Here is a 57,671-nt window from a genome sequence, read left to right as displayed (position 1 = left end):
CGGGGCCAGCAGGGGAACGCGCCGGGGATTCCATCGTGGGACAGCTCGGGGGCTCACCCGCAGGCGCACCGTCCGATCTAGACAGGGAAGGTGTGCCGGAGCCGCTGTCCGGCCGGGTGGAGGAGGCGGTCGCCGCCGCGCGCGCCGCGCGTACCCGCGCGGCCGGCCGGCGGGCCTGCCGGTACTGCGGCGGCGCCCTGCCACCGGGCAAGCGCGCCGACGCGCTGGACTGCAGCGCCGATCACCGCACCCGTTACCACCGCGAGCGCGTCCCGGCCGAGACCGCCGCCGCCCGCGACAGCGGGCAGGTGCGCCTGGAACAGGCCCAGGCCGTGCTCGGGCCACTGGCCGACCAGATCGCCGCGGCGGCGGCCGGGCTGCGCGCCGATCTGGAGCAAGCCGTCACCGACACCCTCGCCGAGGCCCGCGGCGCCCGCGCCGACGCCGCGCAGGCGCGCCGCGAGAAGAACGAGGCCGACACCCGTGCCGAGCTGGCCGACCGCCGCGCCCAAGCCGCCCTGGACAGGCAAGAGGACGCCGAGCGGGAGCAGCGCCGCGCTCAGCGGGAGGCCGACAGCAAGGTCGACGCGGCCAAGGAGGACGCCCGTACCGCCTGGGCCCAGGTCGCCGAGCACGAACGCGCCCGCGGCGCGGCCGAGCAGGCCCGCGACGACGCCCTGCGTGAGCGGGAGCAGGCCCAGGCCGAGCAGCAAAGGATGGCCGCCCTGCTGGAGGATGCCCGGCGCGAGCTCGACCGGCTGCGCGCCGCGGCGGACGAGCACGCCCGGCATGCCGAGACCCTGCGGGCCGCGGTCGCCGAAGCCGACCTCGCCCGCGAGCGTGCTGAGCACGACAGCCGCCAGGCTCAGGCCCGGGCCGAGATCGCCGAAAGCCGCGCCGAGACCGCCCGGCAGGAGGCGACCGACGCGCGCCTGGCCCTGGTCGCCGCCCAGGGCGAAGCCGCCGCCGCCACGCAGCTGCAATCCCGCGCCGAGGACGAGCTGCGCCAGGCCGGCACCGATCGTGATGTCCAGCGCGAGCGCGCCGTGGCCGCCGAACAGCAGGCCCGCACCGCGCAGGCCGAACGTGAGCAGGCCGCCGGACAGGTGCGTGAGCTACGTGACCGGCTGGCCGCCGCGCAGGCCGCCGCCGGGCTGGTGCTGCCCGACCTCAGCTGCGACCTCGGTGACGGCGTACGCGGCGTGGCGCTGCCCGAGACCGGCATCGCCGTCGCCCGGCATCCGGATGGCGCCGTGGTGCTGCACCACCAGGGCCGGCAGATACGGCTCGGCGACGGCGAGCACGCCGCTGCGCACGGCCGCGCCCTGGCCGCCGGACTGCTCGCCGTCTCGTCACGCCAGTGAAGCTTTTTCATCTGTGGGCGAGCTCGTAGTTCTGCAGGACGGCGATCGCCTTGCATAGCTGACCTGCCTTGTGCGGGCAGCAGCGGAGGTTGCGGAGGACGCGCCAGCTCTTGAGCTGGGCGTTGGCGCGTTCACCCGGTCCCCGGAGCCGGGCGTGGGAGCGGTTGGCCGCCTTCTGCGACAAGGGCTTGTTGCGGCCCTTGTACGGCGTGGCCACCGGACCTTCGGCGCCTTGGTCGGCCTCGGGGAACATCGGTACAGCCGTTGGCGCTGAGAAGGATCATGGTCCGGTCGGCGTGAGGGTGCTGACGCGGTTCTCGTACTCGCGGCAGGCCTTGCGCTGGGCCGGGACCGTGGGGACGCCGTGTCCGCCGTCGAGCGGCTGGCAGCGGGCGAGGAGTGCGAGGTGCACGGCGGGAGGGCGCTGACGCGGAGTGTGTAGCCCTGGCCGCGTCGTACGGTCACGCCATGGTCGAGCGCATCCCGCTCGGCGGGCTCCAGGTGGGCCGCGCGGAGGAAGTCGGCGACCTTGCCCGGCATGTCGAGGGCGACCGGCAGCTCCGGCGCCGGGACGTCCTCCTCGATGGCGGCGTGGTCGGGCATGAGGTCAGCGACGGCCGTGCGGATGGCGCCGCGGCTTACGCCGTGTTCGTGGGCGAGGGCGGCGATCGAGCGGCCGTCCAGGTACGCGGTACGGACGCCCGCGGTCTTCGCGGACGCCACGGCGGGCCGGCGCCCGCCCTTGTTGCCCTTGGCCTCGGCTGCGCGCAGTCCGTCGTAGGTCAGCTCGCGCTGGAGGTCGCGCTGGAGCTCGCCGGCGGCGGCGAGGGTCTGCACCATGAACTTCACGGTGGACAGCAGCTCGCCGGTGCGCGGGTGGCGGGCGGTGAGGTCCATCGCGGAGAACGCGCCGTCGTGGATGCGGAGCGCGACCTGGTCGCGGTGGAGGACGTCGAGCACGTCGAGGATGTGCCCGGTACCGCGTACGAGGCGGAACATCTCGGAGATGTGCACGGTGTCGCCCGGCCGCGCGTGTTCCGCGCCATACTGCATGAGGACGTAGCGGGGGTGGCGGTCGTTGACGGTGTTGATCTTTGACCGACGGGCGGGTGGGGCATGTCCGGTTTCGTGTGCGACGCCACCGTGAGCACGCGTACCGGTCCCCGCCGTTGATCGTGGCATGTCGTCTGAAAGAGGGGGGCGTGGGCGTCCGGGCGTGAGTACGTGCGGCTCCCGGAAGCCCACGCCCTGCGCGGACGCCACGATCCGCATCGCGCCAGATCAACCCCGGCCGAGATCCGACGAGGTCACCGACCGCATAAACCTGGCGACATCGGTGATCATCCCCGCGATAATGGCCGACGTGGAAGAGGTCAAGGTCGTCGTCGCCCATTCCGAGCGCGCGACTCTGCGCGTCGGCGACGTGTTCCTGAAAATCGACGCCGATCAGACACGCACCGACGTCGAGGTCGAGGCCATGGCCATGGCGCCGATCCCGACTCCGGAGGTCCTGTGGCGCAAGCCGCCCGTGCTCGCGCTCGCCGCTCTCCCCGGCACGGCACTCGGCCGCCTCGGCGAGCCGTCGACCGCGTCGCCGGCGGCGTGGGCCGCGGCGGGTGCCGCCGCACGTACGCTGCACGACGCGCCACTGCCGCCATGGCCCGGCGGAAGCCTCGACGAGATCGCCTCGCACCTCGACGGCGAATGCGAGCGGCTCATCACGAACGGCGTCCTTCCCACCGACCTGGTCACGCGCAACCGCCGGGTTGCCGAGGCAGCGCTCCGGCCGTGGACACCGGTGTTCACGCACGGAGACCTGCAGGTCACCCACGTATTCGTCGACGGTGATGAGATCACCGGCGTGATCGACTGGTCTGAGGCGAGGCAGGGCGACGCCCTGCATGACCTGGCCATCTTGACGTTCGGACACGAGGAGCGCCTTGGTGACGTCGTCGCCGGCTACGGCACCGACGTCGACCTCGACGTGATCCGCGGGTGGTGGTCGTTGCGAAGCCTGGTGGCGGTCCGCTGGCTGGTCGAGCACGGTTTCGACCCGTTCTTGCCAGGCTGCGAGGTCGACGTGCTGAGATCCCGGATGTGAGGCTGCACGAGCCCGACGGCCACGAAATGCGGCCCGAATGCGTGCCCGTAACCGAGCGTAGGCGTTGACACGAAGACAGGCGGCGGGTAGCCGGCGGCACGCGGCTCCTTGGCGCATGCGATCTTTGTACGTCAGCGCGTGCCTGGCTCTGCAGCGGTGGATGGCCGGCTGCGCGGACGCGCCGTTCCCCACCCCGACCCCGGCGGCGCTGACCGAGGCGTTCAAGTGGAGCGAACGCCGCCAGGTCCGCAAGACCAGCACGGTCCAGCTGTTCTCCAACTTCTACGAGGTCGACCCCTCCTTGATCGGCCGCACCGTCGAGCTCGTCTTCGACCCGTTCGATCTGAACATGGTCGAGGTCCGCTGGAACGGCAGGCCACAGGGCATGGCGATCCCGCAGACCATCACCCGCAACGCCCACCCCAAGGCCAAACCCGAAACCCCGGCGGCGCCCGAGACGGCCTCGACCGGCATCGACTACCTGCGGCTGCTGGAGACCAGCCACGACCGGCAGGTGGCCACCGGCATCAACTACGCCGCCCTGATCGACCCTCGCCAGCAGGCCCCTGACCAGGCAAATGGTCACGATGTTGACGAAGAACAGCCCGGCGATGACGCGCCATGACCGGCGACGACGATCCCCAGCCCGGCCTCGACCCCGGCGGTGGCCCCGATGCCGGCGGCGATCCGCCAGCCGAGCCCGGCCCGTCCCAGTCCCTCGACCGGCCTGCCCGGCAGGCCGCCCCTCCGGTCCTGCCGACCCCAGGACCCGGCCCCTCCAGCGCCCGCTCCGCCCGCTTCCGGCGGCGAGAAAGTGATGACGACTCTCCCATGATGGACAAGCTCCAGGGCTACTTCGGCTTATCGAAGACCCCGTTCGGGCGGGGCCTGGCCCCCGGCATGCTGCACCGCCACGCCGCCCACTCCGAAGCCATCGCCCGCATCGCCTGGTGCGTCGCCGAACGGGCGCTGGGCGTGGTCACGGGTGAGGTGGGAGTCGGCAAGACCGCCGCGACCCGGGCCGCGATCTTCGGTCTCGACCCGGCCCGGCACATCGTCATCTACCTCGGCAACCCCGACGTCGGCGTACGCGGCATCCACACCGCCATCGTCACCGCCCTGGGCGGTGTGCCGAAGAACCAGAAGGCCACTCTGATCCCCCAGGCCAGCGACATGCTGGCGACCGAGCAGGCAGAGCGGGGCCGCACCCCCGTCCTGGTGATCGACGAGGCGCACATGCTGGCCCACGATCAGCTCGAGTCGGTCCGTATGTTGACGAATTTCGATATGGACAGCTCCTCCCCGTTCGCTACCACATGACCGGGATGACGACCGAGGAGACCGCGGACTACGTCCGGCATCACATGACCCTCGCCGGCCGCTCCGACCCGCTCTTCAGCGACGACGCCATCGCCCTCATCCACGAGACCGCCCGCGGCTATCCCCGCTCGGTCAACAACCTCGGACGGCTGTCCCTGCTGGCCACCTACGCCGCCGGCAAGACCATCGTCGATGAGGCCGCCGCCCGCACCGCCGTCAACGAATCCGCCGCGCCAGAGTGAGCATCACCGCGCCAGCGTGAACACCACGACCCCGCCCGAGCACCCTCGGCGAGGTCGTTCCACGCCAGGCCATGCTCAATGCCGGTGTCACCTTCGTCAACATCTTGAGTGACCGCTCACAGCGCGTACACGAGCAGCTCAGCGAACTTCGGACGCTCCAGTGGGTGGAGGCGGCTGGAGGTGCCCGCGGCCTCCTCAAAGACGACCGGGTCCTCGATCCCGGCTTCGTCCAGGACGAGGTTCTGACGGTCGGTCGACTGCTGGTCGGTCGACACCCGCTTGTAGATCAGGTTGGCCATGCCGCTCCCCGTGTCGGTGGCCGCATTCGACCCTGACTGTCAGCAAACCCTGTCATCATCCGCCATCGGATCTGATTGGATCGGCACCGCCGCGAGGCCGTGAAAAGTCCGGGTTCATTGGACGTCGGCCGCGCCTGTCGTCATTCGATCGTTTGACGACAGGGTTGGAAGCTGCGGGCGGAGTGTCGAAGGATGCTGACCGTCGGGTACGGGGGTGGTCGTCGTGCTGCAAGGCGCGCCATCAGTCCGAGCGGGGCCCTCACGGCCATCTTCGGATCAGTCCGTTCGCCCCCGCAGGGAGAGCACGGCGTGGAGTGCCGAGGCGCTGTCGAGGAGGGCTGCGGATCGCGTGGTGATACCGGCGTCCCTGGCGGCCAGCACCGAATCGACGTCCCGCGATCGGCGGGCGTTCCTGAGCTGCGGCATGAGGGCCCGGAGCGGTGTGATGCGGTATCCGGCCTTGCGCAACTGGTGCACGATCCGTGCGTCGCGAACCTGGGCCGGTGTGTAGCGTCGCGTTCCGCGCACGGGGTCGCGGTCAGGGACGACGAGACCCTCCGCATGCCAGTGCCGCAACGTCGAGGGGCGTACATCGAGGGCAGCGGCGAGTTCGGAGATGCTCATCGCGTCCGAGGCGCGTACGTCGTTGATCGACTCGCGGGAGATCGCGCGGGCGGCGTCCTTGGCCTGCCCCAGCTCGGCGCGCTCCCGGTCGAGTCGGGCGTGCGGGCCGCGTCGAGAAGGGCCAGGGCCTGCGAGACCGGGCACCGGTGGAAGGCCCGGACGATCTTCTTGGCCTCGATCGGCCCCACCGCCGCGGCGAGGGTCCGGTAGGCCAGGGCGGACTGCAGATGCACCTCGCCGTAGGTCCGGTATCCCGTGGCCGTGCGCGCCGCGGCTGGGAGCACCCCGTCGCGTTCGAGGTTGCGGACCTGTTGTACGGAGTATCCGACGCTGCGTGCGACATCAGCAGTCCGCATACCCACTGATTTGAGACTTGCCATGCGGAAACCCTATGCCAGAAGCGGTCCAGGACCAGAAGTCTCCACGAGCACTTCAATGGAACGCTGGAGCACATGACGAGTGAAGAGATCATCAGCTTCGTGGACGCCCTCGACGGCGTCCTGACCCTCAAGCCCGCACCCGGCGACGGCACGCCGGAGATCAGCTGGGGCGACACGTTCTTCTACTACGCGCCCGACGGCGTCACGCCGACCGCGTCCCAGCCCTTCGCGACCATCGTGACCAAGGACTACCCCGATGACGAGTCGTCCCGCCTGGACCGGCCGGACGCCTTCCGTGTGAACATCGCCGCCGGCAAGGACGCGTTCATCCGGTGGACCGGTCACGCGCCGCGCGAACCGGCCTCCGCCGAGGTCGACCCCGGCGCCGCCGACACCGTGATCGCGCACCCCGTGTACGGCAGCCTGGGCTGGCTGGCCGTGGTGAACCCGGGCGAGCGCACGCAGGCCGCAACACGTGAGCTGCTGCGAGCCGCCCACCACCTTGCACGCTCACGCCACGAGCGACGCACCGAACCGACAGCATGATGAAGGAGCTACGGTCTGCGGCGGGAGCGGATCGAGAGCCCCTGGCACTCACTCCTGTCCGTCGTCGTCCTCGTCCAGCGCAGACGCATCCGGGTCGCGCAGCGGCCGCAGGTCGCCGGCGGCCGGAGTCGAGGCGGTGAAGCTGTAGCGGCCGAGCAGATTCAGGTTGCGGTGCTTGAGCGGGGACAGCCGGGCGATGTCCTCGCCCGGGATCTCGTGGCCCTCGGCCTTCAACTGGGCGATGGCGGCGTCGATATACTTGGTCGTCCAGAGCACGATGGCGTTGAGGACCAGGCCGAGCGCGCCGAGTTGGTCTTCCATGCCGTCGCGGTACGCCTGGTGGATGGTGCCGCGCTTGCCGTGGCACACGTCGCGGGCGAGCTTGTGGCGGGACTCCTGCACGGTGAGCTGGCGGTTCATCTGTCGGCGGTAGGTGTCGTCCACCGGGTCGACCACGCGCAGCAGATGCTCGGTCTTGGCGATCCGCCCGTACTCCGCGAACGCGGCGCCCAGCGGGGTCGGGCGGCCGTCGCGGCCGAACATGCGCAGCAGGTCGTAGGCGCGGACCTGGTTGGTGACCAGGGAACCGGCGACCTTCAGCATGTCCGGCCAGTGCGTGATCACTTTGTTCAGGTTCACGCGGTTGCGGGCAAGGTCTTCCAGAGCGCCGTACGTGCCGGTCTCGATGCCGGACATCGTGGCCCGCCAGAACCGCTGGTCGTCCAGGTCGCGGAACCGCGGGCTGAAGTTGTAGCCGAGGATCTTGAACAGGCCGAACACCATGTCGGAGTACGAGGCGTTGTCGGTGGCCACCATCTCCGGCCTCACGCCGCCGTCCAGGTTCAGCAGCGCGTCCAGGATGTGCAGGGAGTCGCGCGGTGTGCCGGGGACGACCATCTGTCCGATGCCCGCGACCTGGTCGTTGACGGCGTTGAGCCAGGTGATGCCGCGCTTGAACCCGAAGTACTTCGGCGACGGCGCCGCGCTGACGGTGCGGACGGGGACGACGAACCGCAGCCCGTCCACCGAGGCGAGCAGCCCGTCGCCCCAGAACTTCACGATGGGCACCTCGGCCTGGGCGGCGATCAGCCGCGCGTTCGCCGCGGCGATGGTGTCGGCGCGCAGGTAGTACTGGTCGACGTGCACGAGCCGGGCCCGGGTCAGCGCTTCGTAGCCGGAGCTGACCACCGGGGCCAGGCCGATGTTGCACGCTTCCGACACCAGCAGCGCGACCACCGAGGTGGACAGGTCCTTCATCCTGGTCGTGCCGTCCCCGAGGTGGACGAACGCGTCGAGGAACCCGGTCCAGGCGTTCACCTCGAACAGCAGGTCCGGCAGGTCGATCTTCGGGAGCATCTTCTCGACCCGCTTGCGCAGCCAGGTGAGGGACTTCGGCTCGCCGAGCGCGCCGAGCTTGTCGACGTTCAGCTTCACCCGCCCGTCGTCCTGCACCTCGATGGAGACCTTCGCCGCCGGCCCCGCCTCCTCCAGGCGCTCGGCGAGCTGCTTCCACCCGGCGTCCAGGCCCCGCACCAACTCCGCCAGATGCTCAGTGACTGGCATGTCCAGGCTCAGCCCGGCCAGCACGTCCTCCTCGACCGCATCCCAGTCGGGCCCGTCCAGCAACCGGGCCCGCGGGTTGGACCAGCGGTGCGACGGGGCGGCGAAGACGTCACGGTTGTTCAGGGCCCGGTGCAGCTGCTCCAGGACGCACACCACGTACGCGTCCCGGTCCACCGCGCCCTGCGGCAGATCAGGGCTCGCGTACACGGCCCTGCGCCACGCGGGCGGCACCAGCTTGTCGTCCACCTCGCGCGGCAGCAGCGGCTTGACGCCCACCTTCCGCCGGGTCAGCGCCGGAAGGCTGCGGACCCCGGCCAGGACCCGCTTGCCCCCGCTCGCCGCGTCCAGCGCCTTCGACTCGCCCAGCAGCGACAGGAACGGACGCACCGTGGCGTACCGGGTCGCGAGCGCGGCCCGCATCGCGACCTCGGCCGAGCCCTCGTCCTCGGGCACCAGCGCGACCACCGTGGCCGCCGCGGTCATCACGGCGGCGTGCGGGGCGACTTCCTCCAGCGCCGCCCACAGCGCGGCCACGTCCACGTCCGTGCCGTGCTCCTCGACCAGCTCCAGCTCCTCGACCAACACCTTCGCCGCCCGCGCGAGCGTGCGTGACGCCTTCTCCAGTTGCGCCAGCGTGGACAGCCGTTCCTTCTCCGTCTTCCGCTTCGCCGTGCTCAACAGCCGGGTGGCCATGAGGACCTGGAACAGGTCCAGGGCCTCGTCGATCGCCTTCGCCTCCAGGTGCCGCATCACCGCAGTGAGCATCGCCGTGCGCTTGGGCTCGGCCGCCCGCTCCAGCAACGCCGCCTTCGACCCCAGCGCGTACCGGGCCAGCACCGCCATCCGGTTCGGCGGGATCTGCGACAGCTTCAGCCGCCCGAGCTGGAAAGCGCCGATCTCGTCCACCCGCTCCAGAGCGCGAGCGAACGCCGTTCCCGTCGTCCGCGTCGGCGGCCGGCGCAGCCGCTCCAGCTCCGAGAACCGGGAGTTCTCCGGCGTCTTCAGTGTCTCCACCAGGTCGCCGGGCAGCGCAGGGTCCGCGCGCCGGGCGGCACCCGCGACGGTGGCGTGCAGCCGCTTGTCCGCGACCTTGCGGACCTCCGACACCTGCCGCGCCAGCACGCTCACCCCGGGCAGCAGCACCCGGTTGCGGCGCAGCCAGCCCACCGCGTGGTCGAACAGCGCCTTCGGCCCCTCGGCGTGCGTCCACGCCCGCCCGTGCAGAAAGGTGCGGAACCGCCGCGACCACTCCGGGTCCTCGTACTCGTGGTACTCGTAGGCGTCCCGGATCTCCCACGCGTGCTCGTACGCCGTCTTCGACCGCTCGGTGTACCGCTTCACCACCGACGGGTCCTCGATGCCGAGCTGCGCGGCCAGGTGCTCGACCACCGGCCAGGGGGCGTCGAGCGGGTCGTCCGGGAGGAACCGGCCGATGTAGCGCACCGTGCACATCTGGAGCGCGAAGCCGAGCTGGTGGTGCGTCGAGCGCCGCAGCGCGATCAGATCGCGGTCGACGTCGTCCAGGAAGAAGAACCGCTCCAGTTCAGGGCGGGTCGGCTCCTCGGCGAACTTCCCGTACGCCTCGGCCTGCTCATCAGTCAGAAATTCCACTGGCACGACCGGACCGTAGCCAGTCCCGGCACCTGCCCGACGATCTTTCCGTGAAGCCCAGCGGAGCGCTCAGCCTGTGTGCTAGCCGACCATGATCCTTCTCAGCGCCAACGGCTGTACCGATGTTCCAACTGCCGCCAATTGCATTGGATGCGAACTCGCGACAGTCGGCGAATCTCCCGGAGAAGCAAGGGCAATCGTGCTGCGGACCTGCGGACTTGAGCGTGGTCTCGGGCAGTGACGATACCCGTGTCTCGGACCTCATCGCGGTCTACGTAGGGGGTTGACCTGGGACTCCGTCGGCGACTCGCATAGGATGCGGTTTTCTCGCGTCTGATGCGAGTCACGGAGGGTGGTGAATCGGTGGGGTTCAACGGGTCGATACCAGGGGCGGCCGGGCTGCACCTGGTCGACGGGGTCGCCTTGCTGCGGCCCGAGGAACAGGTCTTCACGGCGATGCTGACTGGGTTCGCCAACCAGCAGCTCGCCCGGAACCTGGCCCAAACGACAGTCGAGGGCCGGGAGAACACGGTCAAGGCGTTCGCGGCCTACGTGAACACCTATCCCTGGCTCTGGACGCCGGCGATGGTTGACGAATGGCTCGGGGACCTGCGTTCACTGCGGGACCTGAAGCGCTCCACGATCCGCTCATACTCGGAGGCCGTGCGGGCGTTCTGCCACTTCATCACCGATCCGCTCTATGAGTGGACGGCCACCTGTGAGGAGCGGTTCGGGACCCACCCGGTTCAGGTGGTGCACGAGTGGAACACCGCGGTGCACGTCCAGGACAACGAGGCGGACGCCAAGAAACGCGCGTTCACCAAGGCCGAGCTGCACGCCTTCTTCGCGCACTGCGACGACGAGGTCGCCCGCATCCGGGCCTTCGGCCGCAAGGGCTGGCTGCCCGCCTTCCGCGACGCGACGCTGTTCAAGACCGCCTACGCCTTCGGGACGCGGCGCAACGAGACTCGGATGCTCGACGCCGCCGACTTCGGCCGCAACCCGCACGGCGGCGAGTTTGGCGAGTACGGCCGCTGCCAGGTCCGGTTCGGCAAGGCCAAGAAGGGCTCGCCGCCCAAACGCCGCGGGGTTCTGACCGTCTTTGACTGGACCCCGGACGTCCTGGACGAGTGGTTCACCGAGGTCCGCCCGCTGTTCGGCACCGACAACAACCCGGCAGCCTGGCCCTCCGAGCGGGGCCTGCGCATCGGCTGCCAGCGCCTCAACTCCCGCTTCATCGCCTACCGCAAGGCCCTCGGCCTGGACGACGGGCTCGACTTTCACTCCTTCCGCAGGTCCTACGTCACCCACCTGATCGAGGACGGCTGGGACCCGCGCTTCGTCCAGGAGCAGGTCGGCCACGAACACGCCAGCACCACCTCGCTCTACACCTGCGTGTCCTCTGACTTCCGTACCCGCACCCTGCGGCGGCATCTGGACTCCACCATCGCCGCCGCCCTCCAGACCCAGACCGGGAGGCAAGCATGAAACGCAAGGTCGGCTACACCTGGCGACTGCGCGAGGTCATGGCCCAGCACCAGATCTTCACGGCCACCGAACTGGTGCCGCTGTTGCGCGAACGCGGCATCGACCTCTCCGCCTCCCAGGTGCACCGTCTGGTCTCCGGCACCCCTGAACGCCTGTCGTTGCAGGTCATGGCCGCGCTCTGCGACATCCTGTCCTGCACCCCGGCCGACCTGGTGGCCACCACCGCCGAGAACGCCGGCGTCCGCAAGACCGCCACCGGCGACCTTCCCACCCCGCCTTCGAACGTCGCGAAGCTCCGCCCCCGCGCGGCCCGCATCCTGCCCGACGCATGACCCGCCCCTACGCCACCGACGAACAGTACGAGCGCTGGTTCATGGCCGATTGCTGCCGATGCGGTCTCCGCAGGCACAAGGCCGGCACCTGGCCGGACGGATACGTCTGCCGGACCTGTTCGGACCGAGCTGTCCGGACACGGGGGATCTGCCCGGGATGCGGCGAGGACCGGGCCCTTCCTGGGCTCCGTCCTGGTGACGGGGCCGCGATCTGCACCACCTGCGCCGGCTTCTCCCAGACCTTCGACTGCTCACGCTGCGGCTTCGAGGGCAAGCTCCTACGCGGTCGGCTCTGCGAACGCTGCACGCTCACCGACCGGCTCACCGCACTCCTCGACGACGGCACGGGCCGCGTCCGTCCCCCGCTGGTCCCGCTGTTGGACCTGCTGGTGACGATGGACAAGCCCGGAAGCGGACTGGCCTGGCTGGACATGCGTCGCGGGCAGCTGGGAAACGCCTCGCAGCTGCTTCGTCGACTCGGCCTGGGCGAGATTCCGCTGACCCACGATGCGTTCCACGAACTCCAGCCCTGGCGGGCAGCCTCCCACCTGGAAGAACTCCTCATGGCCTGCGGAGTCCTGCCCGCGGTCGACAAGCACATCTGTTCTTTCCAGCGCTGGCTCCCCGGCCATCTCGCCGACATCGCCGAACCCGAGCACACCAAGACGATCAAGCTCTTCGCGACCTGGCACGTCCTCCCCGGACTACGAGCCCGAGCCGAGCGGAGCCACATCACACCCAGCATCCGCCGCTTCGCCAGCGAACAGATCAAGTACGCGACCGCCTTCCTGCAATGGCTCGGCGAGCGGAACACCACCCTCGCGTCGTGCGGCCAGGTCGACATCGACGCCTGGTTCGCCGAGAACGCCGAGCACGCCCGCACCCGGCTGAGAGGCTTCCTCAACTGGGCCATGCAGAGCCGTCACTGCCGACGTTCCCTGACCATCCCCACAATGAAGATCTCCCGCCGGCCCGCACTGAGCGAAGACGAACGCCTCGCCGCCCTGGGCAGACTTCTGATCGACACGGAGATACCGATGCGACTCCGCGTCGCCGGAGTCATCGTTCTTCTCTACGCACAACCGCTGAGCCGCGTCGTCCGGCTCACCCTTGACGACGTCATCCGCAACGGCGACGCCGTGCTGCTACGACTCGGTGAGCCACCCTCGCCCGTCCCGGCGCCGGTCTCCGCCCTGCTGCTGGAGCACATCACGAACCGCGGCAACATGAACACCGCGACCAACCCGACGTCCCGCTGGCTCTTCCCCGGCCGCCGGACCGGCCAGCCGCTCGGCCCCAACCACCTGTCCGCGCTCCTGAACGAGGTCGGACTCCCAATCGCCGCCGCCCGCGGCGCCGCCATCCGACAGCAACTCCTCGAACTGCCCGCACCTGTCGTCGCGGACGCTCTCGGCTACCACGACAAGACCACCAGTCGCCTCCGCAACGAGACCGGCGGCACCTGGAGCCGATACGCCGCCGGAGACCACGGGAGGTCACCGGTCGGCTGGGCACCCAAAACAACCGGCGAGAGTTGATTTCGCGAGCCCATTTGTCATCGGTGTGATGCGAGAACTCGGCCTTCAGGTGATACGAACCGGATCACAGGACACTAGCCCTGCCGTTCCAGCCATTCCGAAATCACCTGGTTGGTTTCTTCTGGCATTTCCTCCTGGATCCAGTGACCGCAGTCCAGGCCGACCACTTCCACGTTGGGCACGAACTCTGCCAGTCTTTCGAACCTCGGGATCGCGAAGTCCTGGTCGCCGTAGATCATGAGGGCGGGCTGCTTGATGATCGGGTCCGCGTCCGCCAGCTGGTGCCAGTTGCGGTCGAGGTTCCTGTACCAGTTGATGCCGCCCGTGAATCCAGACGTCTCGAACGCGGAGACGTAGACGGCCAGGTCGCTGTCGCTCATGATGGGCTCACCGAGTGGTGTTTCCGCCTCGGCGAGGTTGATAAATGCCATGCCCGGCTCAGGGGGTGCGGGGGGCACGTTCTTCCGGTAGAGGTTGCGGAGGAACTGGGAGGTGTTGGCATCGAATGCGGCGTCCGCGACGCCCGGCTGCCGGTTGAAGTGGACGAAGTAGAAGTCGCCGCCGAGGAAGGTTTCCATAACCTCGATCCACGGCGTTTCTCCGCGCTCCTGGTAAGGCAGGCTCAGGTTGATCAGCTTGTTCACCCGGTCGGGGTGCAACAGGGTCAGTCCCCAGACGACGAACGCACCCCAGTCATGGCCGACGAAGGTGGCGTCCTCGTAGCCATAGTGGTCCAGGAGCGCGACGAGGTCACCCGTCAGGTGTTCGATGTCGTAGTCCGTCACCTCGGTCGGGCGGGATGAGTTGCCATAACCCCGCTGGTTCGGTGCGATGACGTGGTAGCCAGCCGCTGCGAGGACGGGCATCAGGTGACGCCAGGAGAAGGCGTGCTCCGGCCAGCCGTGGCAGAGCACGATGGGCTTTCCCTTGTTTTCCCGGCCTGCTTCGAAGACTTCGAGCTCCACACCGTTGACCTGGATCAGGGTGGGCTCGGGAAATTCTGCTTGATTGATCACTGCTTTTCCTCTCTGGGGGCGTTCGCTGGCGGTCGACCTCCTCGATGAGGTCATGTCGCCAGCTTGCTATCCAAACCGGTCACCTCATGACCGGTTTTTATGAGAGTTTTGTCTGCATGCGATCCGATCGGCTGGTGGCCATACTCCTCTTGCTCCAACGGCGCGAGCAGGTGACAGCCGCAGAGGTCTCCCGAGAGCTGGACGTCTCCGAGCGCACCGCCCGCCGTGACCTCGACGCCCTGGCCATGGCCGGGGTGCCCGTGTACTCCGTGCAGGGCCGAGGCGGCGGCTGGCGCCTGGTGGGCGGCGCTCGTACCGACCTGTCCGGGTTGACCGCCAGCGAGGCACGCGCCCTGTTCCTGGCTCTCGGTCCGGCCTCGGACGCGACGCCGGCGATGAAAGCAGCTCTGCGCAAGCTCGTCCATGCTCTACCGAAACCCTTCCAGGTGCAGGCCGAGGCAGCAGCGTCGTCGCTGGTCGTAGACCCGCAGCGATGGGGGGCGAGCCGGATCGAGCACCGGCCGCCTCGCTTCCTCGACGAACTCCAGGACGCGGTGATCCGCGGCGTCCAGGTGTCGCTCGGCTACGTCGACAGCAAAGGCGTCGAAACCCGGAGAACCGTCCACCCGCTGGGCATCGTCGCCAAAGGTCCTGTGTGGTACCTCGTCTCCAACACCGAGACCGGCCGACGGATCTTCCGGATCGACCGCGTGTCGTCCGCCGACCCGACCGGCGACCCTGTGCACCGACCCGGGGACTTCGACCTTGCCGAGAGCTGGAATGAGATCGCCAAAGAGGTCGATCGCAAACGAACGCCGCTGGAGGTCCAGGCGGTATGCACACCCGACGGGATAGGCATACTCCGGATGGCGCTCGGCGACCGGCTCGACGTGGGAGGTTCCACGACCGATGGCCGCATCGAGGTCGTGATCCGCGGCCCCAATGAGTACATCCTCGCCGGCGAGCTCTCCGGGCTGGTCGAATGGGTCGAGGTGACCGGCCCTCCGGGGGTCCGAGACCACCTGGCCTCGATCGGCAGCGCCCTCGTCGAACGATACGGCCAGCCGCGCACCAGCGGAGACCTTCACCCGTCTTGAAGCGGACGAGGCAGGGCTTCGAGAACAGTTCCGCTCAATAGGCTGGGTTTGTCCGTTCCGGCAGGAGCCCGGTCACGACGCCGGCGGGTCCGCTGGCCTGGCTCTCTGCGGGTGGACCGTCTCGTGCCGGACCAGCATCGCCACGCACTCGGCGATCTTCCGGGTTCGCGTCTCGGCCCGCTTGACGGCATTGACCCGGCTGATGAGGGCGAAGCGGTTGGTCTTGGTGAGTACCTCGAACATCGCCTGCGCCGCTGGGTCGGCGGCGATCGCGACGCGCAGGTCGGCCGGCACCTCCGCTTCCGATGACGGCGCATAGGCGGCCGTCCACCGCCCGTCGGCCTTCGCGGCGTCCACCGCGGCGCGGCCAGCGGGCAGCATCAGGCCGGCCGCCTCCAACCGGGCCACGTTGGCGACGTTGCGCTGGGACCAGACGCTGCGGGGCCGGCGCGGGGTGAACCGCCTCCAGGAACTCCCCTCGTCGCGCTTGCGGGCCTGCCCGTCGATCCAGCCGAAGCACAGTGCCTCGTCGACCGCCTGCTGCCAGGTCAGCGTGGTAACGGAGCCGCCCTTCCTGGTCAGGGCGAGCCACACGCCAGGAGAGGCGGTGTGGTTGTCCAGCAGCCACGCGCGCAGCGCAGCGCCGTCAGCAACGATCAACTCATCCAGCTCGGTTCCGGTCACCACCGCAGGTTAGTGCCGCAACCAGGTGTCGCGACCTGTCGGGGTGACTCGTTGAGCCCGCGGCGTCGATGTCGGCCTGGCTCGCCCTCGCCGACGCCACCGTGAAGAACGGCTGCCCTCTCCGGTCAGCTCAACGACCTCGGCGTCCCCACAGCCGCCGCCCGGACCGGAGCGATCCGCCACAGTGGGTCCTGGAGATGCCCGCCCCGTCGTCGTCGACGCCCTCAGCTACCACGACGTCATCGCGACCCGCCTCGCATCCGAGGTCGGAGAAGACTGGAGTCGCTACGCCGACGACCACGTACGGTCACCAGCAGGCTGGGCCTCAGGCGGAACTGGCGACAGTTGAATAGGCGAGCCCACCAGTATCAGGCCCCATCCTCGCCTCAGAACATGATCCTCAAGCTCGCCTCGCCTTGGTTCCTGACCAGGCATGATGCCGAGCCCTAGTGACACGCCGTATCAGCGTTATCGGCGGCGTCCTCGCAGCTCAAGCCACAGATCCGTGTGCTCTTCCCCTCACACATCTGCGGAACGCGGGTACTGGCCTGCGATTTCATCGAGACCATCACCCTAAACGGACAGCGCCAGTACATCTTGGCCGTCATCGAGCACACCACCAGGCGCATCCGGGTGCTCTCGGCACCACCGCGCACCCGAGCGCCAACTGGGTCACCCAGACGATAAAGAACCTGATGATGGATCTGGACGATGCAGGCTGCTGGGCGCGCCTTCTGATCCGCGATCGGGATGGAAAGTTCCCCGCCCTCATGGACGAGATCCTCGCCCAGGCCGGCATCCAGACCGTACTCACCGGCATCCGGATGCCCCGAATGAACTCAATCATGGAGCGGTGGGTGCAGTCATACCGCCGTGAACTCCTCGACCGCTGCCTTCTGTGGAACGAACGCCACCTGCGGCACGCTCTTCGCGAGTACGAACAGTTCTACAACCAGCACCGAGCCCACCAAGCCCTGGGCCAAGCGGCTCCGCTGCGCACCATCCCCGATCCGATCACGGATCCCGAGCAAATCATCGACCTGAACATACGCCGACGAGACCAGCTCGGCGGCACCCTCCACGAGTACTCACATGCCGCTTGACCTGCACGGATGGAATTATCGGCAGGCACAACCCCGGTGAAGCACAACTACTGGCGCCCACGGACGTGAGCGCGCAAACAGACGACCACGGGCTCCTGTCCGCCGAGATGCGTTGACAACACCTCAGCTACCAGGAGCCCGCTCCCATCCGCAGGAGAATCACTCGAAGATGCCCTCAACCAGGGCCCTTCCGGTCCCGACCTCAGCGACCGATTCCTCCGTCAGCAGGCTCTCAGTGACGGGCAGGCCGGCGGGCGGCTGCATCAGCGAGGTGAACCTGCCGCTCTCCAACCACGGACCGTCGCCGGTCAGGCTGCGGGGCACCACGGTGACCTCGATCAGCACTGGCGGTCGCCCGGCAGGGGTGAGTCCCTCGAGGTCCATGACCGCCCACGTATGCATCGTGGGGCGATCGGCTCCGTTTGGCGGCGGGGGTCAGCCGGAGCGTCGCTTCTCGTACTCGTCGATGACCTTGCCCAGCTTCGCCAGCCGCTCAGTGAACCACACGTTCTCCGCGCCTGTCGCGGGCCGGTTCGAGTCGACGTACTGGTAGCCGAGGTTGGAGAACATGGCGACGATGTACGTACGGCCGCCCTTGCCGGGCAGGGCCTTCACGATCCCCGCGTCGGCGCCGGAGTTGTTCACCCAGCCGTTCTTGTGGGCGTACGTCACCTCGGCCTTCTGGTTGCACGGCCGCACGTCGTGGCCGTAGGAGATGCCCTGGCCGGGAATCGTCACGGTGCCGTCGGCGCCGATCCACCGCGAGGGCGTGAGCTGCGGGATGCCGCGGGCGGGATAGTCCGCGCCGCACCAGTTGGTGGTGGAAAGGGCGACGTTCATGCCCTGCTCGCTCAGCCTGCTCCTGAAGAACGTGCGGGAGGCGTCGCTCAGGATGTCGGCGGTGACCGTGGTGCCGCCCGGAGTCGTCCACAAGGTGCCCGCCCCGCCGTTGACCAGAATCAGCAGCTTCGCTGTGTCAAGCGAGGTCATGGTGACGGGGTTCCCCCACCGCGCGCCGTTGTCGGGGTTGGTGTTCTTGAGCTGCAGCGTCTCCAGACCGAGCTCCTGGAAGGTCTGGTTGAGGCCGTTCACCGCGCCCTTGTCGTGCAGCAGCTTGACCATGGCGCAGGCGGCGGCGTTGGAGGACCAGGTGAGCGCGGCGTCGAGGTAGTTGCGGACCGTGTCACTGCTGGCAGGGCCGCACAGGGAGCTGACCGTGACCGGCTGGTAGGCGTAGGTGTCGTCGAGCGAGATCTGGCCCTGGTCCACCAGCCGCAGCACCCCGAAGGCCGCCATCAGCTTCAGGACGGACGCGGGGTAGGGGCTCATGAAGTCGATGGGGGCGTTCTCGCGGCCCGGCACGATGTCGATGCTGCCTTGGCCGCGGTTGGCGTACCAGCCGGCGTCGTCCCACTGCCTCCAGCGGACGGCCGTGGTGTGCAGCTCGTCGTCCACCGGCACGGCCTTGCCGTCCGGGTACTGCGGGCTCATCAGCACGGTGCCGGAAGACAAGGGCCGGCCGAGCCTGTCCAGCTCGATGACGGTCAGGTCGACCTGGGGCTGCTGCGTGATCGGCGCGGCGGCTGCGGCCGCGCGCAGGTCCGCCTTCTGCGGGAACTGCTTCGTCTCCTTGTCGGCGCCGTCGCGCCGCAGCGCGTCCAGGTCGGCCGTGCTCGTCGGCGGGTTGGTGTCCAGCACCTGCTCGAACTGCTGGCGGCCGAGCGCCTGCTGCAGGAAGTGCGCCAGAGCGCTTACGGAGCCGTTGTCCACCTCCGCGTTCGCGGGGAGCGGCGCTACGAGGCCTCCCAGCAGCACGGCTGTAGCGGCGAGCCCGGAGAGAACACGCCTCCGACGACTTGTAGATCTAGTCAAAATCACCGGATCCACTCTAGTCAGAATGATCTAGGTGATCTCGTAGATATGAAAAGATATTGCGATAAGTGCGGCTTGCAGTCTCTGAGAGGCTGCTGACGGAGGATTTGGTCGCTGAGGTCGGGACAGGCGCACCTCGTCGCGGCGGTGCCGGTTGATGAGGTTGGTCGCGATGCCGTACAGCCAGGGGGGGCGCTGCGGTGGCTCAGGTCGAAGCGGCGGCGCCGGCGGAAAGCCAGGGCGAACGTCTCGGCGGAGATGTCGTCGGCAGCGTTGCGGGCCGAGCCGCCGGGAGGCGTACCGATGGATCTCCGCGTAGTGGGCGTCGAAGACGGCGCCGAAACGCTCGGGCTCGTCCCAGGGCCGCTCGATCGCCACGGCGTCGTTCTGCGACGGTGTGGCGGCATCCGGAGGAGCGGTCAGGTGTGGCTCATGCATGCAAAGGCCTTGCGGTCGTGGGGACGTCGGTCACCTGTTGTTGTCCGGAGCCCGCGGTCGCCTTCCCCTGAATTTTGCCGAGGCCGGACGGAAGCAGTCAGTTCGTCCCGGATCTTGTACCGCTTCAGAACTCGTACACGTGGTTTGAGCTGGTGTTTTATCGGGTCTGTTATGCGGCTCGGTGGTACTCGTTGATGGCTCCGCTGAGCAGCTTTCGGCGCTGTATCCGGCCTTCCAGAGGCACCACGACGCGCTCGCCTTGATCGGGTGGGCGTTGTTGGCGGGACTGGTGCGGGCGGTGCTCGTTGTAGTGCTCGGCGTACTCCTTCAGGACCGATCGAAGGTGGCGTTCGCCGTAGATCAGCATGCGGTCGGTGCATTCGGCTCGGACGGTGCGGATCCAGCGTTCGGCGTAGCAGTTGGCTCGGGGTGTCTGCGGCGGCGTCTTCATCACCGTGATGCCCAGGCTGGTGAAGACCTCGTCGAAGGCGGCAGTGAACTTCGCGTCCCGGTCACGGATGAGGAACCGGAACGAGCCTGCCCTGTGCCCGAGGTTCATGAGCAAGTTGCGGGCCTGCAGGGCGGTCCAGGTGCCGGTGGGATGGGCGGTGACTCCCAGGATGTGAACGCGTCGTGTTTCCACCTCCATCACGAACAACACGTACAGGCGCTTCAAAGAGATCGTGTCGATGTGGAAGAAGTCGCAGGCGAGCAGTCCTTTCGCTTGCAGCCGTAGAAACGTCCGCCAAGAGGTGTCGAGGCTGAGTGGTGCTGGCCTGTGCCAGCGTGAACGCAGGATCCGTCGCACGGTCGATTCGCTAACCTGCACGCCGAGGCGAACCAGTTCGCCATGTACCCGCCGGTACCCCCACCTGGGGTTCTCGCGGGCCAAACGGAGGACCAGGTCTCGGATCTCTTTGCTTGTTCCGGGACGGCCAGTGCGGTGAGGGTAGGTCCATGCGCGTTTGATCAAACGCCGATGCCAGGCCAACAGGGTGCCTGGAGCGACCAGCCGATGAGCTCGCAGCGCCGTCGGCAGGAAACGGACCAGCGCCGCCAGGACCGCTCGATCAGCCCAGTCCGGCTTCGGCCGGTCGACCTGGCGCTTCAATACGGCCACCTCATGGCGGAGCACCATGATCTCGACATCCTTGGACGCATGCCCACGTCCCAGCAACACCAGCCAGCCAATCACCCGAATCAAGGTCAGATACAGCAGACGAACCGACACAAGTTCCGATCTTGCCCTACCGCCTTCGCTGGTCAAACCCGCAGATCAAGCCACGCGATGAGTAATGAAGCGGTAGAGGGTGCGCAGCCAGGGGTCTGCGGGCAGCCCGTCGGGGCGGGTGCGGCGGGCGTAGTCGGCCATCGGGGTGTGCGGCTCGTGGTGTTTGCGGGTGGGGCGGACCGGGGCGGCCAGCTGGTCCAGGCCGGCGGTGCGGGCGGCGTGCTTCATCGCGGCCAGCAGCCGGTCGGCTAGGCCGGTGCCGCGCTGGCCGGGCGCGACCCAGATGCTCAGGGCGCCGAGCGTGTCGGGCGGGGTGCCCGCCTGGAGGTCGGCGTGGGCCCAGGTGAGGGTCTCATCCCAGCCGCCGTCGGGCGGGCGGCCGCGGCCGGGATGATGCAGGGCGAACGGCACGGCGTACCCGTTTCCCGCTACGGCTCCGTCGGGGGTGGTGGCGATCCGGGTGAACTGGGGAAAGTGCTGACGCAGGCCGGTCAGGGCGGCCCAGCGGCCAGCCATGTCGCCCTGGAGGAAGGGCAGCTCGGGCCCCTGCTGGAGTGGGCGTAGCCCGGCCAGGTCCGGGTGTTCGGCGTGGGTGGCGACTGCTGCCTGCGGCGGCGGGGTGGGCCGAGGAGTGGGCCGAGGTGGGCTGAGCGTCGCGGCCGCCGCCTGGGCGAGCTTGCGCCTGTGACCTGGCCTCGGGTCGCCGCTGGGGGCACGGCAGGGGTGGTTGAAGCGCCGGTCCAGGTTCGCCGGGCAGGGGCGACAGTGCAGGGAGGAGGCGGGCGGTGGCGGCGGGCAGGTCGAGGTAGCCGTTCAGGCAGCGTTCGGGCTTGCCGTGGGCCTGGGCGGGGTGCAGGGGCGGGCAGTGGCCAGCAGCGCGTCACCTACCGCGAGCGCGTCCGGCACCTGTCCGAGGTGGCGTTGCAGGGCCAGCAGGAGGGCGGCGGCGCCGGTGACCAAGGCGACGGCCACGCAGGTGCCCTTTTGCGCCTTGATCCCGCCGTCGGGGTGGGCACCGTAGACGGACCTGGCGGCTCAGGACATGTTCGGGAGCGGAGAGTCAACAACGCCAACAATCATCGCGAGGTCAATTACGACACCAACGAGCGCGAGCCGCCTCGTCAGATGCCCAGCGCAGCGAGGTGGCGGGAGGGACGATGACGTCGCCAGGCGACGGCCAGGAAGGCGATCAGTCCGAGGACGGGCAGGGTGCAAAGCGCCCAACTCAGAGCCAGCGGTGGGCCGGGCTGATCGAGGACCGTGACGTTGTCTAGAATGCCTGTTCCCTGTCCCTGGGGTCCGTTGATGGCGAAGGTGAAGCTCCACTTTCCGGCCGTGGACAGCGATTGGACGTCCAAGCCCCAGACGTCGCGTTTGCGTGGATGGCGAGACAGCGGGCCCGTCCCGCGCCTGCCCCCTTTCATGCTGGGGCCGGTCATGCTGAGGGTGCCGGATTTGCCGGTCAGTCCCCCGTCAGGGGCGAAGGTGAAGTCCAGCGACTGCATGGCGCGCAGCGGCCACGTGGAGAAGCCCACGGTCAGGTGGTACGGGCCGGCCTGCACCTGCTCGGTATGCACAACCTCGACCGGCGAGTACGCCTGCTCGGGCTCCGCCGGCGCGTAAGCCTTGGCGGACGGGGCCGAGACCGGGATCACAGCTGCCATGATGCACACGGCGAGAAGCAGGCTGCGGGCGAGGTGCTTCGGCGCGTAGCGCGTGGCGCGGGCCGGTCGCGGCCGTGGCAGCAGGTACGTTCGGACGTGCATCTGGTCAGCGACCTTCCTGGTCGGCGGCGGGGGTGTTGAGGCGCAGCAGGACGGCGAAGCGGGCGGCGAGGTAGCCGGCTAGGGCACCGAACGCCAGCCCAAGGAGCATGTCGATCAGCACCGTGGTCGCCGATGTGGTCGCCTGGCCCATCGGCCCTCTCCCCGCCCCTGCGCGCAGCATCGACGTCTGCACGAGCGTGGATAGGCTCACCACCACGCCGCCGGCGGCACCGACGAGCTGCGGCAGCCAGCGGGCCGACCAGCCCCGGCCACGCCCCAACCAGAGCAGCCTCTCGATCACCAGGGCCGCGGCGAGCATGAACATCGGTATGCCGGCCGGAAGCTGAGGCGCCATGTCCATGAGGTTGTCCCGCAGAGGCAGCCCGACGTAGTCGGCGTATGCCCTCGAGGCCCACGGCGAGAACCACCAGAGAATCAGCTGCATGGCGCCGAGGACGACCGCGATGGACAGGGCCACCTGTCGGTGCCGCAGGGTGATCGCTCCCATGAGCACGAAGCAGACGGCGAAGAAGACGGTGCCCGCGAGCTTGGGGTCGAGAGGAAGAGGCGTTCTCTGGAAGGCGTACGTGGTGATCGGGGTGAACGTCGTCAGCAGGGGGATGCTGACGATCAGCCCGATCCGCCCCCCGCGCTGCGCGCGGGCGGCGGCGAAGATGATGACGCTGCCGACCATGGTCAGGCTGATGGAGATGAACAGGGCGATGTGTGGCGGGGAGTCCAGTACGGCGTCGAAGCCGTACAGGGAGTGCCACCACAGGTCGAGTAGGCCGTAGAGCAGGAATAACGCGCCGCCGGTCCCGGCGACGAGGTATCCCAGGGGCGCGGTGAACATGCCGCCGAGAACCCGGACCGGACTGCCGCCGGCGGCGGGGTCGGCGGGGCGCCCGGCCCGTTGGGCGAAGGTGGCGCGCAGCACCATCACCAGGCTGGCGATGCCGGCGATGGCGCTGCCGGAGTACAGGATCAGGTGGGGCAGGGTGAAGAAGGTGTCCGGGCCGACCTCGATGTGCCACTGCAGATCCCAGCTGAGGCCCACTGTGGACATCAGCGTTCCGGCCAGCACGGTGTACGCGCCGACCACGCCGGTCGCCGGCCGGTCGGACGGAGAGGGCCCGCCTGGGACGGTCGGCGCGGATTCGGGAACAGGATCCATCGGACATGCCTTTCTCGGAATGGGTGTGCGCGACTAAGGGGAAACCGTGAGCGGGAAGACGAGCCGGTCGCGGCGGCCGTCGCCGTCCATGGCGACGAGGAACTCCCACCGGCCGGGCATCATCAGCGGAAGGCCGGCCACGTGGTAGCTGTTGTCGGAGACGCGTATGGCAGGGAGGTCGGGTACCGCGTGGCCTGCGGTGGGTAGCACTGCGGAGACCGTGACGACCGGTGATGACCAGACGGCCGCGTTACGCGCCACGACCCGGACATCGACGGCGGTGACTCCGGTGACGGGCGCGGAAATTGTCAGGGTCACCACATCGTGGGCGGTGCCGCCTGTGAGGGTCACCGCGCCCCGCGGGACGGAGTCGGACGCGGGCCGCGTCCCACCTGACCACGGCGCCCACAGGGCATGAACCGACAGTGCGGTGAGCAGAATCGCCGCCACGAGCACCGCGGCTACCAGGAACCGCCGACCGGATGGGCTCACGGGGTCTTCACCGTGCCGGTGACGTGGAGCAGGTAGGGGACGGTCAGGATCGTGTTGTCGCGCTCGGCCTGGATCCACACCCGGTAATCGCCTGCGGCCGGGAAGGTGTAGACGAAGGCAACGTCGGGGCCGTAGGCGGCGACGGTCTCATCGGCGATGCCATCGCCATTGACGGAGGTCAGCCCGCTCATCGAATGCAGTTCCGAGGAGGAGGCCGACGATGTCGGCGACGAGTGCGGCCCCCTGTGCGGCGTCTCCTGCGTGCCGCTCGCCTCGTGAGCGCTGTCCGGCATCGCGCCCATGGAGTGGGAATGGGCCCACAGCTGGGCCTTCTGCGTCTGCGCCCCCACCGCGGCCGTGGGCGAGAGCGGACCGACGACGATCAGGTGGCCGACCATGCCGAGCCAGGGCTGCAGGGTCGCCGTGTCCCCCACGCGCGCGGTCAGGACAGTGGCCTTGCCCGCCACCAGCGGCGACGCGGACAGTCGCACCTCGACCCCGGCCACGGTCCGCGAACTGGTCCCTGCCCGCGCCGGAGCGTCACCGGCCGTGGGCCGCGCGCCGGAGCTGGACACCGCGTCGATGCCGGTGGCGGAGCGCAGTTGTTGGACGCCGCCGCCCCGGCGGGCCAACTCGGCGGAGACCGCGTAATGGCCTGCCTCGGGCAGGAGCAAGGGGACCTCGAATTCGCCGGGTCCGGTCCGTACGGGGTGCAGGTGCCACAATTGTCCCGAAGGGCCGATGGCCAGCAGGTGCATCAGCGCGCCGTCGTGGACGACAACGTCGTCCAGGGGCAGGCCGGTGGCAGCGTCCGACAGGTTCAGCTGCAGCTCGGCGATCTCACCCGCCCGGTCCGTGGAGGACGACAGCAGCAGTGTGGCGGGCGGGCGCGAGTTGTCGCTGGTCTGCTGCCCGACGGAGGCGTAGGGATCATTGACGCCGTCGATCGTGGCGTCCACCTGGCCGCCCTGAGACGGCGGCAGAGGCAGCTGGGACGACAGCAGCGCCCCGGTGACCGCCACGGTCAGACAGGCCACGAGCCCGCCGCCCGGCACCAGTGTCCACCAGCCGCGCCGCGCCCGTACGGCGACCAGGACGGTGACGAGGATGAGCGCCCCAGCGCCGGAGAAGCCCAGGTAGGACGCGCTCTCTGCGGGCGAGGTGGTCTGCTTCGGCACGATGAACGGAATCGTCGCGGTCCGCTGCCCGTCGCTGAGCGACAGCTCCCACGGGCCGGCCTGGGTGACGTCCAGCACCGCGGAGTAGGTTCCCGGCCGGCCCCCCAGTGTGACCACGGCGGTGTCGACGACCGTGCCGGTCGCCGAGGCCACGGACGCGGAGGAGGAGACCCCGGTGGGTACTGCCGCCAGGTTGAGGGCACCGGCGGGCGTGCCCGCGTGGGTGAACACATCCACGTGCAGCGGTCCGGGCACCCCGGTGACCCGTCGCAGGATGACGGTCAGCTCCCGGTCGCCGAGCGTCTGGGCGACCTGCACGTCGCCGCCGCCGTTGGAGTCCGCCCCGGCCTGTGGGCTCATGGCGAGTATCAGGGCCACGGCGGTCAGCACGGCGGCGAGCGCGGCACCGAGGCGGTGCCGGAGATCAGGAGCCGTGCGCGGAAACCTGTCGTACTCTCTCGTAGGAGCGGCGGAGTCGTTCATCGTGCGGGCAGCCTAGGCAGGCCGCCCGCCGCTGTCGTCACGGCGCGAGGGGACGAGGGTCCCCCGGACGGGGGACTCGGCCACCGCCGCCGACCGGGCATCATGGGAGGTCGTGAACGAGCAAGGGAGTGCCGGTGCCCGACAGGGAGGGACGTGACGGGCTCCGCGACGTCAATTTGCCGCTGACCCGTCAGGCGATCGTGATCGCCGCGGTCACCTTGGTGGTGGACGCCCTCACCTTCACCCACTCCACCGGTTCCTCCGCATTTCCGGCGGGATGGCGCTGGCCCATGCTGGCGGCGATCATCGTGGTGGACGCCAGCCTGGCCAGCGCACCGCGGCTGTCGGGAGTGGTGGCCGTCGCTCAAGCGGCGGTCCGGGTAGCGGGCACGTTGTCATGCCCCGAGACCGCGCTGCCGCCCTCGCTGAACAGCGCGGGCATGCTCATCTCCGCCTACCGGGCGGGTGCCTGGCTGGACCGGTGGCCGGCGGTGGTGTCCCTGCTCTTCCTGGTCGCGGGAACCCTCGCGAGTCCGATCCTCAGCGAGGCGGACTTCGCACCAGAGCTCCTCCTGCTCGCGCCAACGGCCAGCGCACTGCTGCCCTGGCTCGTCGGTCGGTACACCACCGCCCGACGCGCCTACATCGCCGAGCTGGAACAGCGCTCCGAGCGGGAGAAGGCGGAGGCGCGGCAGGCCCTGGCCGCGGCCATCGCAGAGGAGCGCACCGGCATCGCCCGCGACCTGCACGACGTGATCTCCCACCACGTGAGCGCCATCGGCGTCCACGCCGGGGTGGCCCGGTTGCGGGCCGCGGCGGCGCCGGGCGCTCCCGACCTGGCGGACTCGCTGACCGCCGTGGAGACGTCCAGCCGGGCGGCGATGCTCGACCTGCGGCGGCTGCTGGACGTCCTGCACGGTCACTCGCCGGGAGAGGACAGCCAGCCCGGGCTGGACAACCTCCCCGAACTCCTCGACAGCCTCCGCACCGTCGGCCTGCGGGCGCGGGTGACCGTCCACGGCGCCCCGTCCCCGCTGCCGGAGTCACTGGACATCGCCGTGTACCGGGTGGTGCAGGAGATGCTCACCAACGCCCTGCGGCACGGCGCCGACGGTGCCGCGGAGGTCGAACTGCGCCACGCTCCCTCCAGCCTCACCGTGACCACCTCCAACCTCCTCGGCACGCGGGCGCGCGCCTGGCCAGACTCGCCGCACCGGGGGCTGCAGGGGATCCGCAGCCGTGCTGCCGTGTTCTCGGGCTCCACCAGCTACGGACCCGCACCCGACGGCAAGACCTGGACCACTACCGCGACGTTCCCCATGAGCCCCTTATGACCTTGCGCGTCCTGATCGCCGATGACCATGCAATGTTCCGCTCCGGTCTGCGCGCCGTCCTGGGCACCCAGCCCGACCTCACCTGCGTAGGCGAGGCGTCGGATGGCCGGGCCGCGGTGAGCGAGGTGCTCCGACTGCGTCCCGACGTCGCAATCATCGACATCCGCATGCCCCGGCTCGACGGCCTGCACGCCACGGAGGAGATCCTCGCAGACCCGGCCAACGCCACCAAGGTCATCCTGCTGACCACCTACGACCACGACACGTACGTCCACCGCGCCCTTCGGGCAGGAGCCAGCGGATTCCTGCTGAAGAGCCTCCCTCCGGAGGAATTGATCGCGGCAGTCCGGGTGGCCGCCCGCGGCGACGCCCTCATCGACCCCTCAGTGACCCGCCGCCTCCGCACCCGTCTCGCCAACGGCATCGCCCCCCCTCCGCCCCCGGCCGACCTGGGTCTCCTCACCACGCGGGAACGCGAGGTACTGCTGCTGCTCGCCGGGGCGCATAGCAACGTCGAGATCGCCGACCGTCTCGGGATCGGCGATGAGACCGTCAAGACGCACGTGTCGCGCATCCTGACCAAGCTGAATCTGCGAGACCGGGTGCACGCGGTCGCCTACGCCCACCTCAATGGCCTCATCGGCCAGGCCCCTGCTCATCCCGATCCCGGAAAGGACCAGGCCGGCCGGGGCAGGCGCGGCAGAGAGAAAACCCGCCACGATCCTTGATCCCGGACGGGACCGCATCCGTCCGCCAACGTCTCCTCCGGCGGGACGGGCGGGCACACCGGCGCCGGAGCCCGGCACGCCGCTTGAAGGGAGGAGCACAGCTCTTGCCCCTGTAGGACCCTGGTGGTTAATTCGGGCGACACCCCTCGATGTCCGTGATCTCGGGCTGGTCTGCGACGACGATGTCCTGTGCGGCCGGTTTCCCCTCGCCCCGGCCATGGGATGGAGATCGTTGTGTCGGTGCAGCCGCGCCCGTGGCCACAGATTCCGGAAATGACCGTGAAGGTGGCCCGGGCCGTTCTGCGAAGGGCGCTTATCCGCTGGCCATGCGGGTGCGTGATGAGCTGGGCGAGTTGTTCGCCGATGCGGAGTTCGCCACCGCGTACGGGACGCGGGGACGACCTGGCCTGTCGCCGGGGATGCTAGCGCTGATCACCGTGTTGCAGACAGTGGAGAACCTGACCGACCGGGCGGCGGCTGAGCGCGTCAAGTACGGGATGGACTGGAAGTACGCGCTGTCGCTGGAGTTGGATGATCCGGGGTTCGATCACACAGTACTCAGTGAGTTCCGGGCGCGGGTGGCCGCGCACGGGCTGGAGGAGAAGGCCCTGGACGTGCTCCTCGCCGCCCTGGCCGACAAGGGCATGGTCAAGACCGGCGGCAAGCAGCGGACCGATTCCACACACGTGATCGCCGCTGTTCGGGACTTGAATCGGCTGGAGATGGCCGGGGAATGCGTTCGTGCCTGTCTTGAGGCGTTGTCGGCTGCCGCGCCCGGGTGGGTAGAGCAGGTCTTGGAGGTGGGGGGGCTGGGCCGGCCGGTATCGGGCCCGGGTCGACTCCTGGCGGCTGCCGACCTCGGAAACGAAACGGGCTGAGCTGGCCCGCGCCTACGGAGCCGACGGCTACGCCCTGGTCAGCGCCATCTACGCGCCGTTCTCCCAGGCCTGGCTGCGCCAGTTGCCCGCCGTTCAAGCGCTGCGGGTGATGCTGATCCAGAACTATGTGCGCGTGGTCGACAGCCGTGGGCGGGAGGTGGTCAAGCGGCGGGAGTCCCTCGAATCTGGTGGCGAGGGACTCCCGCCGGGCAGATACCGGCTGACCTCCCCCTACGACACCGACGCCCGATGGGCCGCCAAGGGTGATGATCTTTTCTGGAATGGCTACAAGGTGCACGTCAGCGAGACCTGCGACAACACTCCCGACGCCGTCGCCGCTGCGGCCGGCACCGGCGAACCGCAACCACCGAATCTGATCACCAATGTGACCACCACCGACGCCACCGTGCCCGACAGCCAGGCCACCGACCCGATCCACCAGGCACTCGCCCGGCGCGGCCTGCTTCCCGCCGAGCACTACCTCGATTCGGGCTACCCCTCAGCCGAACTACTCGTCGGCGCGCGGGAGAAATTCGGGATCGCGCTGGTTACGCCCATGTTGCTCGATCAGTCCCCGCAAGCACGCGCCCGGAGGGGGTTCGACCGCACCGCGTTCACCATCGACTGGAACAACCGGCAGGTCACCTGCCCGCAGGGCAAGCGCAACACCTCGTGGACACCGTGCACCCAGCGCGGCACCGACGCGATCGTCATCCGCTTCTCGGCCTGTCGGTAAGGCTGGCCCCACCAGACGCCATCTGCGCCGTTCCTGCAGGTAGGCGGGGTGGGCTCCGGTGCGGCGGGTGGTTGGTCGACTAACTGAGCAAACCGCGTCGATACCCCTCGCCGACGGCGGCGGCGCGGTCGCGGACGCCGAGTTTGTCGTAGATGTGCAGCAGGTGGGTCTTGATGCTGGCCTCGCTGATGAACAGCTTGGCCGCCGCCTGGCGATTGGACGCGCCCTCGGCGACGAGGGCGAGCACCTGCAGTTCGCGGTCGGTGAGGGCGGCCTTGACGGGCTTGCGCACCTGGCCCATCAGGCGGCCGGCGACGGAGGGCGACAGGACCGGCTCGCCGGCGGCCGCGGCGCGGACGGCGCGCAGGAGTTCGTCGGTCGGGGCGTCCTTGAGGAGGTAGCCGGTGGCGCCGGCCTCGATGGCGGGCAGCACGTCGGAGTCGCCGTCGAACGTGGTCAGGACGAGGTTCTTGATGCCGGGGTGCGACTGGCGCAGGGCGGTGATGGCGGTGACGCCGTCCATCTCGGGCATGCGCAGGTCCATCAGGACGATGTCGACCTGGAGGGCGGCGGCGCGTTCGATGCCTTCGCGGCCGTTGGCGGCCTCGCCCGCGACGTGGATGTCGGGTTCGGTCTCGAAGGCGGCGCGCAGGCCGTCGCGGACGATGGGGTGGTCGTCGACGATGAGAAGGCGGATCACCGGGGGTTTTCTTGGAGCGCGGGGACGGTGGCGCTGACGGCGGTGCCCTCGCCGGGGGTACTCTCGATCTCGAGGGAGCCGCCCACGCCGCGCAGGCGTTGTCTCATGCTGCTGAGCCCGAAGCCCTTGCCGTCGGGGTTGTGGATGCCGGTGCCGTTGTCGCGGATGTCGAGCAGGACGACGGAGCCGGCATAGGAGAGGGTGAGGCCGGCGCGGGTGGCGCCGGCGTGGTTGGCGACGTTGGCGAGGGCTTCCTGGGCGACGCGGAAGAGGGTGACCTCGATGGCGGGGCTGAGGGGCACGCGGTCGCCGGTGACCTCGACGTGGAGGTCCACGCCGTTGGCCTGGGTCCAGTTGCGGGCCAGGGTGGCCATGGCGTCGGGGAGGTGGGCGTCGTCGAGCTGGTGGGGCTGGAGGGCCGCGACGGAGCGGCGGGCTTCTGTGAGGCTGTCCTGGGCGAGGGTGAGGGCCAGTTCGACGTGGGTGTCGGAGTCCTTGACGCGCTGGGCGGCGCGGAGCTGGGTGATGATGCCGGTCAGGCCCTGGGCCAGGGTGTCGTGGATCTCGCGGGCCATCCGTTGGCGTTCGTCGAGGATGCCGGCCTGGTGGGCCTGGGTGAGGAGCTGGGCGTGGAGGTCGGCGTTCTCCTCCAGGGCGGCCTGGAGGTCGCTGAGCGCCTTGCGGTACTTGCTGTGCCGCTCCTCGATCCTGATGCCGGCGATGGCGCCGCCGCCGATGGCGACGGTCTGCACGGCGATGATCACCAGGTGGAAGGCGATGAGCTGGGCGGTGGCCTGGCTCCAGTCGAGCGTCGAGCTGTACAGGATGCAGGAGGTGGCGGCGACGGCGGCGAAGGTCCACTTGGAGGGGGCGAAGTTGGCCGCGATGAAGAAGCCGGAGGTGCAGTAGATCACGAAGATGGGATCGTGGAAGGCCAGCAGCGCGGCGGTGGCCAGGACACCGGCGAAGTGGATGCTGACGACCGTCCTGCGCCGCCGCACGGCGGCGGGCAGGAGGGTGTGGCCGACATTCCAGGCCAGGGCCGGGGCGGTGAGCGCCAGGGTGCGGCCGATCCCGCCCTCGGGCTGGTCGGGTGAGGCCAGGCTGATGACGAGGGAAGCCGCGAGGGTGACGTAGGGAACGACCGCGATCATGTGCTCGAAGCGTCGTTCCCACCTCGATGGCGGGAAGGGGTCGTTCATCCGGTGCCTGTCCCTCCTCGGGCCGCGGTCGGGGTTCACCTGCTGGTGGCTGGCGAGGACGAGCTTAGGCGCATCGGGATCAGGATGGCGTATCCGTACATGAGCACCCCAAGGGCGATCATCAGGATGATGGTGGGCCACTGCCAGACCGGCGGGAGGTGCAGGGCGAGGAACCACACGGGATCCGCCATGCCGAGGATTTTCATGACCATGGGCACGAGACCCTGGGGGATGAGGGGAAGCCAGGCCAGGGCGTAGCAGAAGGTGACGCCGATGCGGTGCCGGAGGGGAAGGTCGGCGGTGGTGGGCTTGTCGGCCTGAGGGGCCGGGCCGTGCTTCATGAGGTTGAGCAGGTCGATCCCGTGGCTTTCCAGCCTGCGGTAGGCGATCCGGCCGAAGCCCCAGGCGCTGAGGGCGCCGGTCAGCACACCGGTGACGACTCCGGCCCACGGGTCGAGGAGGATGGCGCCGGCCGCCGGCAGGCCGACGGAGGGCACCGCGATGAGCACGAGCCAGGCGAGACTGGTCTCGGCGGTCTCGTCGGCGCCGGTGCTGAGCGGGTTGCCGCCGCGCTTGTGGGGGTCGGTCCCGGGGACGAGCGAGGTGACCGCAAGCAGGACGACCAGGCCGGCGCCGCCGCCGAGCAGGGCGGGCAGCAGGCCGAGCACCCACGCCCAGGCCCAGCTCTGGTCGCTGACGAGCAGGCCGACCAGGGACAGGACGATGGCGGCCGGGCCGACGACGAGGAACCAGGCCAGCTGGCGCCCGCGCACGTCGGCGCGTTCCGCGCCGGGGGTCATGAGGGTGAGCCAGAGGGCGGTCCCGTCGGCGCCGTAGAGGTTGGACGAGCTCGCGGCCGCCATCACGATCAGGATGAGCCCCGTGAAGGGAACCATGACCCACGCGCCGATGGTGACCAGCAGCAGGGGCGTGACGATGGCGTAGGAGAAGGCGGTGGCCAGGAGCTGGATGCGGACGAGGTCGCGCCACCAGGCGCGCAGCTCCTTCGCGGCGGTGACGCGGGCGCCCTTGCCCCTGGGGAAGGGGCGGGGTGTGCCGCGGCGGGGCGGGACACCGCCGCGGGCGGCCGACACGACACGCCGCGACAGCAGAGCGGCCCAGGCGGCCAGCAGCAGGACGATCACACCGGCGCCGGCGACGAGAATGGCCAGGGCCAGGGGCCAGGGGGCTTCGATGGCGGCCACGCCCCATCCGGAGGGCAGGGCGCGGAGGAAGATCTCGATCCAGGCGGTGGTCTCGGCGCCGCCCAGGGCGGCGACAGGCGCCCAGCCGTTGCTGCACAGGGCGATGGCGGTGCCGGTCACGACGCCGACGGTGGCCGCAGTGGCGCGGGATCGCACGAACAGCCCGATGAGCGCCACGATGACGCGGGAGATCATCACCATGATGACGAGCGTGGTGACAGCCGCCACCAGGCCGATGAGCACCCCAGCCGGGCCGAAACGCCAGCCGTACACCGGCAGCGACAGCAGGGCGATGAGGTTGACCACGGGCGCGGGGCCCGCGAAGGCCCCGGCGAGCAGGGCCGCCGCGATCCGGCGCGGCATGACCGGGAGCATGGTGAAGTACTCAGGACGCAGGGCCTCGCCGCCCCCGACGAAGATGGGCCCGAAGACCCAGCCGGAGAACCAGACGGCCAGGGCGAGGGGCACGTAGGCGGGCCACAACACGGCGACGGCGACGGTGCCGAAGGCCAGGATCAGCCCGACCGCGGCGCCGGTGTAGAGGTTGGTGGCGTTGTCGCCGCGCAGCGAGTTGCGCATGAGCGCCAGCCGCATGCGCAACATGTGCCGCGCGAGGACGGCCGGGCCGGGGGTCAGGAGGTGAGCCATGCCAGCCCTTCCGTTCCTCCTGCGCGGGCGCCGACGAGGCCGACGAAGGCGTCCTCCAGGGTTCCCGCTCCGCGCACGTCGGCCAGCGGTCCGGCGGCGACGACACGGCCGCCGGAGATCACGCCCACGTGGTCGCAGAGCTGCTCGACGAGGGCCATGACGTGGCTGGAGATGATCACGGAGCCGCCGTTGCCCGCGAACCTACGCAGGATGGCCTTGATCGTGGCCGCGGAGACGGGGTCGACCGCCTCGAAGGGCTCGTCCAGGACGAGCAGGCGGGGTGCGTGCAGCAGGGCGACGGCCAGACCGATCTTCTTGCGCATGCCGGTGGAGTACTCGATGACCAGGGTCCGCTCGGCGGAGTCGAGTTCGAGGACCTGCAGGAGCTCCTCGGCGCGCTCGGCGACGACGTCGGGCTCCATGCCGCGCAGCAGGCCGAGGTAGGTGAGGACCTCGCGGCCGGTCAGCCGCTCCGGCATGGCGTTGCCGTCGGGCAGCACGCCGATCAGTCCTTTGGCCTGGACGGTGTCACGCCAGACGTCGACGCCGAAGATCTCGGCGCTGCCGGCGTCGGGGCGGAGCAGGCCGACGGCCATGGCCAGGGTGGTGGTCTTGCCGGCGCCGTTGGGGCCGACCAGGCCGTAGAAGGATCCGGCGGGGACGGTGAGGTGGATGTCGTCGACGGCCTCGTGGTCGCCGAAGGCTTTGCGGAGTCCGATGGTGCGGAGTGCGGGCTCCCGGTGTGTTGGCATGCCTTGAGAATCGCGCGGGGGCAGGGGTGGGCGGATCGTCCGGCCGGAGAGCGGGATGGTGGATTCCGGCATCAACCAATCGGTTGATGCGGGGAGAGCGGCTGGTCCGTGGTGCGAGTCCCAGCGCCGCTGTCCACCGGCACATGGTCGGCTGGCTCGACCAGACGCTGAACAGGCGCAGCTCCGCGTCAAGCCCATAGCGTCGCGCCCGCTTTCGGCGTGTGCGGCTCACGCACAGCCCACCCGCCGGAACCGAAGTGCCGACTTGTCAATCGGTGTCGGCACTTCGCGGGTTCTTGGGACACCCACAGCGTGTATGGCCAGGATGGGATCCGATTCGGGGAAGGAAAGTGCCGCCTCCGACAGTTCTCGGCACTTTCCACGCACGCATGCCAGCCGTGGCCGACAGGCCGCCATCTTCATGAGCGTAGAAGAGAGACCTGCACCCCGTGGCACGCACCCTGGATGAAGACGAGCTGATCGAACACTGGTTACTGATCGGCAAGGAGCCCGACCTGCTGACCGGCCGGACCGGCCCGTCCAAGCTGGCGCTGGCGTTATGGCTGAAGTTCTTCGCCCAGCACGGCCGCTTCCCCGAGGGCCGCTCCGAACTGCCGGACGAGGCGGTCGCCTTCGTCGCCGGCCAGGTGAAGGTCCCCGCCGCCGAGCTGAGCCTGTTCGACTGGCTGGGCCGCACCGCCGAACGCCACCGGGCGCAGATCCGTACCTTCCTGGACTTCGGCGAGTGCACCGTCGCCGACGCCGAGCGGTTGACCCAGTGGCTGGCCCAGCAGGTGTGCCAGCGCGAGCGCCGCGCCGACCGGGTGCGCGAGGCACTGCTGACGCAACTGCGCGAGGAACGCATCGAACGGCCGACCCGCCTGCGGCTCAGCCAGATGATCGGCTCAGCGCTGAGCCGCTCCGAAACCGCCCTGACCACGAAGATCGCCTTCCGGATCCCCGCCGAGACCATCGAGCGGATGCTCACGCTGATCGCCCGGCGCACCGCCTCGCCCAGCACAGCGCCCGACGGCAAGAACACCCCGGAGGACGATGCGGCTGAGACACCGACCGAGGCAGGCAGCGGCGACGCCGCTCAGGACGCGAGGGAGACAGACGAACAGGCACAAGCGCCGGAAGAGGAAGAGACAGACGAACTGGAGGGCGCCGACATCTTCGCCGCGATCCGCGAGGAGCCGGGCAACGTCAGCGTGAAGTCTATCGAGCGGGAGGTGTTCAAGCTCGGCGCGATCCGAGCGATCGCACTGCCGGAGGATCTGTTCGCCGACATCGCGCCCGCCGTCCTGCTGGCCTGGCGGGCCCGGGTGTCCGCCGAAGCGCCCAGCCACCTGCGCGAGCATCCGGACGCCATCAAGGTCACCCTGCTGGCCGCCTACCTGCACTGCCGGCAGCGGGAGATTATCGACGCGCTGGTCGACCTGCTAATCACCACGGTGCATCGGATCAACGCGCGCCGACACGGTAGTGACCAAGGAGTTCATCAACGAGCTCAAACGGGTCTCCGGCAAGGAGAACATTCTGTTCAAGATGACCCAGGCCGCGCTGGAAGCGCCGGAGGAGACAGTCAGCGAGGTGATCTACCCCGCGGTGCCCGGCGGCGTGGGCACCCTGACCGCGCTGCTACACGAGTACACGCACAAAGGCAGCACCTACCGCCAGCACCGCCAGCGCGTCTTCAAGGCCTCCTACACCAACCACTACCGCACCGGGCTCATCCAGATCCTGGAGGCGCTCGAATTCGGCTCCACCAACACCGTGCACGCCCCGATGATGCAGGCCCTGGCCCTGATCAAGCGGTACAAGGCCGAGGTCACCAACCGCACCAAGTACTACGCCACCGGCGAGACGGTCCCTGTGGACCGCATTGTCCCCGCCGAACTGGCCGAGCTGATGTATCGCACCGACAAGCGCGGCCAGGCCCGCATCCTGCGCAGCGTGTACGAGTGCGGGGTGTTTCAGACCCTGCGCGAGCAACTGCGCTGCAAGGAGATCTGGGTGCATGGTGCCCACAAGTGGCGCAATCCCGACCTCGACCTGCCCGCCGACTTCGAGGACAAGCGTGCCGAGAACTACGCCAAGCTCCGCAAACCGCTGCAGGCCAAGCAGTTCACCGCCGACCTGATCGAGGAGATGGACGCAGAACTGTCCGCACTCAACGACACCCTGCCCAGCCTGGACTGGCTGCAGATCGCCGAACGCAAGAAGGGCGGCGCGATCCTGCTCACCCCGCTGGAGGCCGCGCCCGAGCCGCGCAACCTGCGCAAGCTCAAAGCCACCATCCGGGGCCGGTGGGTGTCGTCCCGCTGCTGGACATGTTCACCGAGACCGCCCTGCGCACCGGCTGCCTGGACGCACTCGTGCCAGCGGGCGTCCGCATCGACCTGGATCCTCAAGAGGTGCTGGAGCGCATGCTTCTGGTCATCTATGCCTACGGCACCGGGGCCGGCATCCGGTCGGTGGCCGCCGGTGAGCACCCCTACTCCGAAGACGACCTGCGCTACGCCCGCCGCAGGTTCCTGTCGGTGGCCGGGGCCCGCGAGGTGGCCCGGGTCATCGCCAACGCCACCTTCGCCGCCCGGCAGAGCTGGCTGTGGGGCGAGGGCACCACCGCGGTGGCCTCCGACTCCACCCACTTTTCCGCCTTCGACCAGAACATTTTCACCGAGTACCACTCGCGTTACAAAAGGGCCAAACGGGGCGTGCTGATCTACTGGACGGTCGACACCGTCGGGTCGATGGCCATCCACAGCCAGTTGCTGACCTGCTCGGCCTCCGAGGTCCACGCCATGATCGAGGGCGCCATGCGGCACGGCACCGACATGGACCTGGAGACCAACTATGTGGATTCCCACGGTGCCAGCTTCATCGGTTTCGGCATCACCAGGCTGCTGAACTTCGACCTGATCGCCCGCTTCAAGCAGATCAACACGATGAAGCTGTACCTGCCCGGCAAGGGCGACCACTTCGCCTACCCGCTGCTCGTCCCCGCGCTGACCCGTCCGATCAGACCCGAGATCATCCAGAACAACTACGATTTGATGATCAAATACGCGACCGCCATCCGGACCGGCACCGCCTCCACCGAGGCCCTGCTGCGCCGCTTCACCGGCGAGACCACCCACCCCGCCTATGCCGCGATGCTGGAGGTCGGGCGGGCCCAGCGCACCATATTTTGGCTCCGCGACCGTGACCTTCAGCGGGAGACCGAGTCCGGGTTGAACGTGGTGGAGAACTACAACGGGGTCAATGACTACATCCGGTTCGGCAAGCGCGGCGAGCTGGCCTCCAACCGGCGTGAGGAGCAGGAACTCGGCATGCTCTGTCTTATGATCTTGCAAAGCAGCCTCGCCTACATCAACACCCTCATGATCCAAGACACCCTCGCCGAACCCGAGTGGGCCGAGGTGCTCACCGACGTCGACCGGCGCGGACTCACCCCGCTGTTCACCACCAACATGACGCCGTATGGCACAGTCCAGCTGCGGCCGGACCGGCGTCTGGACCTGACCGCCCCCACGGCCAACGACGAAAGGCCAGCCACATGAGTCCAGGCTCCGAACAGCGAGCCGTCCGCCTTCCCCGCACCCGGCCCCCTCGATGAGCCCAAGCGGCCATCCGCGCAGAACCCCGGCCAAGCGCAAGGCCCGCCAACTGGCCAAATACCTGCGCGAGGAGCGGCCCGACTACGCCTACCTCAAAGAGGTTTTCCGGCACCTGCGCGCCGAGCTCGACATCCAGGTGCAGCGCCAGCCCAAGAAGCTGCCCTACGTCCCCACCGAGGCCGAGATCCGCAGCTACTACAGCACCGTGTGGGCCGCGCGCCGTACCGGCGACATCGTGCTCATCAAGACACTGCTCTACACCGGCGTCCGCGTCGCCGAACTGGTCAAGATCCGCATCGACGACGTCGACCTGGACGCCTGCCGCATCCGCATCACCCAGGGCAAAGGCGACAAAGACCGCACCGTCCCCTTCCCCGCCACCTTCAAAGAGACCCTTGCCCTGCACATCGCCGCCGCCCACAAGAAAGGCGCGGCCTTCCTGTTCGAGTCATCATGGAAGAAGCCGTACTCCACTCGTGGTGTGCGCGCCATGCTCGCCCGCTACGCCGCCAAAGCCGGCCTGACGCACACCATGCCACCGCACCGCCTGCGGCATTTCCTGTTCACCTGGCTTAAGTCCCAAGGCATCGACGACGCCCTCATCCAGCCCTACTCCGGCCACGCCAGCCGTACCTCGCTGGAGATCTACTCCAAGATCGCGCTCGGACCCGCCCAGGACACCTACGACGGCGTCATCGACCAGTTCCCCGTGTAGACGACGTCTCACGCCCACCGCTCACCTGCGGAAAAGCCACAGATGGCGGCTAGTGGGGCCAACCTTACCGACAGGCCGATTCGCCGACGCTGCTGTTCAACCTGGCGCGGGAGTATCTGCTTGCCGCCAAGGTGATCCGGCCGGGCCCGATCGTGCTGGCGAGGCTGATCGGGTCGGCTCGTAGGGCTGCTGGTGATCTGACCTCGCAGCTGCTGGCGCCGGTGCTGACGGCTGAGTTGCGGGCGGATCTGGAGCGGATGCTGCTGGTGGATGCCGGGTTGGGGATGACCCGGCTGGAATGGTTGAACAGCCCGGCCAAGGACGCCTCGGCGTCGGCGGTGAAGACCTCGATCGAGAAGCTCACCTGGTTCCGGAACATCGACGCCCACCAGCTGGACCTGTCGATGCTGCCGAACGAGCGGCGCCGTTCCTGGCCCAGGTCGCTCGCCGCTCCACCAACCAGGGGCTTGCCCGGCGCGGGGACCGCAAGTTCCCGATCCTGCTGTCGTTCGTTGCCCAGGCCGCCGTTGACCAGTTGGACGAGGTCGTGGCGCTGTTCGACCAGGCGGTGTCGGCGCGGGAGTCACGAGCCAGGTCCAGGACCGATGAGGCGCTGGCCGAGCGGGCCAAGAAGGGCGAGGCCCGGCAGCTTCTGATGGATGTGATCCTTCCGGTGCTGGCCGATCCGTCGATCCCGGACGAGCAGGTCGGCGGCATCCTGCGGAACCGGGTCGGGATGCAGATGCTTCGAGAGCTGAACGCCGACACATGGACACCGCTCCCCAAAGACCACGGCCGGTTGTCGGAGCTGGACTCCTCCTACACCTACCTGCGGCAGTTCACCCCGAACGTGCTGACGGCGATCGACTTCCAGGGCGGGCCGGGCACCGGTGCGCTGATGCAGGCCGTGGCCATCTTGAAGGAGCTGAATCGCAGCGGCGGCCGGAAAGTGCCCGCGGGCGCGCCGGCCGGCTTCATCCCGGCCAAGTACGCCGACTACCTGGACAAGGCCCGCAAGTCCGGGGAGGACACCGCCTATCGGCATTACTGGGAACTGTGCGTGATCTTGTGCCTGCGCGACGGGCTCCGCTCGGGCGACGTGTGGGTGCCGGGGTCACGCCGCTACGCCGACCCGGCCACCTACCTGTACACACCGGAGCAGTGGGCGCCCCGCCGCGACGACTACTGTCGCCTGGTCGGCAAACCCACCTCCGCGGCCGACGCGCTGGCGCAGGGCAAGGAGGAACTGCACTCCGCGCTGGAGGAACTGGAAACGGCGCTGGCCAGCGCCTCACCGGACGACACCGGCACCGTCCGCCTGGACCCCGATGACCACCTGGTGGTGCCGCCGCTGTCGGCCGAGGACATCCCGGCCGAGGCCAAGACGCTCAAGGACGAACTGGCCGGCATGTTGCCGTTCGCGCCGATCGCCTCACTGCTGATCGAGCTGGATGCCCGCACGAACTTCCTAGACTGCTTCACCCACGCCGGCGGCCGCAAGCTGGCCAAGACCGCCGAGACCAAACGCAACATCCTCGCCGTGCTGATCGCCCAGGCGACCAACCTGGGCCTGGCCAGGATGAGCGAGGCGTGCGGGGTCTCCTACGACGTGCTGGCCTGGACGGCCGAGTGGTACATCCGCGAGGACACCCTCCGAGAGGCCAACACGGTCATCGTGAACCACCACTACAACCTGCCGCTGGCAGGCGTGTTCGGCGGCGGCACCATGTCCTCCTCCGACGGGCAGCGCTTCCCGGTCCGCGGCAAGAGCCTGACCGGCCGGAACATGGTCATCCACGGCGGGCAAGTCCTGTCCACCTACACGCACGTGTCCGACCAGTGGTCGACGTACGGGACGAAGATCATCGTGCCGACAGCGCGGGAGGCGCACTACGTGCTGGACGACTTCCTGGGCAACGCCACCGACCTGCCGGTCACCGAGCACGCCACCGACACCCACGGTGCCACGTTGATCAACTTCGCGTTGTTCGACCTGGTCGGCAAGGCCCTCACACCCAGGATGCGAGATCTGACACGAGTGACGCTGGTTCGCGACGACACCCCCACAGAGATCGGAAGGCTCTACCCGCACGCCGGGCCGCTGCTGGGCGCCCGCTGGAACGAAGACCTCATCGCCGACTGCTGGCCCGATCTGCTGCGGATGGCCGGCTCCTTGAAGTACGGGCAGGCGACCGCCTCCCTGATCGTCGGGAAATGGTCGGCCGCCTCCCGCCAGAACACCCTGGCCGCCGCGCTGAGGGAGTGGGGGATGCTGCGCCGCACCCTGCACACTGCCAAATACCTGTCCGATCCGGTGTACCGGCGCAAGATCTCCCGGCAGCTGAACAAGGGGGAGGGCCTGCACGCCCTCCGGCGGGACCTGCACTACGCCCAGCAGGGCACCATCACCAAGCCGCACCTGGAGCAGCAGACCGAGCAGGCGTGGTGCCTGACTGTCCTGACCAACGCCGTGGTGGCCTGGACCACCGAGTACTACTCCCGCGCCGTCCTCGAGCTGCGCGCCCAGGGCCGCCAGGTACCCGACGAGGTCCTGGCCCACATCTCACCCGGTCACAGCGACAACATCAACTTCTTCGGCGTCATCAACGTCGACTTAACAGATCGCTATCTGCGCTGTACAGGACGTGTGGCGTGGCGTCCTGTGTTCTTGTGCCATCACCGTTAACCTCCTGGTCATTGGACGTGTGGCACGTGCCGGGCGGTCGGGGGACGCGTGGGGCGGAAACTTGTCATTGGCGATTTGAGGGTGCAGGAGCTGGAGCATCGCTCTGGCCGGATCTCGTACACGATCCTCGCGGCGGACGGCTCGGTATGCCGGTTGCCCGATGGGTTTTTGCGGACGTGCGCGGGCGGGACCGACCGGACGTACGCCTACCTGCTGGTGGACCACCTGCGGTGGCTGGTGTCGGAGGGATTGACGCCCGAGTCCGTGGTGATGCAGGATCTCGAGCGCTACATGGGAGCGGTGGGCGCCGAGTATCGCGGGCCCTATGGAAACCCGTGGCGGGTGGGCAAACGACCGTACGCGCAGAGCTCGCTCGACGCGGCCGCGGCCTGCTTGAAGCGGTTCTACTGCTATCTCGGCTCTCACGGCGAGAACCAGGTCCTGGCCGAGGAGTTCGCGCGAAAAGGAGCCCGGCTGCCGACGAAGGCCGACCGGCGGCGGCTGTTCCTCGGGCACGTGGTCCAGGAGATGGCAGCTAACCCGCTGCGGCCGGCCAGGGCAGTACGGCGACGGCACCCGAAGATGCCGCCCGATGGCGCGCGGACTACGTTGCTGGACGATCTGGGGTCCGCCCGGGATCGGATGACGGTGACCTGGCTGGCGGACGGCGGCTTTCGGATCGGCGAGTTCTGCGGCTTGCACCTGGTCGACCTTCACCTGCGCGAGGGCGCTGAGTGCGGTGAGTGCAGGCCACCACACGTTCACATCTGCCATCGGGAGACCAACCGGAATCGAAGCCGGGCGAAAACCAAACCGCCTTGGACGCTCCGGAACGGTGTAGTGCACGGCGGGCTGGTGCGCCGGGCGAGCCCGGCGATGATCCACACCTACTTCGAGTACGTGACCACGGAGTATCCGCACAACGCGGATCACGGGATGCTCCTGGTTCAGCTGCACGGACCCGGCAAGGGCCGGCCATGGTCGATGGCGGGCGCGCGGGCGATGCTGAATCGAGCCGGGATCCGGCTCGACCTCGGCAAGGTCAATCCCCACGCGTGGCGGCATCTCTTCGCCACCAACGTGCTGGATGCCTCCGACGGCGACACCCTGATCGCCCGCGACGCCGGCGGGTGGTCGTCAGCGACGACTGTCGAACAGATCTACGGTCATACCGATCTCCACGACCCGAAGTTCACCGCCGCGCTCGACCGGGTCTGGGAGCGGACATGACTGTCGAACTGCAACTCGTCGACCCCGGTGCTCCAAGCCGAATCAGACGGGACCGGCTGGAAGTGCTGACAGCCTTGATCGATGGCCCTGGCTTCGACCCGACCTATCGACCTGATCACATCGTGATCGCACCCGACCACGCCGTCTACGCCTGGCAGTGCAGCGTTGACCAGTGCGATCGGATCCGCCGGTGGGGTCAGCTGATCTGCTCGACGCACTACTACGAGTGGAAGAGCAGCGGGCTGGGCCGGGCGAAGTTCATCCAGACGGCGCGGCCGCTGCAGCCCCGCAAGGGAGTCGATCTCGGCTCGTGCCGTATCTGCGCCGATCTGCCCGCGTATACCGTCACGACGCGGCTCTGCAAGTATCACGGCGTGCGGTGGCGGCGGTATCAGCGAGCTCATCCCGAGGCCAGCTTCGAGGAGTGGAAAGCCCACGCCACGACCTTCGCCGGGTTCGGCCCCTGCCGCATCAACGCCTGCCCTTACAACGCCGCCTTCCCGATCGGATTGTGTGAACCCCACCAGGATCGCTACTACCGGGCAGGACGGCCTGGCGGAGCAGCAGCGCCGACCGCGTGGCGACGCGGCTTCGAGCAACTGGGCGATCCGGTGGCGATCAGCTACGAGGACGGGGCCGCATTCCTGCGGTGGTGTTCGGACGAGGACCCGATCGGCAAACCGAGCGTCATCAACCTGGCCGGTCTCCATCCGCTGCTCAAGGCCGAGATCAAGTGGGGGTTGAACGCCCACGCCCGGATGAAGCATCGCGCGAGCTGGGAAGTGGGAACGGTTCAGAGGCTGGCCAACCGCTGCCGGAGGCTGAAGCTGACCTCGCTCGCGGACTTGACCTCCACGCGGGAGGGCGGGCGCTCCCGCAAGGACTTCGATTCCTTCAGCCGGGCGCTGATTCTTGAGATCGCCGACGGGCTGCGCCGCATCTACTACAGCCCGCAGGACACCAAGGACGCCGGTTTCATCGAGACCGAGCACTTCGGCCGCCGGTTTCCCAACACCCAAAGCCACTTCGACCTGGCCGGCGTTCCGCAGCGCTGGCTTCGCAACCTGCTTTGGGAACATCTGGCCAGGGTGCTGCGCTCGGCGCAGTGCCCCAGATCCCGGGGCCCGTTCGACTCGGCGCGACGCGCGATCATCGAGCTCGGCGCCTTCCTGGAGATCGACGCTCCTCAGGGCGGCCACGAACCGGCGCTCCTGCGCTCGGAGCACGCCGAGAGGTTCGCCGCCGACCTGCTGAACCGGGAACGGCACGGACTGCCGTCGCTGGGGCTCGTCCGCGGCAACGGGGAGCCTTCGATCGTCACCTTCGGCACCCGCCGGCTGACGTTCAACCACGCTCGAAAGGTCATGTTCGAGGCGCTGAGCTGCGGCGAGCCCGACAAGGTCGGGTTGCCTCGCTCCTTCATCGTCGCCCTGCCTTCAGGCGGCAAGGACCGCAAGGTCGCCCGGAACCCCTTCACCGACGATGTCGCCCGCGCCTTGGCCGACGAGGCCAATCTTCAGTTGCTCGCTGGCACTTGGGACCCCAACGACCGAGGGCTACGCGACATCTGGGAGACGATCGTGGCGACCGGCCGCCGCTGCAGCGAGGTCGTCAAGCTCTCCCTCGACTGCGTCGGCCGCTACCGGGGCCTGCCGATGCTCTGGCACGACCAGACCAAGGTCGGCAACTACAACGCGGGCATCCGGATCCCGGAATTCCTCTATGACCGGCTCGAAGCCCGCCGAGCCAAGACCCTCGTGGTCTTCGAGGACCGTTTTGGCCGTCCTCCCAGCGCGGAGGAGCGGAGGTCCCTCGTGCTGTTCCCCAACGCCGTTCGCAACCCGGACGGCACCAAGTCGATCTCCTATGGCCACTTCAGCAGATGCTTCAAGGAGTGGGTGGACAGCCTGGACCTCGGCGGGAACGTCATCCACCAAGCCCGCCACACTCTGGCGACCAAGCTCCTGGCCGCGGGCGCGAGCCTTGCTCATATCAAGCGCTACCTGGGACAAGTCAGCGAGCGCATGGCGGAGCACTACGTCAAGGTCAGCAACTCCGACCTCGACGACCTCCTCGCCGCGATTTGGGTCGCCGGACCCGGCTCGGTCAATCCCGGCGAGTTGCTCTCCAGCAGCGAGACACCCCTGAGCAAGCATGAGGCCATGGCTCTGGCCCTGGACCTCAGCCGACGCAGCACCCCGGCCGAGGGCGGAGTTTGCACCTTCCAGCCCGTCGTCGACGGCAACGCCTGCCCCTGGAACCTGGACTGCACGAACTGCGACAAGTTCGTGCTCTCCGGCGCTGACCTCCTCTACTGGCGGCGCAAGGCCGAACAGTGGCGATCCATCGCCGAACGCGCCCCCACCGACGAGGCCGCCAACTACCTCCACACCGTCTTCGAACCGACTGCCCGCGCCATCGCGGGCCTGGAGAAGGCACTGGCCGGGCTTGGTCTTCTTGATCAGGCCCTCGCCCTGGATCTCAGACGACCCCAGGACTACTTCCAACGGATCTGGAGCCTCAACTTCCGGGCCGGCGACCTGGCCGCCCTCACCGAGCACGAGGACGACGATTGAGCACCGAATCGAGCCGGACCACGGCCGCCATCCAAGCCCGGAAGGGCACCACCGAGCAGATGCTCGGACGCGTTCGCGACACGCTCCGCCAGATGCGCCGCGACGGCATGTCCATCCAGACAGCCGTGGTCGCCCGCCGCGCCGAAGTCTCCCGCACCTTCCTCTATCAGAACGCCGAAGCCAAGAAGCTCCTCACCGAAGCCGCAGCAGACGACACCACCAGCCCGACGACTAGCCGCGCACGGACTGGCGACCAGGCCAGCCCCTGGAAGGACCGAGCGCTCAACGCCGAAGACGCTCTCAAAGCCGCGTACGCGGAAATCAGCAACCAGCGCGGCCAAATCGGCCAGCTCCTCGGTCAGATCCGCGAACTCGAACTCGACCTCCCTGCCGACGCCGTCGAACGGATGACCACCGAGAACCGGACCCTCCGCCAAGAGAACCGCAAACTCACCACCGACAACCAGCGGCTCACCGACCGGCTGAAGGCCGCCCGCGAGAACAACCGCTTCCTCGACACCCGCATCGCCCGCCTCGAAGCCGAACTCGCTGACCACCTGAACCTCGGGCAAGGACCACAGCAGGGCCACCCCGCTGATCTCCGCAGCGGACCAGCAGAACCATGAGAGCCCTGAAAATCAGCCTGGACGGTCGGGTGACCGAGTCCACCTGCCCAAGCGGGGACGGACCGTCGCAGCGATCTGCGGCCTCATCTCCGGCGCGGCGGTTGAGCCGCTGACTGTTACCAGTCGCTGGGACATGTGGGCAGATGAAAACGGCCACGCCGACAACCAGCCCCTCAACACCTGCGCCACCGCCCTCGCTCACTAGCACGGCATCCGTTGCCGCCTGCTTGGGCCGGTCGTCATTACCGGGCCTGCTTCCCCGGAAGGGCACACCACGGGACTCACCCTGGAGCAGATCACCGTGATCCGGCAGCAGATCACGAGCCTCATCCGGCTGCCGAAACCCTTCGCCCATAGGCGGCGAAGGAACTACTCTGCGTGAAATGGATCAGAAGGAGCGTTTTGATGCCACCCAACAGCGCCGGGCGAAGCAGTTTGCGCTCTGCTCCTATGCGCTGGGACGGGATCCGTCAGCCCGGGGAGCGGAGGCGCTCTTCGACCAGGCACTGACCAATGGGCTTGCCCTGATCGTTGCGCACATGTGGCCAGGAAAGGAATCCGGTCGCCGAGGACGCATGCTGTCGGCTCGCGACCTGCTGGTTGTCATCAAGGCCGAAGGCATCTCCGCCGAGTCTGGGGTGACACGCGTCCTCCACGACCCCGCCAAGCCGGAGTTCGTCAAATCCCCATGGTTCGAGCCGGGGGACGAAGAACGACTTGTCGCGAACTTCACCGAAGTGAGGACATCGGTCCTGGAGCGCGCGCTTGATATCACTCAAGAGATCCGACACGCCCGCGAAGTCAGCGATAACCCAACCGAAGCCTTGGCGGAAGAACACCTCGAAGCACTCGACGTCCTCAGCGATCATCCAGAGATCTCGCACGCGATCAGCGTTGAAGGCTTGGCAGCCTACGAAACTAAGGTCAGCTCGGACGACGATGCCGAACAAGCCCGCGCTGCGCGTTATCTCGAAGCCCTAGGAGAAGACGAGGCCCAGCGGCGCGCTGACGTCGACGAGCTACGGGACCGATTCGCCCCGGCGCCGGGGGACGTCGACATCACCACTCTCGAAGACTGCCCAGTCTGTGGTTACGAGACCTTCGTCGCGCCCTCCCGCGACGGATACCTCGATGAAGTCGGCATCGGACACTGCTTTGTCTGCAGTTATGAACGCACGGACATAGTCGCCGAAGACCTCGCCAACACGCTTTACATCCGGCGAGCCATCGAGCGAAGCGATTAGCCAGGATCATTCGACGAAGCCAGCCACGCCACCGGACTTGTCACGCCCTCTACGCGACGCCACCGCAATGAACGGGTTGAGCAATTCGAGCAATTCACCTCGGCGACGGCGCCGGGTGACTGGAATGGATGCATGGGCTTTCTCCGGCGATCTCCCCGGCAGTCCGCGCGTCCGCCCGAGCTGCGGTCGCCGCGATCTATGTGGTGGTGGGCGCTTCCCGCAGCGTTGTTGGTCTGCGCGGCGGTCTGGGGTGTCAGCGCCTGGCTGCTCAAGGACGTGGGCACACCGCTGAGCAGAGCTGAACAGATCTCCGCGCGGATCGAGGCCGTCCGAACCGCGCTGGCGGCCGGCGCGGGCGCCGGCGCCGCGGTGACGCTACTGCTGGCCGTCCGCCGGCAGCGGCATCAGGAACTGGCCGCTGCGCACACCACACACGACGCCGTCGAACGCCGCACCACCGAGCTCTACACGAAGGCCGCCGAACTGCTCGGCAGCGACCAGGCTCCGGTCCGCCTCGCAGGCCTGCACGCCCTGGAACGCCTCGCCCAGGACACCCCGGCGCTGCGACAAACCATCATGGACGTGATCTGCTCGTACTTGAGGATGCCGTGGACGCCGCCCGCCGAACAGGACCGGCACGAGAAGATCCGCACAGCCCAGCGAGCCGCCCGCGTTGGCACTGCCCGTCAGAACGCTGGCCGCGCCCGTGATCCGCACGAGGAGCGGCAGGTCCGCCTCACCGCCCAGCGCATCCTGGCCACTCATCTGCGCTACCAGAAGCCGCCCGCCCGCCGCTGGTGGCAGCACCGCAGCACCGACCCCAACGCCGGTCACTGGCACGACATCCGCCTTGACCTCACCGGCGCTGCCTTAACGGACCTCAACCTGCGCGACTGCCGCGTGGGCACCGCCCTGTTCAGCGGGGCAACCTTCACCGGCGACGCCCTGTTCAGCGGGGCAACCTTCACCGGCGACGCCGACTTCGAGGACGCGACCTTCACCGACGCCGCCATATTTATGGGAACGACCTTCACTGGCAACGCCGAGTTCGACGGGGCGACCTTCACCAGCGACGCCATGTTCATGGAAGCGACCTTCACCGGCGACGCCGCGTTTGCGGAGACGACCTTCACCGGCGCCGCCAGGTTCGCCAGAGCGGCGTTCACCGGCGACGCCTGGTTCGGCGGGACGACCTTCGCTGACGAGGCTCGATTCGCAAGAGCGGCGTTCACCGGCACCGCCTGGTTCAGCGGAGCCGCCTTTGCTGGCGACGCCGTGTTCGAAGAGGCGACCTTCACCCGCAGCGCCAACTTGGACGGGGTCTCCGGCCTGGAGAGGGCTGTGCTAAATGGCGTGCGAGTGGCACGAACCGAGCGCGTGACGCGGCGATGGCCGCCGTGCTGGCGAGCGGAGGAAGCAGCTGACGGGTGGCAGACGCTGCGCCTGACGGCCAACGCGGAGGGCGCCGACGCGACCGAAGGCGAGCCGGGCACGGAGCCGTTGGAATGACGTCCCCAGCGCTCACATCACGCACATGTCCGTGACGTGAATGGCCAGGTCAGCATGATGTTGGCACCAAGGCCGTTCGGTAAAATCCACGTCGAAGCCGAACTCGCCAAACTCGACGGATCCGGCTGGCGGCCGCTACGCCCGGCGCAACTGCGCCAACTCGGCCTCACCCCGTGACCAGCGCCACCAGGCCGGGGCCGAGCCCTGGAACCGGCAACGGCTCCGGGGCTCGACCCCGGCAGGGCGTTACGCCTGGGCCTTCTCCGTGGTGGAGGGAGTCGGCTGGGGTGCTGCGGGCGCGCGGTGGCGTGCGGTTGTCAGGTGGTAGAGCAGCGCCAGGGTCGTGACACCGGCGGCTGGCAGCCCCAGCGCGGCGGGCACCATGGCAAACCACTCCTGGGCCAGTCCGCCCAAGCCGCCGCCGAGGGCGATCCCGACGTAGATGGCCGAGGAGTTGAGGCCGAGTAGAACCGGTGCTGCGGCCGGGCTGAGGGCGATGAGTCGGTGCTGTTGGGGCACGACGACGACACCCAGGGCCGCGCCCCAGATCGCGGCCCATGCCAGGGTGGACACGAGCGTGGCGGTCGCCACCGAAGTGAGGCCAAGGGCGATGGCAGCGATGATGAGAGGCCCGGTCAACACCTGCGCAGGATCGTGCCGGTCGACCAGCCGTCCGGCGATGATGTTTCCGGCCAGGACGCCGATTCCCCAGGCCAGCAGGATGACGGTGAGCAGCGATTCGGAGCCGCCGGTCGTATCTTGTAGGGCCGGGCCGATGTAGGTGTAGAGGGTGTAGGCGCCGAGGAAGACCAGTGTGGTGACGGCCAGCAGCGCGAGGACCCGGCCCTGCTTGAGCGGGCGCAGCCGGTCGCCTAGTGTGGCGGCGGGGAGCGTCACCTTGGGCAGGCCGGCGGCGATTCCCAGGAGCGCGGCGAGGCCGATCCCGGCGACGGCCCACAGGGTGATGTGCCAGTCGGTACGGCCGATCAGCGTGCCGAGGGGGAGGCCCAACGCCGTCGCCAATGTGAGGCCGCCCAACACGAAGGCCAGGGCCCTGCCTCGGCGTTCCGGGGGTGCGATGGCCCCCGCAGTGCTGGAGGCGGCGGAATTGATCATCCCGGCCCCGGCCGCGGTGACCACGCGAGCGATCATCACTACCCCGTAGCTGGTGCCCAGGGCGGTGACAGCGTTGCCGACCACGAAGATGCTCAACGCGATCAGCAGCGCGGACCGCCTGTCCAGTCCACTGGTGAGCGCGCCCATGACGGGCGCCGACAGGGCCATCACCAAGGCGAACACCGTCACCAGCTGCCCGGCGGCGGGAGTGGAGACCTGCAGGTCGGTGGCGATGGCCGGGAGCAGGCCGGCGATGACGTAGCTGTCGGTGCCGACGGCGAAGGTCGCTAGGGCCAGCGGGAGGAGTCGTTTCAACACCGGGCGGTGCCGCCCTTCCAGAGGAATCTCAGAAGTATCGAGCGGAACCCTAAGCGATATATGGATGCTTGTCCATATATCCATCAGTTGGTAGCGTGCGGGTGTGCGGAACACAGGGGGCGGCGATGCGTGAGGTGTCACAGCCGGCGACCGAGGCCATCCGGCTGGTGGAGGTGCTGCGCGCTCTGGCCGATCCGGTGCGGCTGGACCTCGTCCTGCGGCTCGACCGGATGGGCGAGGACTTCTGCAACGCGATCGGCGCCGAAATCGACGTGCATCAGACGACGCTGTCGCACCACTACCGGGTGCTGCGTGAGGCCGGCGTGACGTGGACGAAGGTGCAGGGTCGATCCCGGCTGGTACGGCTGCGCCGAGAGGACCTCGACGCACTGTTCCCCGGCCTGCTCGACTCTGTACTGAGCGCACACCGCCAAACACGCGATACCGCAACCACCGGCACTGTCAAGGCGCCGTAGGTGCGGGCTCCCCGGCACTCGCTGATGGGAGGCGTTCGGCCCGGGGGACCGTGCCCGGTCCGCGAGCGGCTCGGGTCACGTCGAGTGATCAAGCCCACACTGACACCATTCGCGCCGTGTCGCACCTTCGCTTCATCCGGACCGCGAGAGCTGATGAGTCTCGGAAACGACCGTTCACAAGACCCATCTACCGGCAAGGCGTTCACCCAGCCAACATGGGTATCGAAAAGCCGTCTCGAAAACAATGTTGCGAGAACCTCACCGAGGCGGTTAGGAGACCCATCACATGACGGTGTATGGCTACTACCGTGTCTCTACCGCCGACCAGAATCCCGATCACCAGATCGACGCCCTGCAGCGCGCCGGCGTGGCGGCCGGGAACATCTTCGGTGACACCGCCAGCGGGGCCAAGGCATCCCGGCCCGAGCTCGACCGCGTGCTGTCGCTCCTGAACTCCGGCGACACGTTGAAGATCACCCGGCTGGATCGACTGTCACGCTCGGTCCAGCACCTGATCAACCTCGGCGCCGACCTGCGCGCCGCCGGGATCGGACTGCACGTGGTCGAGCAGGGCATCGACACCTCCACCATGGAGGGCCGCGCTATGTTCGGCATGCTGAGCGTGCTGGCCGAACTGCAACGCGAACTCATCATTGCCAACACCAACGACGGCCTGGCCGCCGCCCGTGCCCGCGGCCGCGTCGGCGGCCGCCGCCCCAAACTCACCCAGCGGCAGCTAGACCAGGCCCAAAAGATGTACGACGACGGCACCCACACCGTCGAAGAAATCGCCCAGACCTTCCACGTGTCCCGCCCCACCCTCTACCGGCACCTCACCGCCCACCACGATGGCCGCGACTGCGCCCTCATCGTCTACCGCGGGAAGACCACAAAGACCGACGCCGGCAACCGCAGGCTCGGCGAAACCGGCGCCGGCGAACAGGTCCAGCTCGACACCGACCGCAAATGGTGGCCCATCGCCCCGGGCCGCCGCCCCCACCTCAAGGCCATCGTCTACGTCGCAGCCGGAACCGTCGCCCGCGTCCGCGCCGTCGACCCCGACCAAAGCAAATGGCGCGAAGACGACCGCGGCTACTGCGACGTCCCCGTCAGCGCGCCCCTCACCGACCTGCAGATCGCCCAGCAACTCCCCAGCCTGCAACTACGCCCAGGCACCCCGCGCCCCCACACCCGCGGCAAACTCCGCGAATTCCTCCTCCTGTAACCCGCCCGGCAGCACAATGAGACCCCACGCTGCGGCATCACCACAGGTCACGGTCATATCCGACCGAAATTTCGTCAGTGCTACCGGGACCCCAAGAAGAACTGGGTGATCGATCTCGATGTCGCCAAGTTCTTCGACTCCGTGCCGTGGGACCTGATGGTCAAGGCAGTCGAGGCCAACATCACCACCGAGCAGCGTTGGGTATTGCTGTATGTGAAGCGATGGCTGCAAGCCCCGCTGGCACTGCCCGACGGCACCCTGCGCGAACGAGATCGGGGAACCCCACAGGGATCGGCGATCTCACCCGTGCTGGCCAACCTGTTCATGCATTATGCGTTCGATCTCTTTCTCGCCCGGGAGTTCCCGGACGTGGAGTTCGAGCGGTATGCCGACGACGCGGTCGTGCACTGCGTCACCGAACAGCGGGCGCGCCAGGTCCTGGCTGCCCTCTCCGAGAGGATGGCGGAGGTCGGGCTGTCACTGCATCCGACCAAGACCAGAATCGTGTACTGCAAGGACCGGGTTCGGCCGGGCTCGTATGAGCACACCGAGTTCACGTTCCTCGGGTTCACCTTCCGTGCCCGGGCGGCCAAGGCCAGGAACGGCGGGGTATTCTCCTCGTTCCTGCCCGCGGTCAGCCCACAGGCCCTCAAGGAGATGGGGCGACGGCTCCGCCGCTGGCGGATCCACCTGCGCACCCGGCTCGACTTGAACGAGCTCGCCAAAGCGATCAACCCCATCGTGGCGGGCTGGATGAACTACTACGGCCGGTTCTACCGGTCACAGCTCGGCCCCTTCCTCAAACGCATCAACACCTACCTGATGCGCTGGGCGCGCCGAAAGTACAAACGGCTCCGGACGTTCAAACGCTTCAGGAAGTGCTCGCACTCGTCCAACGAGCGCCCCGCCTCTTCAGACACTGGGCCTGGATGGCCGAGACCGGAAGGATGAGATGAGATGAGAAGAGCGGAGTGACGGGAGACTGTCATGCTCCGTTCCGTGGGAGCCAGGGGTGAAAATCCCCTGGGCGACCCGACTCCCGTGCCTGCGGTGCTTGGCCGAGTAGTACGGCCGGTCGGCGCGCACCCGGTCGGTGGGGATGAGCGTGCCGTCCAGCACCAGGTAGTGCAGACCTTCCCGTACGGTCTTGCGTAAGGCGGGGCCGAGCTTGGGGGCGCGGGCGCGCAGCAGGGCGACGGTCTCCTCCACGTACCGCCAGGCGGTGGCGACCGAGACGCCGAATCCGGCGGCGAGCTCGGTGTAGGTCTCGCCTTTGCGCAGGTAGACCAGAACCAGCAGGGCCTGCTGGGCGGGGTTGAGGCGTCGCCACGTGGAGCCGATGGCCTTGCGGTGGCGGCGGATGATGCCGGCCACGTAGTTCAGCGTTGAGCGCGACAAATCGACCGCAGCACGATAGAACAGCATCCGAACCCCTGGTGGTGACGGTGTTGATTGTGGTGATCCACCCGTCTACCAGGGGTTCTCTGCATCTTCAGGTGAACGTCGCACTCGCGATCACGCTGTGATCAGCAGGCACCCGTCGAGGATGAAAACGGCTCACTGGATTTACCGCATGTTCGAATGGATCAAGATCCAGATGAAGGGTGTGGCGATCCAGCCCCGCGAACGCTGCGCCCGCCGATGATTGCATCCGTCCAGGTCATGACTCTGCACGGCGCTTCGCGTGGCGTGCGCGAGCTCTGCTCACCCGAAAGAGGACGCGCGCGCGGCGGGATGATCTCCCGTGCTCCTTCGCCGGCCTATCTGACTGTCCCGAACACTTCACGGAACTGCGGTTGCTGCCTGTGAACGCTCGGGACAAGGACGTGCGGCCAGTACGAGCAGGACATCCACAACCTGACTACGCCATCGCGTGCTCCAACGGTGTTTCGGCCGTCTCTGAGGTCGATCCTCCCCAAGGAGGAGAGCCCTCTTGCCGGGAGCATGCCTGCAGCCCGCAAGGGTGAAGGTTGCGGGCAGTCAAGATCTCCCGTGTCTCGGGAGGCTCATCCCGACGGCTCGAACGTGCATCAGGCGCGGATCACCGCCACGGCCTCGACTTCGACCAGCTGATCGGTGTAGCCGAGCACGGTTACCCCGAGCAGCGTGCTCGGCGCGTCATGATCCCCCATGTACTCGCGGTAGACCTCCCAGGCGGTGCTGAGGTCGGCTTGGCGGGAGGAGGCGACGTAGACGGTGCTTTTGGCGATGTCGGTCAGGGACGCGCCGGCGCTGTCGAGCGCGGTGACGAGGTTGCGCATCACCTGATGGCTCTGGGCGGCGTAGTCGCCAGGGGCGACTGTCTTGCCGTCAAGATCGAGGGGGCAGGCGCCGGCCACCCACACGCAGTTCACGGGGGTGTCGGCGACCGCGGCGTAGGCGTAGTCGACGGCTTGTGTGAGCCGATCGTCGCGAATCAGTCGGACACCAGGATTGATAGTCATCCGCCTATAATCTACATGTGCTTATCATCTGTCAAGGAGTACGGTGAGGTGCTGTGACAGATCGTCCTGATCTCGCGGCCATGCTCCAGCCCCTGGTGCAGTCGCTCATCGCCGCAGAGCAGCCTGTGCTGGCCGCACACGGGATCTCCATGTGGGGCTACGCAGTGCTCACCGCCCTGGCCGACACCGCCGTGCGCACGCAGGCCGCCCTCGCCGAGGCGATCGGCGCGGACAAGACCCGCATCATCAGCACTCTCGACAGGCTCCAGGACGCAGGGCTGATCACCCGGGACCCCGACCCCCGCGACCGGCGCGCCCGCATCCTCGCGATCACCGCCGAAGGGGCCCTCCTTCACCGATCCGTACGCACGGCCATCCAGGCCGGCGAGGACCGTCTGCTCGACAGGCTGCCGCCGGCCGACCGCGCAACCTTCCTGCGCGCCGCGCGGACTCTGGCCCGGCTCTCCCGTGACGTGCGCGATCGTCCCTCATGACGCCTAGGCGGTAAGCCAGGCCATGCACCTGCTAATGTTTGTTGGCATGTGCTGGACGTTGAGGTGAGTGTCCCCGCGCCTACGGGAGACGACCTGGTGCGGATGTTGGCCACCTTGTCCAGCCCGCACCGGCTGCGCGTCATCGCGGCCCTCACAGGCGGCCGGAACTACGTGAGCCGACTGGCGCGTGAGCTCGGTATCAGCAGGGCGCTGCTCCAGGTCCACTTGAAGAAGCTGGAGGCCGCCGGCCTGGTTTCCTCGCAGCTGGAGCTGTCGGAAGAAGGAAAGGCAATGAAGTACTACGAGCTGCGCGGGTTCTCTGTTCACCTGACGCCGGAGCTCATCGTGGACGCAACACGAACGCTGACCACCGAGAAGGGCTCGGAGCGATGAACGAGCATGAGTGGCAGGAAGTCATCGGCACCATCGGCGTGTTCGTCCTGATCATCGCCGTAGTCGTCACGGTCGTCTGGCAAGCCGCCATCTCCTGGCGGGCCAAGGCTCAGACGGCACGCGAGGCGGAGTACAAAAAGATCGCCGAGGCCGCCGCCGCCTCCCAGCAGGACATCGGACGGCAGCTCGCTGAGATCAATGACCGGCTCTCGGCGCTGCGCGACCGTACCGACGCCATTGAGCTGATGCTCAAGGTTGTCGAGTAGCACCCCAACCCCCGAAACACGATTCCGGGCCGCCGAGCTGCAACTCGACGGCCCGGTTGGGGGAGATGTACCACCTCGCCGGCAGGCGAGTTCCACAGGAACACTCCACCAAGAACGAGGAGAGCAGTTCATGCTGCCCGAAAGCAAATCGGCCCCTCGCGACGGCACGGCGCCTGGCCCTCCGAGGGCCAGGACCGGCGTGATCGCGGCCGTCGCGGGCTGGTCGGTCCGGCACCGCACCCTGGCCATCGCTGGTTGGGCCGCGTTGGTCTTAGCCGCTGTGCTGTCCAGCGCGCTGGTCCCGGGCGACAACGCGCGCGCCGTCGACCCCGGCGAGGCAGGCCACGCCCAGCAGATGGTGGACGCCCAGCGCGGCGACAACTCCGTACGAGAGAACGTGCTGATCCAGCCGCGTGAAGGCACAGGCCTCTTCTCCGAAGATCCGGAGCTGCGTGCCGCCGCGGAAGATCTGGTGACCCTGCTGCGTCGGACACCGCAGGCAGTCCGGGACATCGGTTCGCCGCTGGCGGCGCACGGAGAGCGCTGGGTGTCACGCGACGGTCATTCCGGGCTGGTCACCTTCGAAGTCACCGGTCCGGACGAACGGTTCGACGACAACTACGCCGCTGCCATCGCAGCCGTGGAGCAGGCTCAGCGGAGCCATCCTGGGGTGCGTTTCAGCCAGGCGGGTGACCGCAGCCTATCCGGTGCAGTCGACAAGGGCATCAAGAACGACCTCGGGCGTGCCGAGACGACGTCTCTGCCGCTGACCATCGTGATCCTGCTGGCCGTGTTCGGCTCGCTGATCGCCGCCGGGATCCCGCTCCTGCTATCAGCGACCGTCGTGGCGGGCACGTTCGGACTGCTGGGATTCATCGGGCAGTGGGTGCCGTTCAACGGCGCCGCCTCGGCCATCGTGCTGCTGATCGGCATGGCAGTCGGCATCGACTACTCGCTGTTCTACCTACGCCGGGTCCGGGAGGAACGGGCTGCGGGCCATGACGTGCGCGAGGCGCTGCGGCGTACCGCCGAGACATCGGGGCACGCGATCGTGGCTTCCGGATTGACCGTCATGCTCTGCCTGGCCGGCCTGCTGTTCACCGGCGTGGACGTCTTCAAGGGACTGACCGCCGGCACGGTCCTGGTCGTCGGCCTGGCCGTGCTCGGCTCGCTGACGGTACTGCCCGCGCTGCTGGCGGTTCTGGGGCACCGGGTGGACTGGGCCCGCATCCCCTTGTTGGGTCGACACAGGATCGCGGTCGGCGAGTCCCGCATCTGGGGGCAGGTGGCCCGGGCGGTGGTCGCCAGACCGGTGCTGAGCGGGGCCGCCGTGAGCATGGTGCTGCTGGTGCTGGCGCTGCCCGTCCTCGGCATCAGGCTCCAGGACGCGGCCGTGACCTCCAGCCTGCCGCCCGGTACCTCCCCGGCGGTGGACGCCGCGACCACGATGCAGGATGCATTTCCGGGCGCGGCGACGGCCGCTCGCGTGGTCCTCGCACGCAGGGACGGCAGCTCGGCCGACACCGAGCAGGTACGCGCCGCGATCGAAGAGCTGCACCAGCAGACAGTTTTCAGCGGCGGCCTGCTGCTCGAACCGATCACCGCCGTCGCGGTCGGCCACGCGATGGTGGTGCGTGTGCCACTGGCCGGTGCCATCACCGACCCGGTGGCCGATCGGGCGCTGGCCATGCTGCGCGAGCAGGCGCTACCTGCGACATTCGGGCAGGTGGCCGGCGTCTCCTACGCTGTGACGGGCAAGACCGCCACGCCCCACGACTTCGCTGTGCAGGTGAATGAGCGGACCCCGATCGTGGTCGCCTTCGTCCTCACTCTGGCGTTCGTGCTGCTTGCCGTGACGTTCCGGTCGTGGACCATCCCGCTGGTATCGATCCTGCTCAACCTGCTGTCCATCGGCGCGGCGTGCGGGGTCTTAGTCTGGGTCTTCCAGGACGGCCATCTGGAGTCGCTGCTGGGATTCGTTTCCTATGGCGGGGTGGTGAGCTGGCTGCCGCTGTTCATGTTCGTCATCCTGTTCGGGCTGAGCATGGACTACCACATCTTCATCCTCAGCCGCATCAAGGAACGCCGGCGCGGCGGCGCCTCCGCCCGCGAGGCGATCGTCGGTGGCATCGCGGGCAGCGCCGGGGTCGTCAGCGGCGCCGCGTTCATCATGATCGGCGTCTTCACGGTCTTCGTGACACTGTCGGCCATCGAGTACAAGATGCTGGGACTGGGCATGGCGGTTGCCATCCTTATCGACGCGACCGTGGTCCGTGGTGTGCTGCTGCCGGCCGCGATGGCGCTGCTCGGAGAGCAGACTTGGATGCGACGCCCCGCCACGCCGATGCAGTAGCAGGAAACGCCGGGTGCTGGCGGACGGCGTGCCGCCCGCCAGCACCCGGCGCTCACCTGCCAAGCCTTCGATCTCCTGGTGCGACGGCGCCATGCACAGCAGCATGCGGGCACATACCGATCACTCGATCGGCGACGCCCGAGGCCCACGGCTGCTCCTAGTGTGATGCGCCGGAAATTGCTTACTTAAGTACGCTGCTGATTTTCGGTGGTTGGCGGGTTGATCTTGTTGAGGTGGTCGGCGAGGGTTTTG

The 57,671-nt window shown here is 68.5% G+C and carries 51 protein-coding genes and 4 pseudogenes (1 of these 55 running past the window's edge); 30 read left to right on the top strand and 25 right to left on the bottom strand.

The annotated features are described in order from the left end of the window. Positions 1-1,364: the 3' portion of a hypothetical protein gene (locus ACIHAD_RS45840; protein ID WP_397361145.1), read on the top strand. It extends 22 nt beyond the left edge of the window; the window shows 1,364 of its 1,386 coding nt (coding positions 23-1,386); its start codon lies off the left edge, out of view; the stop codon is at positions 1,362-1,364. 7 nt (positions 1,365-1,371) lie between these two features. Here the strand turns inward: ACIHAD_RS45840 and ACIHAD_RS45835 are convergent. From ACIHAD_RS45835 to ACIHAD_RS45825, 3 genes and pseudogenes are all read right to left on the bottom strand, one after another. After that, positions 1,372-1,581, bottom strand: a pseudogene (locus ACIHAD_RS45835) (transposase family protein); the annotation flags it as partial. Positions 1,582-1,644: 63 nt separating this feature from the next. Then, positions 1,645-1,776: a hypothetical protein gene (locus ACIHAD_RS45830; RefSeq protein WP_397361144.1), complete on the bottom strand. Its 132-nt coding sequence runs from the start codon at positions 1,774-1,776 to the stop codon at positions 1,645-1,647. Between the two features lie 392 nt (positions 1,777-2,168). Next, positions 2,169-2,363, bottom strand: a pseudogene (locus tag ACIHAD_RS45825) (recombinase family protein); the annotation flags it as partial. A gap of 364 nt (positions 2,364-2,727) precedes the next feature. Between ACIHAD_RS45825 and ACIHAD_RS45820 the strand changes: the two are divergent. The 4 genes from ACIHAD_RS45820 (at position 2,728) to ACIHAD_RS45805 (ending at position 5,027) form a co-directional block, all read left to right on the top strand. Continuing rightward, the gene (locus ACIHAD_RS45820; protein ID WP_397361143.1) at positions 2,728-3,465 is read left to right on the top strand and encodes an aminoglycoside phosphotransferase family protein; all 738 of its coding nucleotides are present in this window, start codon (positions 2,728-2,730) and stop codon (positions 3,463-3,465) included. Between the two features lie 115 nt (positions 3,466-3,580). After that, positions 3,581-4,090, top strand: a complete 510-nt coding sequence (locus tag ACIHAD_RS45815) for a Mu transposase C-terminal domain-containing protein (RefSeq protein ID WP_397361142.1) — start codon at positions 3,581-3,583, stop codon at positions 4,088-4,090. Next, positions 4,087-4,785 (top strand): AAA family ATPase, encoded by a 699-nt coding sequence (locus ACIHAD_RS45810; RefSeq protein ID WP_397361141.1) that lies wholly within the window; start codon positions 4,087-4,089, stop codon positions 4,783-4,785. The genes ACIHAD_RS45815 and ACIHAD_RS45810 overlap by 4 nt, the downstream gene beginning before the upstream one ends. 5 nt (positions 4,786-4,790) lie before the next feature. After that, positions 4,791-5,027 (top strand): hypothetical protein, encoded by a 237-nt coding sequence (locus tag ACIHAD_RS45805; protein WP_397361140.1) that lies wholly within the window; start codon positions 4,791-4,793, stop codon positions 5,025-5,027. Between the two features lie 116 nt (positions 5,028-5,143). Here the strand turns inward: ACIHAD_RS45805 and ACIHAD_RS45800 are convergent, their stop codons facing one another. From ACIHAD_RS45800 to ACIHAD_RS45790, 3 genes and pseudogenes are all read right to left on the bottom strand, one after another. Next, entirely contained in the window at positions 5,144-5,326 is a 183-nt protein-coding gene (locus ACIHAD_RS45800; protein WP_397361139.1) for a recombinase family protein, read from the bottom strand. 276 nt (positions 5,327-5,602) lie between these two features. Further along, a complete protein-coding gene (locus ACIHAD_RS45795) occupies positions 5,603-6,094 on the bottom strand; it encodes a MerR family transcriptional regulator (protein ID WP_397361138.1) in 492 nt (163 codons plus the stop codon). 110 nt (positions 6,095-6,204) lie between these two features. After that, a pseudogene (locus tag ACIHAD_RS45790) lies at positions 6,205-6,306 on the bottom strand (transcriptional regulator); the annotation flags it as partial. Between the two features lie 96 nt (positions 6,307-6,402). Here ACIHAD_RS45790 and ACIHAD_RS45785 point away from each other — a divergent pair. Beyond that, positions 6,403-6,876, top strand: a complete 474-nt coding sequence (locus ACIHAD_RS45785) for a DUF6194 family protein (protein ID WP_397361137.1) — start codon at positions 6,403-6,405, stop codon at positions 6,874-6,876. Positions 6,877-6,924: 48 nt separating this feature from the next. Here ACIHAD_RS45785 and ACIHAD_RS45780 read toward each other — a convergent pair whose 3' ends face one another. Beyond that, on the bottom strand, positions 6,925-10,056 hold the full coding sequence (locus ACIHAD_RS45780; protein WP_397361136.1) for a Tn3 family transposase: 3,132 nt from the start codon (positions 10,054-10,056) through the stop codon (positions 6,925-6,927). Between the two features lie 330 nt (positions 10,057-10,386). On the opposite strand from ACIHAD_RS45780, the gene ACIHAD_RS45775 reads away from it, so the two are divergent. The 3 genes from ACIHAD_RS45775 to ACIHAD_RS45765 all read left to right on the top strand — a co-directional run bounded on the left by ACIHAD_RS45775 (position 10,387) and on the right by ACIHAD_RS45765 (position 13,408). Continuing rightward, a complete protein-coding gene (locus tag ACIHAD_RS45775; protein WP_397361135.1) occupies positions 10,387-11,538 on the top strand; it encodes a tyrosine-type recombinase/integrase in 1,152 nt (383 codons plus the stop codon). Then, entirely contained in the window at positions 11,535-11,870 is a 336-nt protein-coding gene (locus ACIHAD_RS45770) for a helix-turn-helix domain-containing protein (RefSeq protein ID WP_397361134.1), read from the top strand. Before ACIHAD_RS45775 ends, ACIHAD_RS45770 begins: the two co-directional genes overlap by 4 nt. Before the next feature lie 377 nt (positions 11,871-12,247). Beyond that, positions 12,248-13,408 (top strand): hypothetical protein, encoded by a 1,161-nt coding sequence (locus ACIHAD_RS45765; protein ID WP_397361133.1) that lies wholly within the window; start codon positions 12,248-12,250, stop codon positions 13,406-13,408. Positions 13,409-13,482: 74 nt separating this feature from the next. Here ACIHAD_RS45765 and ACIHAD_RS45760 read toward each other — a convergent pair whose 3' ends face one another. Then, positions 13,483-14,424 carry an alpha/beta fold hydrolase gene (locus tag ACIHAD_RS45760; RefSeq protein WP_397361132.1) on the bottom strand — a complete coding sequence of 314 codons (942 nt, stop codon included), beginning with the start codon at positions 14,422-14,424 and terminating at the stop codon, positions 13,483-13,485. Positions 14,425-14,510: 86 nt separating this feature from the next. On the opposite strand from ACIHAD_RS45760, the gene ACIHAD_RS45755 reads away from it, so the two are divergent. Next, the gene (locus ACIHAD_RS45755; RefSeq protein WP_397361131.1) at positions 14,511-15,521 is read left to right on the top strand and encodes a helix-turn-helix transcriptional regulator; all 1,011 of its coding nucleotides are present in this window, start codon (positions 14,511-14,513) and stop codon (positions 15,519-15,521) included. Between the two features lie 72 nt (positions 15,522-15,593). Here the strand turns inward: ACIHAD_RS45755 and ACIHAD_RS45750 are convergent, their stop codons facing one another. Next, positions 15,594-16,205: a YdeI family protein gene (locus ACIHAD_RS45750; protein WP_397361130.1), complete on the bottom strand. Its 612-nt coding sequence runs from the start codon at positions 16,203-16,205 to the stop codon at positions 15,594-15,596. A gap of 695 nt (positions 16,206-16,900) precedes the next feature. Here ACIHAD_RS45750 and ACIHAD_RS45745 point away from each other — a divergent pair. Then, positions 16,901-17,308 (top strand): integrase core domain-containing protein, encoded by a 408-nt coding sequence (locus tag ACIHAD_RS45745; RefSeq protein WP_397361129.1) that lies wholly within the window; start codon positions 16,901-16,903, stop codon positions 17,306-17,308. 159 nt (positions 17,309-17,467) lie between these two features. Here ACIHAD_RS45745 and ACIHAD_RS45740 read toward each other — a convergent pair whose 3' ends face one another. The 8 genes from ACIHAD_RS45740 to ACIHAD_RS45705 all read right to left on the bottom strand — a co-directional run bounded on the left by ACIHAD_RS45740 (position 17,468) and on the right by ACIHAD_RS45705 (position 25,942). Continuing rightward, positions 17,468-17,653, bottom strand: a complete 186-nt coding sequence (locus ACIHAD_RS45740; RefSeq protein WP_397361128.1) for a hypothetical protein — start codon at positions 17,651-17,653, stop codon at positions 17,468-17,470. Between the two features lie 90 nt (positions 17,654-17,743). After that, positions 17,744-19,123: a serine hydrolase gene (locus tag ACIHAD_RS45735; RefSeq protein WP_397361127.1), complete on the bottom strand. Its 1,380-nt coding sequence runs from the start codon at positions 19,121-19,123 to the stop codon at positions 17,744-17,746. A gap of 664 nt (positions 19,124-19,787) precedes the next feature. Then, a complete protein-coding gene (locus tag ACIHAD_RS45730; protein WP_397361126.1) occupies positions 19,788-20,849 on the bottom strand; it encodes an integrase core domain-containing protein in 1,062 nt (353 codons plus the stop codon). Between the two features lie 45 nt (positions 20,850-20,894). Next, the gene (locus ACIHAD_RS45725) at positions 20,895-21,365 is read right to left on the bottom strand and encodes a GNAT family N-acetyltransferase (protein ID WP_397361125.1); all 471 of its coding nucleotides are present in this window, start codon (positions 21,363-21,365) and stop codon (positions 20,895-20,897) included. A gap of 605 nt (positions 21,366-21,970) precedes the next feature. After that, complete coding sequence (locus tag ACIHAD_RS45720; protein ID WP_397361124.1) at positions 21,971-22,513, bottom strand: hypothetical protein; 543 nt, start codon at positions 22,511-22,513, stop codon at positions 21,971-21,973. Positions 22,514-22,619: 106 nt separating this feature from the next. Next, complete coding sequence (locus ACIHAD_RS45715; RefSeq protein WP_397361123.1) at positions 22,620-23,789, bottom strand: hypothetical protein; 1,170 nt, start codon at positions 23,787-23,789, stop codon at positions 22,620-22,622. 33 nt (positions 23,790-23,822) lie between these two features. Further along, positions 23,823-24,281 (bottom strand): hypothetical protein, encoded by a 459-nt coding sequence (locus tag ACIHAD_RS45710; protein ID WP_397361122.1) that lies wholly within the window; start codon positions 24,279-24,281, stop codon positions 23,823-23,825. After that, positions 24,278-25,942: a hypothetical protein gene (locus ACIHAD_RS45705; protein WP_397361121.1), complete on the bottom strand. Its 1,665-nt coding sequence runs from the start codon at positions 25,940-25,942 to the stop codon at positions 24,278-24,280. The genes ACIHAD_RS45710 and ACIHAD_RS45705 overlap by 4 nt, the downstream gene beginning before the upstream one ends. Before the next feature lie 134 nt (positions 25,943-26,076). Between ACIHAD_RS45705 and ACIHAD_RS45700 the strand changes: the two genes are divergently transcribed. From ACIHAD_RS45700 to ACIHAD_RS45685, 4 genes are all read left to right on the top strand, one after another. Beyond that, positions 26,077-27,276: a sensor histidine kinase gene (locus ACIHAD_RS45700; protein ID WP_397361120.1), complete on the top strand. Its 1,200-nt coding sequence runs from the start codon at positions 26,077-26,079 to the stop codon at positions 27,274-27,276. Then, on the top strand, positions 27,273-28,004 hold the full coding sequence (locus ACIHAD_RS45695) for a response regulator (RefSeq protein WP_397361119.1): 732 nt from the start codon (positions 27,273-27,275) through the stop codon (positions 28,002-28,004). The genes ACIHAD_RS45700 and ACIHAD_RS45695 overlap by 4 nt, the downstream gene beginning before the upstream one ends. A 326-nt stretch (positions 28,005-28,330) precedes the next feature. Further along, a complete protein-coding gene (locus ACIHAD_RS45690; RefSeq protein WP_397361118.1) occupies positions 28,331-28,882 on the top strand; it encodes a transposase in 552 nt (183 codons plus the stop codon). A gap of 109 nt (positions 28,883-28,991) precedes the next feature. Further along, entirely contained in the window at positions 28,992-29,618 is a 627-nt protein-coding gene (locus tag ACIHAD_RS45685) for a hypothetical protein (RefSeq protein ID WP_397361117.1), read from the top strand. A gap of 79 nt (positions 29,619-29,697) precedes the next feature. Here the strand turns inward: ACIHAD_RS45685 and ACIHAD_RS45680 are convergent, their stop codons facing one another. From ACIHAD_RS45680 to ACIHAD_RS45665, 4 genes are all read right to left on the bottom strand, one after another. Continuing rightward, positions 29,698-30,318 carry a response regulator gene (locus ACIHAD_RS45680; protein WP_397361116.1) on the bottom strand — a complete coding sequence of 207 codons (621 nt, stop codon included), beginning with the start codon at positions 30,316-30,318 and terminating at the stop codon, positions 29,698-29,700. Further along, positions 30,315-31,472 (bottom strand): sensor histidine kinase, encoded by a 1,158-nt coding sequence (locus tag ACIHAD_RS45675; RefSeq protein WP_397361115.1) that lies wholly within the window; start codon positions 31,470-31,472, stop codon positions 30,315-30,317. Before ACIHAD_RS45675 ends, ACIHAD_RS45680 begins: the two co-directional genes overlap by 4 nt. An 83-nt stretch (positions 31,473-31,555) precedes the next feature. Next, entirely contained in the window at positions 31,556-33,373 is a 1,818-nt protein-coding gene (locus ACIHAD_RS45670; protein ID WP_397361114.1) for a hypothetical protein, read from the bottom strand. Beyond that, positions 33,358-34,125, bottom strand: coding sequence for an ABC transporter ATP-binding protein (locus ACIHAD_RS45665; protein WP_397361113.1), 768 nt, complete (start codon positions 34,123-34,125; stop codon positions 33,358-33,360). The genes ACIHAD_RS45670 and ACIHAD_RS45665 overlap by 16 nt, the downstream gene beginning before the upstream one ends. Before the next feature lie 449 nt (positions 34,126-34,574). Here ACIHAD_RS45665 and ACIHAD_RS45660 point away from each other — a divergent pair, with 449 nt between their 5' ends. Beyond that, positions 34,575-37,691, top strand: a complete 3,117-nt coding sequence (locus ACIHAD_RS45660; protein WP_397361112.1) for a Tn3 family transposase — start codon at positions 34,575-34,577, stop codon at positions 37,689-37,691. 52 nt (positions 37,692-37,743) lie between these two features. Next, a complete protein-coding gene (locus ACIHAD_RS45655; RefSeq protein WP_397361111.1) occupies positions 37,744-38,463 on the top strand; it encodes a tyrosine-type recombinase/integrase in 720 nt (239 codons plus the stop codon). A gap of 64 nt (positions 38,464-38,527) precedes the next feature. Here ACIHAD_RS45655 and ACIHAD_RS45650 read toward each other — a convergent pair whose 3' ends face one another. Beyond that, entirely contained in the window at positions 38,528-38,827 is a 300-nt protein-coding gene (locus ACIHAD_RS45650) for a hypothetical protein (protein ID WP_397361155.1), read from the bottom strand. Here ACIHAD_RS45650 and ACIHAD_RS45645 point away from each other — a divergent pair. From ACIHAD_RS45645 to ACIHAD_RS45620, 6 genes are all read left to right on the top strand, one after another. Continuing rightward, positions 38,762-41,149, top strand: a complete 2,388-nt coding sequence (locus ACIHAD_RS45645) for a Tn3 family transposase (protein ID WP_397361110.1) — start codon at positions 38,762-38,764, stop codon at positions 41,147-41,149. The two genes, ACIHAD_RS45650 and ACIHAD_RS45645, sit on opposite strands and share 66 nt — an antisense overlap. 81 nt (positions 41,150-41,230) lie before the next feature. Next, positions 41,231-42,379, top strand: coding sequence for a tyrosine-type recombinase/integrase (locus ACIHAD_RS45640; RefSeq protein WP_397361109.1), 1,149 nt, complete (start codon positions 41,231-41,233; stop codon positions 42,377-42,379). Then, entirely contained in the window at positions 42,376-44,955 is a 2,580-nt protein-coding gene (locus ACIHAD_RS45635; RefSeq protein WP_397361108.1) for a tyrosine-type recombinase/integrase, read from the top strand. Before ACIHAD_RS45640 ends, ACIHAD_RS45635 begins: the two co-directional genes overlap by 4 nt. Next, positions 44,952-45,581, top strand: coding sequence for a DUF6262 family protein (locus ACIHAD_RS45630; protein WP_397361107.1), 630 nt, complete (start codon positions 44,952-44,954; stop codon positions 45,579-45,581). Before ACIHAD_RS45635 ends, ACIHAD_RS45630 begins: the two co-directional genes overlap by 4 nt. A 383-nt stretch (positions 45,582-45,964) precedes the next feature. After that, positions 45,965-46,825 (top strand): hypothetical protein, encoded by an 861-nt coding sequence (locus tag ACIHAD_RS45625; RefSeq protein ID WP_397361106.1) that lies wholly within the window; start codon positions 45,965-45,967, stop codon positions 46,823-46,825. A 132-nt stretch (positions 46,826-46,957) separates the two neighbouring features. Next, entirely contained in the window at positions 46,958-48,334 is a 1,377-nt protein-coding gene (locus tag ACIHAD_RS45620) for a pentapeptide repeat-containing protein (protein ID WP_397361105.1), read from the top strand. A gap of 246 nt (positions 48,335-48,580) precedes the next feature. On the opposite strand, the gene ACIHAD_RS45615 is transcribed toward ACIHAD_RS45620, so the two are convergent. After that, positions 48,581-49,882: an MFS transporter gene (locus tag ACIHAD_RS45615; protein WP_397361104.1), complete on the bottom strand. Its 1,302-nt coding sequence runs from the start codon at positions 49,880-49,882 to the stop codon at positions 48,581-48,583. Between the two features lie 11 nt (positions 49,883-49,893). Here ACIHAD_RS45615 and ACIHAD_RS45610 point away from each other — a divergent pair, with 11 nt between their 5' ends. From ACIHAD_RS45610 to ACIHAD_RS45600, 3 genes are all read left to right on the top strand, one after another. Then, entirely contained in the window at positions 49,894-50,244 is a 351-nt protein-coding gene (locus ACIHAD_RS45610; RefSeq protein ID WP_397361103.1) for an ArsR/SmtB family transcription factor, read from the top strand. A gap of 286 nt (positions 50,245-50,530) precedes the next feature. Then, complete coding sequence (locus ACIHAD_RS45605; protein ID WP_397361102.1) at positions 50,531-51,469, top strand: recombinase family protein; 939 nt, start codon at positions 50,531-50,533, stop codon at positions 51,467-51,469. Positions 51,470-51,505: 36 nt separating this feature from the next. Beyond that, positions 51,506-52,420: a reverse transcriptase domain-containing protein gene (locus ACIHAD_RS45600; protein ID WP_397361154.1), complete on the top strand. Its 915-nt coding sequence runs from the start codon at positions 51,506-51,508 to the stop codon at positions 52,418-52,420. A gap of 87 nt (positions 52,421-52,507) precedes the next feature. On the opposite strand, the pseudogene ACIHAD_RS45595 reads toward ACIHAD_RS45600, so the two are convergent. After that, positions 52,508-52,894 (bottom strand): annotated as a pseudogene (locus ACIHAD_RS45595) (transposase family protein); the annotation flags it as partial. 605 nt (positions 52,895-53,499) lie between these two features. After that, positions 53,500-53,913: a RidA family protein gene (locus ACIHAD_RS45590; RefSeq protein WP_397361101.1), complete on the bottom strand. Its 414-nt coding sequence runs from the start codon at positions 53,911-53,913 to the stop codon at positions 53,500-53,502. A gap of 53 nt (positions 53,914-53,966) precedes the next feature. Here ACIHAD_RS45590 and ACIHAD_RS45585 point away from each other — a divergent pair, with 53 nt between their 5' ends. From ACIHAD_RS45585 to ACIHAD_RS45570, 4 genes are all read left to right on the top strand, one after another. Next, positions 53,967-54,407, top strand: a complete 441-nt coding sequence (locus ACIHAD_RS45585; RefSeq protein ID WP_397361100.1) for a MarR family winged helix-turn-helix transcriptional regulator — start codon at positions 53,967-53,969, stop codon at positions 54,405-54,407. A 48-nt stretch (positions 54,408-54,455) separates the two neighbouring features. Further along, a complete protein-coding gene (locus tag ACIHAD_RS45580; protein ID WP_397361099.1) occupies positions 54,456-54,800 on the top strand; it encodes an ArsR/SmtB family transcription factor in 345 nt (114 codons plus the stop codon). After that, positions 54,797-55,066, top strand: a complete 270-nt coding sequence (locus ACIHAD_RS45575) for a hypothetical protein (RefSeq protein WP_397361098.1) — start codon at positions 54,797-54,799, stop codon at positions 55,064-55,066. The genes ACIHAD_RS45580 and ACIHAD_RS45575 overlap by 4 nt, the downstream gene beginning before the upstream one ends. 199 nt (positions 55,067-55,265) lie before the next feature. Then, positions 55,266-57,419, top strand: a complete 2,154-nt coding sequence (locus ACIHAD_RS45570; protein WP_397361097.1) for an MMPL family transporter — start codon at positions 55,266-55,268, stop codon at positions 57,417-57,419. Positions 57,420-57,671: the final 252 nt, after the last annotated feature.

The organism is Nonomuraea sp. NPDC052265 (assembly GCF_044547985.1).
Lineage (GTDB): Bacteria > Actinomycetota > Actinomycetes > Streptosporangiales > Streptosporangiaceae > Nonomuraea.
The sequence above is the reverse complement of the archived record's forward strand: the minus strand, read 5'-3'. Positions and strand labels throughout refer to the sequence as shown.

What these genes read in the sequence shown, in the direction of transcription:
- ACIHAD_RS45815 (WP_397361142.1), top strand. Translation starts at nt 3,581, where the DNA reads ATGCGATCTTTGTACGTCAGCGCGTGCCTGGCTCTGCAGCGGTGGATG.
- ACIHAD_RS45810 (WP_397361141.1), top strand. Translation starts at nt 4,087, where the DNA reads ATGACCGGCGACGACGATCCCCAGCCCGGCCTCGACCCCGGCGGTGGC.
- ACIHAD_RS45805 (WP_397361140.1), top strand. Translation starts at nt 4,791, where the DNA reads ATGACGACCGAGGAGACCGCGGACTACGTCCGGCATCACATGACCCTC.
- ACIHAD_RS45800 (WP_397361139.1), bottom strand. Translation starts at nt 5,326, where the DNA reads ATGGCCAACCTGATCTACAAGCGGGTGTCGACCGACCAGCAGTCGACC.
- ACIHAD_RS45785 (WP_397361137.1), top strand. Translation starts at nt 6,403, where the DNA reads ATGACGAGTGAAGAGATCATCAGCTTCGTGGACGCCCTCGACGGCGTC.
- ACIHAD_RS45775 (WP_397361135.1), top strand. Translation starts at nt 10,387, where the DNA reads ATGCGAGTCACGGAGGGTGGTGAATCGGTGGGGTTCAACGGGTCGATA.
- ACIHAD_RS45770 (WP_397361134.1), top strand. Translation starts at nt 11,535, where the DNA reads ATGAAACGCAAGGTCGGCTACACCTGGCGACTGCGCGAGGTCATGGCC.
- ACIHAD_RS45755 (WP_397361131.1), top strand. Translation starts at nt 14,511, where the DNA reads ATGACCGGTTTTTATGAGAGTTTTGTCTGCATGCGATCCGATCGGCTG.
- ACIHAD_RS45745 (WP_397361129.1), top strand. Translation starts at nt 16,901, where the DNA reads ATGATGGATCTGGACGATGCAGGCTGCTGGGCGCGCCTTCTGATCCGC.
- ACIHAD_RS45725 (WP_397361125.1), bottom strand. Translation starts at nt 21,365, where the DNA reads ATGGCTGGCCGCTGGGCCGCCCTGACCGGCCTGCGTCAGCACTTTCCC.
- ACIHAD_RS45720 (WP_397361124.1), bottom strand. Translation starts at nt 22,513, where the DNA reads ATGGCAGCTGTGATCCCGGTCTCGGCCCCGTCCGCCAAGGCTTACGCG.
- ACIHAD_RS45715 (WP_397361123.1), bottom strand. Translation starts at nt 23,789, where the DNA reads ATGGATCCTGTTCCCGAATCCGCGCCGACCGTCCCAGGCGGGCCCTCT.
- ACIHAD_RS45705 (WP_397361121.1), bottom strand. Translation starts at nt 25,942, where the DNA reads ATGAACGACTCCGCCGCTCCTACGAGAGAGTACGACAGGTTTCCGCGC.
- ACIHAD_RS45695 (WP_397361119.1), top strand. Translation starts at nt 27,273, where the DNA reads ATGACCTTGCGCGTCCTGATCGCCGATGACCATGCAATGTTCCGCTCC.
- ACIHAD_RS45690 (WP_397361118.1), top strand. Translation starts at nt 28,331, where the DNA reads ATGCGGGTGCGTGATGAGCTGGGCGAGTTGTTCGCCGATGCGGAGTTC.
- ACIHAD_RS45685 (WP_397361117.1), top strand. Translation starts at nt 28,992, where the DNA reads ATGCTGATCCAGAACTATGTGCGCGTGGTCGACAGCCGTGGGCGGGAG.
- ACIHAD_RS45675 (WP_397361115.1), bottom strand. Translation starts at nt 31,472, where the DNA reads ATGATCGCGGTCGTTCCCTACGTCACCCTCGCGGCTTCCCTCGTCATC.
- ACIHAD_RS45670 (WP_397361114.1), bottom strand. Translation starts at nt 33,373, where the DNA reads ATGGCTCACCTCCTGACCCCCGGCCCGGCCGTCCTCGCGCGGCACATG.
- ACIHAD_RS45665 (WP_397361113.1), bottom strand. Translation starts at nt 34,125, where the DNA reads ATGCCAACACACCGGGAGCCCGCACTCCGCACCATCGGACTCCGCAAA.
- ACIHAD_RS45655 (WP_397361111.1), top strand. Translation starts at nt 37,744, where the DNA reads ATGAGCCCAAGCGGCCATCCGCGCAGAACCCCGGCCAAGCGCAAGGCC.
- ACIHAD_RS45645 (WP_397361110.1), top strand. Translation starts at nt 38,762, where the DNA reads ATGGTTGAACAGCCCGGCCAAGGACGCCTCGGCGTCGGCGGTGAAGAC.
- ACIHAD_RS45635 (WP_397361108.1), top strand. Translation starts at nt 42,376, where the DNA reads ATGACTGTCGAACTGCAACTCGTCGACCCCGGTGCTCCAAGCCGAATC.
- ACIHAD_RS45625 (WP_397361106.1), top strand. Translation starts at nt 45,965, where the DNA reads ATGGATCAGAAGGAGCGTTTTGATGCCACCCAACAGCGCCGGGCGAAG.
- ACIHAD_RS45620 (WP_397361105.1), top strand. Translation starts at nt 46,958, where the DNA reads ATGGGCTTTCTCCGGCGATCTCCCCGGCAGTCCGCGCGTCCGCCCGAG.
- ACIHAD_RS45610 (WP_397361103.1), top strand. Translation starts at nt 49,894, where the DNA reads ATGCGTGAGGTGTCACAGCCGGCGACCGAGGCCATCCGGCTGGTGGAG.
- ACIHAD_RS45605 (WP_397361102.1), top strand. Translation starts at nt 50,531, where the DNA reads ATGACGGTGTATGGCTACTACCGTGTCTCTACCGCCGACCAGAATCCC.
- ACIHAD_RS45590 (WP_397361101.1), bottom strand. Translation starts at nt 53,913, where the DNA reads ATGACTATCAATCCTGGTGTCCGACTGATTCGCGACGATCGGCTCACA.
- ACIHAD_RS45575 (WP_397361098.1), top strand. Translation starts at nt 54,797, where the DNA reads ATGAACGAGCATGAGTGGCAGGAAGTCATCGGCACCATCGGCGTGTTC.